Source organism: Hymenobacter sp. CRA2 (assembly GCF_002007105.1).
GTDB lineage: Bacteria > Bacteroidota > Bacteroidia > Cytophagales > Hymenobacteraceae > Solirubrum.
On sequence record NZ_MVBC01000009.1, the window covers coordinates 55,446 to 113,116 of the forward strand.

The following is a 57,671-nucleotide window of genomic DNA, read 5'->3' on the forward strand; positions in this document are numbered from 1 at the left end:
GAAGCAGCCGCGCCCGTGCTGGCCGTGAAGCTGCAGGAGCTGTTCGGCCTCGTCGAGACGCCGACTATTGCTGGCGGGCGGGTGCCGCTGCTGCTGCACCTGTTGTCGCCGGGCGGGCGGCCGGCCCAGGTGACCCGCGACCTGCGCAGTTTCTGGCAAACGGGCTACTTCGAGGTACGCAAAGACCTGCGCGGCCGCTACCCCAAGCACCCCTGGCCCGATGACCCGATGACCCATGTTCCGACCAAGCTGACCAAGAAGCGCCTGGAAGGCCAGTAGACGCCGTTTAGCAGGACACCCTGGAACAGCAACATGCTTTTCAGGCCCTGTCTGTTCATCGATTTAAGACCGGCCCGTTTAGCGCGTCACGGGCCGGGGCGGCATCAGCCATTGCTGCCCGTCGTAGACTTCGCCTACCGGGCGCGCACTGCTCGCAATGGGGCTGGTATGAGTGAGGACGCCCGCCACCGGGTGCCAGGTATGCAGCAGGCAAGCCGGCGCGTCGGACACCACGTGCAGGCGCTCCGTTTCGCGGTAATCGGCCAGCAGCTGGTGCATGGTGGACGGGCACGTAATGGCTAACGCTCCGTGGAATGCCCGCTGCATAGCGGCGTGCACGTGCCCGGCCGTAATCAGCGCTACCTGCGGATGCCGGGCTATTATAGCGGCAAAAGCCTCAGCGCCGGCCAAGCCCATGTCGTCGTAGGCCTTCAGGCCCGTCAGGAACGGCGGGTGGTGCATAAACAGCAGCGTGGGCCGCTCAGGCGCTTCCTGAAGGCGGGCCTCCAGCCACTGCAGCCGCGCTTCATCGAGCAGGCCACCGTCCTGCCCCGGCACGTGAGTATCCAGCCCAATCAGCCGCAGCGGCCCTGCATCGACTACGAACTGCACGTAATCGGCCATGGCCTGCGTGCCTTGAGCACCGAAAACGCCCTGCAGTTCGGCGCGCTGGTCGTGGTTGCCGGGCAGCACGTACACGGGCATGGTCAGCGGCCGCAGCAACTCCCGAAAACGCGCGTACTCCGTGGCCGTGCCGTGTTCGGTACAGTCGCCGGTGACGAACACCACGTCGGGCAGCGCGGGCAGGCTCAGCACGTGCTCCACGGCCTGCTGCAGCCGAATGCCGGCCTCGTCGTGGCCGTCACGGATATGCGTATCGCTGAGTTGGGCGATGATCATAGCGTCTTGCAGTTAGTAGCTCGGGCTGCAATAAGCAGTAAAAGCGACGTTATCGACCTCGGCTACTCGGGCAGTTGATTTGCGGATTACTCCAGCATCTCCGGCCGGCCATTGCCCTCGGGTGGCGCTCCGCCGGGACGATAAGCCGTGCTGTAGTGGCGGTGCAACCAGCGGCTGAGCCCGCCCAGGCCCGGAAACAGTACCCGCTCGGTAATATTGGCCTGATCGAGCTTGTCGCGGGTTTCCCACTTCAGCCGGGCCGGCAGGATGATGCGAAAGTACAGTTCTGGATGCTCAGCCAGCCAGGCGTCCAGGTCGGCCTGCGCCGTCGACATTAGGGCAAACAGGGCGTACTGGTGCACGATGCGCGCGTCGAGCGAGGGCGGCTCCAGAAACAGCAGAAAGGGCTGCTCGGGCTGCATGTCGGCCAGTTCGCGCAGGTTGCGGCACACGGGCTCCAGCAGATCGGGCGTAAACACGTTGGAGCCCTCTGTGCGCAGCGCGTCGCGCAGCTTGGGCGGCATGTATTCGGCGGCCTTTACATAGTTCAGCGCCCAGATGACGCCGTCCTGGTGGTAGGCCTCGAGGTCGTCGGTGGCGAAGTGCAGGGCCACGTAGGGCGAGTACGTCCAGTCGAGCAGGCGCGTGGGCAGGCCGTGGTGCTGGGCCACGGCCAGCCAATCCCACACCGAGGCCTTGTCGGGGATGCTCGTGTCGTGGGCGTACTTGCGGAAGTTGCGCAGCAGGTGGTGCTCCAGCTCGTGAAAAGCGCCGCCGAGGCGCTGCAGGCTGGTACTCAGGGTATAATCGTAGCTGCGTACGCCGCGGTATACAAACGGCGAGCGGAACCGGCCGATACGGCCGTCCCAGGTGTCGCGAAACAGGATGTGCTGCAGCTCTTCCCAGGAGCTGACCACGAATTCGTTCAGGGGAGTGGGCACGGGCGGAAGATGTAGGTCCGAGCGGCACTGCAAGTACGCAAAGTTGGCGCGGACCGGCCATGCGAAATGCGGGGTTCACGCCTCGAAAGAGCACCGCCAAAAAACTTAACACACGCCGGCCGAAAACTTAACATACTAAAGCATAACACTACCGTAACATTAGTCGATATTCGATAACAGTTTCTTAATAAGCCGTCAACCGTTTTTCCCGCCCGGTATGACCCCACTTCTCCGCTTCTTCACTTGCGCTTTGCTTTTGACGGCTCCTGCAGTTGCCCTTGCTCAGCAACTGCCCGACGGCTCCGTAGCTGAGCGCAACGACAACCTCTGGCTGGTAGGTGCCGCCCAGGCCCGCCTCACCGACAAGTGGAACGGCTACGCGGAAGTGCAGCTGCGCCGCACCGACCAAGGCCGCAAGCCTCAGCAAACGGTGCTGCGCGTGGCCGCCAACTACCACGTCGGCAGTTGCCTGCAGCTCGGTGCCGGTGCGCTTTACCAGAAGGTCTACCCCTACGGCCGCTTCGCGCTGCCCGAATCGGCTCCGGAGCACGGCTTCTACCAACAGGTGCAGTTTCAGGACCTCACCGGCCGGGTGCAACTGCTGCACCGCTACCGCCTGGAGCAGCGCTGGATACGCTGGCCCGAAGCCCAGCGGTTTACCTACCAGAACCGCACCCGCTATCAGCTCGCCCTGCTGCTGCCCTTGCTCGGCGCGAAGCTGACCACCGGCATGCCTTACCTTATTGCCAGCGACGAAATCTTGGTGAACTTCGGCCGTAACGCGCCCAACAAGTTCGACCAAAACCGCCTTTACGCCGGGTTGGGCTACACCGCCTCCAAGCTGGTACGCCTCGAAGCCGGCTACCTGAACCAGCTGTTGCAGCAGCGTGACCAGCGGGTGTTCGAGCACAACCACACCTTGCAGCTGAGCGTGCTTTTCAACGTAGACTTGCGCCGCGACGCGCTGCCCGATGCGGCCTCTGTTGTCGATTAGCTTTCCTGTAAGTAACGGCTAAATCATTGGCGCGGTGCGGGCGAGTCGGGAATTCGCCGTAGCTTTGCTTGGCAAAAGGAGTCAACCACGCTTAAAAGCCTTTTGCCTATGGCCGCCGAACCCGCCGCCAAAATTGCCTTCGAGGCGCTGACCTACGACGACGTCCTGCTGCTGCCGGCTTATTCGGAAGTACTGCCCCGCGACGCCGACACCGGCACCCGGCTTACCCGCCGCATCACCCTCAACATCCCCTTCATTTCGGCCGCCATGGACACCGTGACGGAAGCCGATATGGCCATTGCCATGGCGCAGGAGGGCGGCATCGGCATCGTCCACAAAAACATGAGCATCAAGCAGCAGGCCAACCTGGTCCGCCGCGTGAAGCGCAGTGAAAGTGGCATGGTGCTCGACCCCATCACCCTCGGCGACTCGGCCACGCTGGGTGATGCCCAGAAGCTGATGCGCGACAACAAAATCGGCGGTATTCCCATCGTCGACGGCGAGCGGCGCCTGCTGGGTTTGCTCACCTCGCGCGACATGCGTTTCGAAAAGGACCTGACGCGCTCCGTCACCGAGCTGATGACGCCCGGCGAGCGGCTCATCACGACTCCCGTGGGCACCGACCTGGCCCAGGCCGAAGTGGTGCTGCAGGACAACCGCGTGGAAAAGCTGCCGGTGGTCGACGCCGATGGCCGCCTGCAGGGCCTCATCACCTACCGCGACATCCGCAAGCGCCGTAGCCGCCCCCGCGCCTGCAAGGACGAGTTCGGCCGCCTGCGCGTGGGAGCTGCCGTAGGCGTAACCGGCGACACGCTGGAACGCGTAAAGGCCTTAGTGGAAGCCGGCGTGGACGTCATCAGCATCGACACGGCCCACGGCCACTCCAAGGGCGTGCTCGATATGGTACGCCGCGTGAAGACGGAGTTTCCGCAGCTGGAGCTCATTGCCGGCAACGTAGCCACCGCCGCCGGGGCCCGCGCCCTGGCCGATGCCGGCGCCGACGCCGTGAAAGTGGGCGTAGGGCCCGGCTCCATCTGCACCACCCGCATCATTGCAGGCATTGGCGTACCGCAGCTGTCGGCCGTAATGGAAGCCGTGCGCGGCCTCGAAGGCACCGGCGTCCCGGTCATTGCTGACGGCGGCATTAAGTTTTCCGGCGACGCGGTGAAAGCCCTGGCCGGTGGCGCTTCCACCATCATGATCGGCTCCTTGTTGGCCGGCACCGAAGAGGCGCCCGGCGAGGTCATCATTTACGAAGGCCGCAAGTTCAAATCGTACCGCGGCATGGGCTCGGTGGAGGCCATGGAGGAAGGCTCCAAGGACCGCTACTTCCAGGACGCCGAGGACGATGTGAAAAAGCTGGTTCCCGAGGGCATCGTGGGCCGCGTGGCCTTCAAGGGCAGCACGGCCGAAGTGCTCTACCAGCTGGTAGGTGGCCTGCGCGCCGGCATGGGCTACGTGGGCGCGGCCGATGTGCCCGCCCTGCAGCAGGCCCAGATGGTGCGCATCACCGGCGCGGGCCTGCGCGAGTCGCACCCCCACGACGTGCAGATCACCCGCGAAGCGCCCAATTACAGCTCGCGCTAAGCGGCTTAGCTCTTACGGCTGCTTTTCGAAGAGCCGCTGCCCAATGCGGGCAGCGGCTTTTTGTTGCCCGGCTGCCGGCCATGCCGGCGCAGCGGGGCTCATCCATTTTGCGCCCCGTTCGTATCTTGGCTGTCCGATTCGGCTGGCCGCCTGCGCCACCCGGCTGCTCTCCGCCTCTTTCCTCCTGCATGACTTCATTCCTTCGCAAGCTTCTGCCAGTTATGCTGCCTTTGGCCGCGCTCAGCTGGTTGGCTTTGCTGGCGTGCATGCTCCTACGCGCCAGCCCGGCGTCGGCGGCCTGGATAGGCGTTCCTCCCGATTGGTTGATTCTGGTCACGCAGGCGGTATTCGCCGCGGCCACCTTCACGCACGAACGGTTTCGGCCTGACCGCCTGCGCGGCGCCGAGTTTGTGCCGCTGCTGCGCCAGCTGCTGTTCTGGCCCGGCGTGCTGGCCGGCGTGTGCGCGCTGCTGCACCTGGCCGAGCGGCTCCTGTCAGCTCACCTACCCGAGCGCGGCCCGGTACTGCTGAACGCGTTCTACGTCATCAACCTGGGCCTGTTCGTGTACTTTCTGGCCCGCACCTGCTACACCTGGCGGACCTTAGTGTTCTTCCGGGCCAATCACCGCACGCGGCGCCAGTGGCTCTGGTTCGAGATGTTGCTGGGTGCTACGCTGCTGTTTCGCCTGGCCGATAGCGGCGCGCCCAACTGGCTGATGCTGCCCGTGCTGGCCCTGCTGGCGGGCATGGGCGTGTACCTGAGCGCCCATCAGCAATGGGTGGCCTACCTGAACCGTCGCCAGAAGTGGGAAGTCGTATTCCTGCAGTTGGCCGTGCTGGGGCTGATGGCGGTGTTTCTGGTGTACTTCCTACACCTGCAGCAAGACCCCAACCTGGCCGGGCCGCTGGCTCAGCACGCCTTCCTGGTACTCACCAGCTTCTTCGCCGGTTTCTACGCCGTCATGGGCTTGCTCGTGACGCTTTTCAACCTGCCCACAGCGGGCGTGTTTGAGCAGAAGCGGGAGGAAATCCTGAGCATGCAGCGCCTGTCGCAGCTTATTCAGAAGGGCCAGACCGAAAAGGAGGTGTACTCGCTGCTCTTCGATTCGGCCGTGCACACCATGGAGGCCGACGCTGCTTGGCTGGATCTGACGTCCGATGGCTCGGCGCCCAGTCTGGAATACCAGATTGACCCGCCAACGCGCCAGGGCATCAACCGCCTGCTGACCGACTACAACATCGGCCATATTGAGTACCTCAATAACGACTTGCCCAACAGTGCCGGCTTCCGTGCTCTGGGCCTGACGTACGGCTCCCTTATCGTGATGCCGCTGCGCTCCTCGAACCACCACTACGGCACGCTTTACCTGCTTAAGGAGCTGCGCCAGGGCTTCGAGCGCGAAAACCTGAGCCTGCTCCACATCTTCACCAGCCAAACCGTGGTGCGCATCGACAACCTGCGGCTCATGGCCGAGGCCCTGCACAACGAGCTGGTGAAGGAGGAGCTGAAAATTGCCAGCATCGTCCAGCAAAGCCTCATTCCGAAAACCCTGCCCGTCGACAGCTGGTTTGAGATTCGCTGGCACAGCCTGCCCGCGCGCGAAGTGGGCGGCGACTTCTACGACTTCCTGCAGTTGAGCGCCTCGCGCATTGCCATCATCATTGGCGACGTGTCGGGCAAGGGCACCACGGCGGCTTTTCACGTGGCTCAGATGAAGGGCATCTTCCACTCGCTGATGCTGCTCGACAAGCCCGAAAAAGGCCAGCCCCTGCAGCCCAGCAAGTTCATGGCCATGGCCAACCAGGCCCTGAGCCACTGCCTGGAGCGCAGCTCGTTTATTACGGCCTCCTTCTACATCGTCGACTACAAGGACCGCGGCTTTGCCTTCGCCCGCGCCGGCCACTGCCACACGCTCTACTACAACGCCATCACCGAGGAAACCTTCTACTTCCAGACGGAAGGCCTCGGGCTCGGGATTATTCGGGATGCCTCCTACGAGAAGCGCATCAAGAATATGTACTACGACTACAACCCCGGCGACGTAATGGTGATGTACACCGACGGCATCGTGGAAGCGCGCAACGCCCAGGACGAGGAATACGGCGAAGACCGCCTGCGCCAGCTGCTCGAACGCTCGCATTACCTGGAGGCCGAGGAAATCAAGCAGTCCATTATTCGCGACCTGGAGGAGTTCAGCCGCGGCCTGCCGCCCTTCGACGACCAGACCCTGCTCGTTATCAAGTTCAAGAACGCCCAACCCCTGGTGTAACCGCCGCGTAGAAGCCTGCTATGAAAATTGCACAACACACCGATAACGATACCCTCACGCTGGCCCTGGACGGCGAGCTGGACGCCAGCTCTTCCGTGTCGCTCGATACCGAGCTGACCAAGCCCGATATCCTCAGCTACCGCAAGGTCATGATCGACTGCCAGCGGCTGAATTACATTTCTTCGGCCGGCCTGGGCGTGTTCATTTCGCACCTGCAGCGGTTTCAGGATGCCGGCGTGAAGCTGGTGTTCTTCAACATGCAGGACAAGGTGCACAACGTGTTCGAGATTCTGGGCCTGGATTCGCTCATGACCATCGTCCCGACCGCGCAGGAAGCGGCTTCGGTTTAACGCTTGTTTTTCTTGTCAGCCGCCATGAAGCACGCCATCCGCATCAGTTGCAGCCGCAGCAATCTGAAAACGGTGCGCGATTTTGTTGCGGGCGTGCTGCAGGAGCATCAGCTTTCCGATATCCTGCAAAACCAGATTATTCTGGCCGTCGATGAAATCGTGGCCAACCTCATCATCCACTCCAACCAGGAGGACGAGAGCAAGCACCTGGATATCCGCGTGGCGGTGGAAGACCAGGAGTTTCGCTTCGAAGCCGAGGACGATGGGGAGTCATTTTCGCCGTCCGAATACCGCGACCCGGACCTGCAGGAGCACATCCGCGCCGGCAAGAAGGGCGGCGTGGGCATTGCCCTGGTCAACCGCATCATGGACCAGGTGGAATTTACCACCATTGGCACGCGCAATTTCTGCCGCCTGAGCAAGCGCATCGGCTGAGCTTCAGGCATTCGGCAGCCGCCGAATTTTGCGTAACATTGCGACAAGCAGCCGTCCGCAACTGGCGTGACCAGGGTGTGGACGGCTTTTTTGTGCTAATTAGTTTGTATGCGTAGCAACCGCATTCTGTTTTCGGGCGCCGCTGCCGCGGCGACATTCCTGGCCGCGTGCCAAGCTTCCAAGCCTACCGCTTCTGCTCCGCAACCGGTGCTCATGACCCTGGGCACGAACAACGTGCCCACGTCGGAGTTTGCGTACGTTTACCGCAAAAACAACAGCACCTCCCCCGACGCCGGCACCCGGCAGAGCGTGCAGGAGTACCTGGACCTGTACACCAACTTCAAGCTGAAGGTGCTCGAAGCCGAAGGCAAAGGCCTCGATACGACGCAGGCCTTCCGGCGCGAGCTGGACGGCTACAAGCAGCAGCTGGCCCAGCCCTACCTGACGGAGAAGAGCGTGACCGATCAGCTGGTGCGCGAGGCCTACGAGCACTCCCAGAAGGAGGTCAACGCCTCGCACATCCTGATCCGCGTGACGCCCGAGGCCGACCCCAAGGACACGCTGGCCGCTTATAACAAAGTGGTGGCACTACGCCAGCGCGTGACCACCGGCGGCGAGAACTTCGAGCAGGTGGCCCGCGAAACCTCGGAAGATCCTTCGGCCCGCGAAAACGGCGGCCGCCTGGGCTACTTCACGGCCCTGCAGATGGTGTACCCCTTCGAGGCCGCCGCTTACAAAACGCCCGTGGGCCAGGTGTCGCAGCCGATTCGTACCCGCTTCGGCTACCACATCATCAAGGTCAACGACATGCGCGCGGCCCAGGGCGAAATCAAGGTGGCTCACCTGATGGTGCGCGCTACCCCGGCCATGCCTGCTGCCGACTCGGTGACGGCCAAAAAGAAGGTCGACGAGCTGTACAGCCGCCTGCAGAAGGGCGAAAACTGGGACAAGCTGGTGGCACAGTTCTCGGAAGACGCCGGTTCGGCGTCGGGCGGGGGCGAGCTGCCGCCCTTCGGTACCGGCCGCATGATTCCCTCCTTCGAGGAAGCCGCCTTTAAGCTGCAGCAGCCCGGCCAGCTTTCCGCTCCGGTCCAGACGCCCTACGGCTGGCACATCATCAAGCTGATCGAGAAGCAGCCCGTGCCCACCTTCGAGCAGATGGAGCCCGGCCTGAAGCAGAAAGTAGCCAAGGACTCGCGCTCCGAGCTCAACCGCTCTGCCTTCATCAAGCGCGTACGCACCGAAAACCGCTTCACCGAAGTGGCTCCGGTAAAAGAGCTGTTGCTGGCCCAGGCCGATACTGCGCTGACGACCGGCCGGTTCAAAGCTGACGCGTACCTGACCAAGCTGGCCAGTGTACCGGCCGCGAAGGGCAAGAAAAGCACGGTGGCCGGCGCCACGCCGGTATTTACCATTGCCACCAAGCCCTACACGGTGAAGGACTTTGCCGGCTTCGCCGAGCAGCACCAGCAGCCCCGCCCGGGCACCACGCCCAGCTACGCCATGCAGCTGCTCTACGACCAGTTCGTGGATCAGAGCCTGATGGAGTACGAGCGCGCCAACCTCGAAAACAAGTACGAAGACTACCGCATGCTCGTGAAAGAGTACCGCGACGGGATTCTGCTGTTCCAGCTCATGGACGAGAAAGTTTGGTCGAAGGCCATCGAGGACACGGTGGGGCTGCAGAAGTACTTCGCCGCCAACCAGACCAAGTACCAGTGGGAGCCGCGCGTGCAGGCCACCGTCATCAGCGCGGCCACGCCGGAGCTGCTGAAGCAGGCCCAGCAGCAGCTGGCCACCGGCCGTTACACGGTGAAGCGCGGGCTGGCGCCGGAGCTGGCCTTCCAGCCCAACAGCGCCATTCTGACCAAAGTGGCCATCATGCAGCAGAAGAACCTCGTCAGCCAGCTGAAGGGCGATACGACGCTGCAGGTGCGCATTACGGGGCAGGTGAAAGCCGGTGAAAAGGGCGCTAACCTCGCTCAGCGCCGGGCCCAGCATGTGGTGGAAGAGCTGCGCCGCCAGCGCATTGCCGCCGGCCGCATCAGCACTGCTACGGCAAGTCGCCCGGCCACGGCCGCGGCCAAAATCACGCTGACGACTTCGCAGCTGAGCGGGCTGGAGGAAATGATGAACGAGCAGAACCCGTTGGCCGTGCAGGTGCAGCAGCGCGCCTTCCCCAAGGGAGAAAGCAAAGCCGTGGACGCCGTGCCACAGCAGCCGGGCACCTACACTACCCAGCAAGACGGCCGCTTCTACGCCGTGCGCGTGGAAAAAACCCTGCCTGCGGGCCCCAAAACACTGGCCGATGCCCGCGGCCAGGCCACGTCCGACTACCAGAACTACCTGGAGCAGGAATGGATAAAGGAGCTGCGCGCCAAATACCCGGTGAAGGTCAACGAAGCCGAGGTCAACAAGCTGGTGACCAAGTAAGCTGGTCGCTGAGGGCTCAGAATCGCGTGGTGCCACGACTTTGGAGTCGTGGCACCACTATTTTTAAGGCGCAAACCCGTTTCTACCGGTGCAGCCCCTTAGGCTAGGGCGAAGCTTAGCGGGATAGAGCCCCGGCTTGCAACCCCAGCTGCCAGAGCCGGCTCTTTCCAGCACTGCGGCGCTGCTTTTTGCCCGCGCAGTTAATTATGTTGAAATTTACCGGCCGCTTTTGGCGTTTGCCAAGCGGAGCCAGGGGTGTATGCCGTCGCTGCGTAGCGCGGGTTACGCTCCTTGCCGAAGCTTTTTCTTCTGACATGACTCATTTGTTTCGTTTGGCGGCCCTGGTGCTGCTGGCCTTTACAGCGGCCGCGGGCAGCGCCCAGGCGCAGACAGTCGCCGGTCTTTCCCGCCCCGCCGCCGGTAAAACGGTAGTCGACGGCATCATTGTGAAGGTCGACAACCAGATTGTGCTGCGTTCCGACCTGGAAGGCATCTACCAGCAACAACTGCAGCAGGCCGAGGGCAAGCCCCTGCCGCCTGATCTGCAGTGCAAGATTCTGCAGTCGCTGACCCTGAACAAGCTGCTGCTGGCCAAAGCCGAAACCGACTCGGTGGTGGTAACCGACGAGCAGGTGACGGGCGAGCTGAACCGCCGCATGAACTACTTCGTGCAGCAGATAGGCTCGGAAAAGAAGCTGGAGGAGTACTACAACAAGCCCCTGCGCCAGATCAAGGAAGAGCTGCGTGGGCAGGTGAAGGAGCAGCTGCTGCAGCAAAAGATGCAGGACCAGATTGCCGGTAAGGTGACGGTGACGCCCCGCGAGGTGCGCCAGTTCTTCAGCCGCATTCCCAAGGACTCGCTGCCCTACTACTCCACCGAGGTGGAAGTAGGCCAGATCGTGAAGCTGGCGAAGCCCGACCCCAAAGCCGAGCAGGCCACGCTGGCCAAGATGAACGACATCCGCGCCCAGATTCTGGCCGGGGCCGACTTTGCCGAGTTGGCCAAGCAGTTCTCTGAAGACCCGGTTTCGGCTAAGGAAGGCGGCAATCTGGGCTGGTTTAAGCGCAAGGAGCTGGTGCCCGAGTACGAAGCCGCTTCCCTGCGCATGCAGCCGGGCGGCCTCTCGCCCATCGTCAAGTCGCAGTTTGGCTACCACCTCATCCAGCTGATCGAGAAGAAGGGCGACTCCTACAACACGCGCCACATTCTGATGAAGCCCGCTACCGGCGGCACCGACGTGGACGTGGCCTCGGCCCAGCTCAGCAAGCTGCGCACCCGCATCATGCAGGACAGCATCACCTTCGCCAAAGCGGCCAAGGACAACTCCGACGACAAGGAAACCAGCGGCAACGGCGGCCTGCTCCAGAACCGCCGCGACGCCAGCTCCTACCTCCCGCTCGACCAGCTCGACCCGGCCATCTTCTTCACCATCGACACGATGAAGGTGGGCAGCATCAGCAAGCCCCTGCCCTACCGCACCGACGACGGCAAGGACGCGGTGCGCATCATCTGGCTGAAGTCGAACACCCCGCCCCACCAGGCCAACCTGAAGGATGACTACCAGAAGATTTCGACGGCGGCGCTCAACCAGAAGAAGAATAAAGCCCTCGACGAGTGGTTTGACCGCAACCGCGGCACCGTGTTTATCGAAGTAGACCCCGAGTACGCCGGCTGCAAAGTGCTGGATACCGCGCAGTAACCAGACGTGAGAAATTAGAAGTGAGATGTGAGAGCTTTTTCACATTTCTCTCTCATGCGCCTGCATCCGAAGTCTGTTATCTCACGTCTCAGTTCTCATGTCTCAAAAATTCTCCTCGGATAAAGAAGCGGCTGATGCCCTGGCGCAGTCGTACCGCACGCTGCGGCAGGAAATCGGCAAGGTTATCATCGGGCAGGACGAGGTGGTGCGGCTGATGCTGACGGCCGTCTTTTCGCAGGGCCACGCCCTGCTGGTGGGCGTGCCCGGCCTGGCCAAGACGCTGCTGGTGCAAACCATCAGCAACGCGCTGGACCTCTCCTTCAACCGCATTCAGTTCACGCCCGACCTGATGCCCTCCGATATCGTGGGCTCGGAGACGCTGAACCAGCAGCGCGAATTCCACTTCGTGAAGGGGCCGATTTTCGCCAACATCATCCTCGCGGACGAAATCAACCGCACGCCGCCCAAGACGCAGGCTGCTTTGCTGGAAGCCATGCAGGAGCACGCCGTAACCGTGGCCGGGCAGCGCTACCAGCTGCCGCGCCCGTTCTTCGTGCTGGCCACCCAGAACCCCATCGAGCAGGAAGGCACCTACCCGCTGCCCGAGGCGCAGCTGGACCGTTTCATGTTCAACATCACGCTGGACTACCCCAGCTACGAGGCCGAGCTGCAGATTGTGAAGAACACCACGGCCGACATCCGGCCGACGGTACAGAAAATCTTGCACGCCGACGAAATCGAAGCGTTCCAGCACCTGGTGCGCCGCGTGCCCGTGACGGACAACGTTATCGAGTACGCCGTGGGGCTGGTGCACAAAACCCGCCCCGGCGGGCCCCGCGCCACCCAGCGCGCCACGCAGCTGCTGGAATGGGGTGCCGGTCCGCGCGCCTCGCAGCACCTCATCGTGGGGGCGAAGTGCAACGCGTTGCTCAACGGCAAGTACTCGCCCGACATCGAGGACGTGCGCGCCGTGGCGCCGGCCATTCTGCGGCACCGCATCGTGCGTAACTTCAAGGCCGAGGCCGAAGGCGTGTCGGTAGACCAGCTCGTGCAAGAACTTTTATAGCCATGAGTATTGAGTAGCGAGAGTTATCAACCTTCTACTCTGTACGCCATGCTTACTACTCCATCCTGACCCTCATGGAAGTCCAAGGCTACTACGACAGCTTTCCCCGCAACCTGCACATGGTGGACGACGCGCTGCGCGCCGGCCTCGACCTGCGCACCACGGCCCTCGAAACCTCGCTGCCCCTGGAAATCTACGTGCTGAGCGAAGTGCTCAACCACGGCGGCGCCTCCTTCAAACTCACCACCGACGGCCTGGCCCGGGTAGCCGAGTTTAAGCAGCAGTACGAAGCCAGCTTCGACGCTGCCAACGCCATCATGCGCCGCCTGCTCGATGACGCGAAGGACTACATGAAGACGCCCGAAGGCCGCGTGCTGACCAAGGAAATGCTCATCCGCCGCCTAGAGTTCTTCAACGAAGCCGCCCGCCAGGTAAACGTGATGCGTACGCAGCAGTCCTTGGGTAGCCCGGCGCAGTACAAGCATCCGCACCTGCCCGAGGCCGCGCTGATTTCGACGCTGCCGGCGCAGCGGTAGTCGCTGAGTACAACCAGAAAACAGACAGGCCCGCTGCTAGCAGCGGGCCTGTCTGTTTTCTACCTCAAGGGTTTGCATCTACTCCTGTGGTTTCTTTCTCTTTAGATTCTGCATGGCATTTTTTCAGCGTAAGCCGCTCCTTGGCTTCGAAATCGGTAGCCTGCTCGCTTATACCTTGCTGACGGGAGTAGTAGTTGGGGCAGCTGCCTATGGCCCCCAAGAGGCTCTGCTTCGGCCGTTGCTGCTGACTTATACCTTTGAGGTCCAGTTGCTCTTGTACGTGTTGTTCTACCAATCACTGCGCAACCCGGTATTTTTCGCGTTGTGTTGCCTGTTTGGCGGGCTGCATCTGCTGCTCTACTACCTGCTGCGTCATTCCGGCGTCCACATTGCCGGAGCACCGCCGACGGGGTGCCAATCCTTACGCGCCACCCTGCCGCTGCTGCTCCTGTTCCAGTGTCTGCGGCTGGTTAGTTTGGCCGCGCAGGCTCTGGATTTGGTGTGCCCCGCCAAGCATGGCCAGTTCGATATTTACCACGAGCGGCGCGTCACCCTGCTGGATATCGTGCTGCTGTTGGTGTATCTGCTAGCCGTGGTGCTTCTGTCGCTAGTCTAACCCAACGTGCCCCGACGCATGCACTGCGTCGGGGCACGTTGGGCTTGCTGCAGCATCAGGGTTGCCCTACCCCAAATGCTTCCACTCGTCCTGCTTGCGGATTTCGGCGTGGCCGTCGAGGGCGTGTTTGAGGTCTAGCTCCCCCTTGGGCTCTTTTTTCAGGTCGCTGGGCACTTCGGCGCCGTGCGGGCCCTTGGAGTTGGTTACGCCGCCGTCGGCAAAGAAGAGGGCGCCCGTCACGAAGCTGGCTTCCTCGGAGGCCAGGAACAGGTACACGTTGGCAATTTCCTCGGGTGTGCCGCGCCGCCCCATCGGGGTGCCTTCCACCGTCTGCTTTTCCATCTTGCCCGACATCGGCCCGGTTTCCTTGTGCGTCCAGGCCGTATCTACCGGGCCGGGGCACACACAGTTAGCGCGTACCCCTTCCTTGGCCTGCTCCACTGCCACGCCCTTCATGAAGGCATGGATAAAGCCCTTGGTACCGCCGTAGGGCGTGTTTTCGGGAATGCCCATCCACCCCGCTTCCGAGCCGGCCGACACGATATTGCCGCGCGTTTTCTGCAGCTCCGGAATGGCGGCCCGCGTCATCATGAAGCAGGAATAGATGTTGTTTTTGATCATGTACTGAAACGCCTCCACTGGATACTTATCGATGGTGCCGGTGGCCGGAAACACGCCCGCGTTGTTGATGAGGATATCCAGCTGGCCGAATTCCTTCACGGCCATACGCACGCAGGCTTCGGCTTCTTCCTGCTGCGATATGTCGCCGGTGTGGGCAATGGCGCGGCCGCCCGCCTGCTGAATTTCCGCCACTACCTGCTCGACGGGGTCTTCGGGGAAGCCACACACGACCACGGCGGCGCCCTCCCGGGCAAACTTCTTGCTGATGGCTTCGCCGATGCCGGCGCCACCACCGGTTACGATGGCCACTTTGCCTGCTAAACGATTCATACTAGGGTGTTTTGGTGTGGGTAGATGGCCCGCGCCGCGGCGGGCGGTGCTCCTTGCTAACGGCCGGCCCAGCCCGGGGTTACCGGCCGAGCGGTGAAAAGCTGGCTGCTCACGGTTAATCGGCTCCTCACCTACCCCCGGCCGGCGTCTGTCAACTTCGGGCTTCGGGTTCATTCCGCTGATTTGTCCGCTCTGCTGTCTGGTGACGCAACCGTTTTCGTCCGCCTTTCGTGTGGGGAAACGCCTGCCATGTCCTTGTTGCCTACTCTTGCGCCTGCTACCCTCCGCACTGCCCGCCTGCTGCTGCGGCCTTACCGGCTGACGGACACGCCCGATTTTTACGCCCTGTTGCACGCCGAGGCCCCCCGGTTGGAGCCCGCTTTTCCGCGGCGCGTGGCCGCCGTGCGCTCCTACGCCGATGCCGAGCAGGCCCTGCGCACCTTTGGCGAGCAATGGCGCCAGCGCCGCCTGCTGGTGTGGGGCATCTGGCACGCCGAGACGGGCCAGTACCTCGGCGACATCAGCCTGCAGCCCGATGCCCCGCGCATCCGCGCCGGCGAAATCGGCTACTACCTAGCCGCCGCGGCCGAAGGCTACGGCTACGCCCGCGAAGCCCTCGGAGCCGTGGTGCAGTACGCCTTTGCTGACCTTGAGGCCCGCCGCCTCACCCTGCGCTGCCGCCCCGAAAACGTGCGCAGCCAAGCCACCGCCGAAGCCCTGGGCTTCCGCCGCGACGGCGCCGACGAGCCCGGCATCTGGCACTACGCGCTGCGCCGCAGCTAAAGTAACGGCGGCCCTTGGGCGGCCCATTCCCTTTGCCAAAGTTGGCTAGTGGCTGCCCAAGGCAGCTGCCGAGCAGGTATGAGTTATCAGCAGAGCAAAAACAATGGTTTCTGAGCCCATAGGAACTCCTACTTGCCCGGAAACCATTGTTTTTGCCTTGGCAGGAATTCCTATGGGCTCAGAAACCATTGTTTTTGCTTCGATAGGAACTCCCATGAGCACAGAAACCATTGTTTTTGCCCTCATGGGAGTTCCTACCTGTCCAGAAACCATTGTTTCCGGGCAGGTAGGACTACTGAGCGGCCTAAAAACGTTGTGTTTCCGCTGGCATGCCTAGCTACCTAAGCACTGTTACTGCGCCCAGCGCGCCCGCTTCCCCACGTTGCCCAGCAACCACTCCTGCCGAAAATTCAAATACACCCCGGCCGAAAACTCGGTGCTCCCGGCCCGGAAGTCGTACACCGGCTCCAGGCGCACGGTAATGGCCGCCGCCTCGCCCAGCGAAAAATCGCGCATCAGGCGCACGAACAGCAGCTGCCTGGTAGCCTCCCGATAGGTAGGGTTGCCCACGCTGCGCGAGACGCTCTGGTACAGGTCGCCGCCCAAGGGAGCCACGAACTTGTGCCCGTGCCAGTAGCTCACCAGCACATTGAGCCAGCGGGTATCGGCGCCGGCGTTCAGGTACAGGGCCGTGCCTTGGTGGTACGGCAGCTGGTACTCGAAGGAGCGGTCCTTGAAGCCCAGTCCGTAAGCCTGCAGGTGCAGGCGGCTGAAGGGCCCGACGTTGTCCTTGCTCACGTACACGCCCGCGGCCCCGTTGAACAAGGTCTGCAAGGGCCGATCCAGCGTGTCGATCTGCCCACCGTTGTGGGTGGCGGTAAACTGCACGGGGATGGACACCGTCAGTGGGCTATTGTCGCCGGTGAGGCGAAAGTTGCTGCTGAAGCCGCCCGCAATCTGCTCCTGGTAGTTGCTGTAGCGGTACTGCTGCCGCAGCCAGTCCACCCAGGTGTCCAGCTGCACTCGGTTGCCGAGGTAGCGGTACTGCAGCCCCTCCTCCACCCGCTTCAGAATCACCCGCTCGAAGTTGAACAACGGCTCGATGTAGCCATGATTCAGGTGCCCGCGGATGTTGCCCAGCACCACTTCGTGCGCCCCGCTGCGGTAACGGGCCGTGAAGGTCGGCCGCGCCTGCTGCAGCCGGCCCTTGCCGAAGTCCTGCCACAGGAATACGCCGGCTTCCAGCCTCAACTTGGCCGTGGGGTAATACACCAGCTTCGGGTGCAGCTGCGTGCCGAATAGCGTGTAGCCTTCGATTATCTTGTTGAAATACTCGTTGTCCTTGAAGAAGGTGAAGGCGTCTAGGTGCAGTCGCAAGTCGCCAGCTTGGACCGTTGCTTGGGCTGTCCAAGGCGCTCCGCCAACGTAAGTAGTGTCCGTCCGCTGCTTCTCGTCCCCGTCAATAGGAATCGATTTTTTGATAATTTGGGTATGGGCCGCGCCGGGAGCCGGAGCTATAAACGTTTGGTTATTGAGCTGCGCCTGTGCTAACGAGCTTGTAAAAATCAGAAGACCAGCTACTAATAGTTTTAGCAAAGATTTTCTCATATATTTATCGCTCAGTTGGCACAAAACGCGGGTCGGCTGTGTTAGAAAAAGCTGCCTGTAACGGACGCTAGCGCGGTTTTACCCGTACTAGTTTCGGCGCCGGCCGCATCGCCTCCAAGCGACTTCCAAACCTACATCATATCTCCCCAACGCACGCACAACATGGCTGCTACCACTGACAAAACGGTGAACCAGAACGCCGAGAAACTGAAGGCGCTCCAGCTCACGATGGACAAGCTCGACAAGGCCTACGGCAAGGGCACCGTCATGAAGCTGAGCGACAACAAAATTGGCGACATTGCCGCCATTAGCACCGGTTCGCTCGGTTTGGACATTGCCCTCGGTATTGGCGGCCTGCCCAAGGGCCGTATCGTCGAGATTTACGGTCCTGAATCGTCGGGTAAAACCACGCTGACCATGCACGCCATTGCCGAAGCCCAGAAGAAGGGCGGCATTGCCGCGTTCATCGACGCCGAGCACGCCTTCGACCCGATCTACGCCCAGAAGCTCGGCATCGACACCGAAAACCTGCTTATCTCGCAGCCCGACAACGGCGAACAAGCCCTCGAAATCGCCGACCAGCTGATTTCGTCGGGTGCCATCGACATCTGCGTAATTGACTCCGTGGCCGCCCTGGTGCCGAAAGGCGAACTGGAAGGCGACATGGGCGACTCGAAAGTGGGTCTGCACGCCCGCCTCATGTCGCAGGCCCTGCGTAAGCTCACCGGTACCATCAACAAGACCGGCTGCTTGTGCATTTTCATCAACCAGCTACGCGAGAAAATCGGCGTAATGTTCGGCTCGCCCGAAACCACCACGGGTGGTAACGCGCTGAAATTCTACGCTTCCGTCCGCCTCGATATCCGCCGCATCGGCCAGATCAAGGAAGACAAAGACAACGTGACCGGTAACCGTACCAAGGTGAAGGTGGTGAAAAACAAAGTCGCGCCGCCCTTCAAGGTGGTCGAGTTTGACATCATCTACGGCGAAGGCATCAGCAAAGTCGGCGAAATCCTCGACCTGGCTACCGACATGGGCATCATCGCCAAGTCGGGCTCCTGGTTCTCCTACAACGGCAACCGCCTCGGCCAGGGCCGCGAAGGCGTCAAGACCATCCTGCAGGACAACCCTGAGCTGGCCGACGAAATCGAAGCTAAAGTACGGGCCATGGCCAAGGGGGAACCCGAAGCCCTCGAAGCCGCCATTCCGGTGGACATGAGCGGCCCTGAGGACGGCGAAGACACGCTGTAAGTCGATTCCCGCTACTTGCAAAAAGCCCGCTGCACAGAGGTGCAGCGGGCTTTTTGTTTGGGGGTTGAGCAAAGCTTTGGCCTTTGCCTACGGCTTGGCTTCTACCACCGAACGCTGCCCAAACCAACGAGCAGCCGCCCGTTGACATTCGCTGGTGTCTGCGCCATTATCCGAAGCCCAGGCCACGAAACCATCCGGGCGAATCAGCAGCGTGCTCAGGCCCAATGGCTCTTTTGCCCGACCCGAAAGGTACTTGAGTTGGTCGCCGTATGCACGGGCCAACGCTTGCCAGTCGGCGTTCTGGTCGAAGTCCAGCAGGATGCCGCGGCCGTCGTGCATATGCTCGCCCAGTGTCGTGCCGTCTTCGAAGGCGAAGTTGGGGGCGCTGCGGCCGACCAGCGGGTGCTTGCCGCCCAGGTCATAGTGGGTCGTCACGCCCCACACCCGCCCGGCAAAGTAGGTAGCCCCGTCACGGGTGTTCATCAGGTCGCTGATAAGGGCCCGTAGCGCTTGCGCCTGAGGCCGCGGCTCCATGATGGCCACCTGAGCGCGGGACCAATCCAATACCTGTGCTCCGATCGGGTGGCGTTCGGTCTGGTAGCTGTCCAGCAAGCCTTCCGGCGCCTGCTCATGGATGATGGCAGCCAGCTTCCAGCCCAGATTTAGCGCGTCGCCGAGGCCCAGATTGAGCCCCTGTCCCCCGAGCGGCGAATGAATGTGGGCGGCGTCGCCGGCGAGTAGCACCCGGCCGCGGCGGTAGTCGGTGGCTTGGCGGGCGCGGTCCGTCCAGGTAGTGGCGATATGCAAGGCCGTGATGGTAACGTCGGTACCCGAAATGCGGCGTAGCAGCTGCTGGAAGTGCTCCTGCGTCACGGGCTTCTGCGACTGATGGAAGGCTCCACCATCAAAATCCTGCAGAATCAAATAGCCCGGCTGGGACTGGAGGTACATGCCGGTTGGCGTCACGTTGCGGCCGGGCTTGAGCTTCTCCGGCTCCACGATATCAACCAGAGCCGTGTAGCCGGTGAATTCGGGCTCGGTACCGACAAAGTCGAACCCACCCATCTTGCGCACTTCGCTGCGGCTACCGTCGCAGCCCACCAGCCACATGCCCTGAAGAGTCTGGTTTCCGGCTTGCACCATCACGCCGTTTGTGGTTTGCTGGAAGTCCGTCAGGGCCAACCCGCGCCTGATAGCTACGCCCAGGCCGGCTGCGCGGCGGGCCAGTACCGTTTCGAGCTCTTCCAGTTCGGACAACAACTGCACCTCGGTAGCGCCGGGCAGACGGTACGGCCACTGCGCGGGGTCAATCTTCTCGCTGGGAAATTGAATGCCGGCGAAGTGCCCGCCTACCTGGGGCCGCTGTCCTTGCGGGGCAGTAGCGGAGAAATGGGGCGCTTTCAGGCGTTGGGACACCTGCAGCTCTGACTGCAAGCCCCGGCGATACAGCGCCTCCACCGAAAGTGCGTTTAGGCCCCGTAGACCGAACGGGAGCTGCTTCAAGGGCGCGTGTAGGCTGTCGGCCTTCTCAAGCACCAAGACGCGGCAGTGGCGCAGGGCCAGCTCGCAGGCGAGGAACAGCCCGACCGGCCCGGCGCCAGCAATGATAACGTCGTAAATAGGTTGAGTGGATGCGGAGTCCGGGCTGGCTAGTGTCGCTTTCATGTCGCAGGATTGAGCCACAAAGCTCCGGCCGGCGCCCGCGCTAGGATTGTACAAACGCGACAATCTCGCCACTGACCGCCTGCTTCCGCTGCTCGGCCTTGCGCGCAAAGGCTGCGGGGGTCGTGCCACTGTAGCGCTTGAACTCCCGGCTTAGGTGGGACTGATCGGTGTAGCCCAACTCGTGCGCCAAGCCGGCCAGGTTGACCTTTGCATCGTGCCACAAGCGGTTGCGGACCTGCTCAAAGCGCATCAGACTAGCCACATCCTTTACCGTGTGGCCGGCGGCCTGCTTGAACTTTCGTTCCAGGGTGCGCACCGTGGCGTGCGCGGCCGCCGCTACCTCGCTGACCGGCAAGGTGCCGCCCGCGGCGCGCATCGCGCCGCCCGCTTTGGCCAGGGTGCTGTCGGTGGCTACCCCGCGCCGGGCATCCAGGAAGTATTGCTTTACCTGCGCCAGCGCTTCTGCTATCCGACCCGCCCGGACCAGCTCCGCCAAAAGCGGTTGCAGCCCGGCCATAGGATGCGTGAAGACGCGCACGCCGCCACTGGCCGCCGGCAAACCGAGCAGCTCAAACACCGTCCAGGGAAAGCACTTGATACCGATAACTTCTAGGTGGCTTTCGCCGTGCAGGTGCACCGGCTGATTGAGCAGCCCCATCAAAAACGGGGAGGGCAAGGGCTGCAAACTGGCGCTGACGGCAATGCGGCAGGAGCTGCCGAAGTGAAAAATAATTTCGGCAAAGCCATCCGGCACTATCTCAAAACCGGCCGGCAACTGCCCAATGTCTAGGCGGGCGTACCAAAAACCCTGGATGGTATCTTGTAGCTCCGCCGGCGCTGCAATTCCTTGGTGCTGCATCGGAAAGATATTATGGTGTATGTCGTTGGCTAAGGCGGCGGGCAGACCGGCATATTATTTCCTCATTAAGCAGAACTACAACTATATACCTTTCCGTTAATCTGCGCGGCCTGCAAACGCCGTATAAGCCTTTCATCCGGCAGGTAGCCTTGGTATATTTGCTTGGCACCTCCTTTGCGTAACGCCAACCGCCTCTTGACCAGTATTGATTACTCGCTTACATGAACCGTCGCTTCTGGCCCCTTTTTTCCCTTCCGGTTGTGCTCAGCGCGGGTCTGATGGCCTTCGCGCCGAATGAAGCGCCCCGCATCGTACGCAACGACAGCTTCCAGCGGGGCGAAGTCATGCAGTACAAGGTGCACTACGGCCTGATCAACGCAGCCGAAGCTACCATCGAAGTATCGGACGACCTGCACAAGGTAAACGACCGGCCCTGCTACAAAGCCACCGTGACGGGCCGCACCACCGGCTCGTTCGATATGTTCCTGAAGGTGCGCGACACCTGGCGCTCCTACATCGACACCACGAGCATCCTGCCCCAACGCTTTTTCCGCAACATCGAGGAGAACAACTACCGCAAGCGCGAAACCGTCGACTTCGACCACTACAAGAACATGGTGGCCGTGGAGTCGCACAAGAAAAACAAGAACGACGTGAAGCACGCCTCGTTTAAGGTGCCCGACAACGTGCAGGACCTGGTGAGCGGCTTCTATTTCCTGCGCACCCTCGACTACTCCAACCGCCGGGTAGGTGAGCAGATCAAAGTACAGGGCTTCTTCGACGACGAGGTGTTCGACATGACGGTGAAGTACATGGGCCGGCAGAACGTGGAAACCAAGGCCGGCGTTATTCGCGCTATTCGCCTGACCCCGCGCATGCCAAAAAATAAGCTATTCCGGGGCGAAGACGCCATTTCGGTGTACCTCTCCGATGACCGCAACAAGATTCCCGTGCTCTTCGAAGCCGAAATGTTCGTGGGCTCGGTGAAGATAGACATGTACAAGTGCAGCGGTCTGAAGAATAAGCTGGCGCTGGTAGCCAAGAACAACTAACGGCCGCACCGGCTGTCGTCGCGAGCAACGCGAACCGGAGGTCGACGTAGTCAAGCAATCGGTCCTGTACAATGTGTCGACCCTACTCGCAGCACCGCCCGAAACCAGTAACTCAGGTTTCGGGCGGTGCCGTTTTCGGTTGGCAGGTATTGGGGCGGTGCTGCTTGGGAAAGATTGACGCCGTTTGATGCACGGAATGTTCTGCGTCCGCGCAATGACTGCTAGGGCTACCGATCGGGCTGGTTCACAAAAAGGTAACACCAACGCTGGGGCATAAGGCGGTATTTTTGTGGCGCAACGCGTGTCTTTGCTCACCTAAGTCGCTTTCGCCGTGCAACATCCTGCCGCTTCCGCTTCCACGCCCTACAAGATTTTGGTTGTCGATGACGACCCGGACATCGTGGAGCTGCTCGAATACAACCTGCGCAAGGAAGGCTACGAGGTGGCCACGGCTTCCGACGGGCGCAAGGCGCTGGAGGTAGCCCCGCAATTCGGCCCCGATATCATCCTGCTCGATGTGATGATGCCCCACCTCGACGGCATTGCCGCCTGCCGCGAGCTGCGCGCCATGCCGCGCTTCAAGGATACCTACATCCTGTTTCTGACGGCCCGCTCGGAGGAGTTTTCGGAAGTGGCTGCCTTCGACGCCGGTGCCGACGACTACCTGAGCAAGCCCATCAAGCCCCGCGCCCTGATGAGCCGCCTCGCCGCCGTGGTGCGCCGCGACCTGGAGCCCGCCGCTCCCCTTTCCGACGTCATCGACATCAACGGCCTGCGCATCGACCGCACAGGCTTCGCCGTGTACCAGGACGGCCGCAAAATCACGCTGCCCAAGAAAGAGTTTGAGCTGCTGGCTTTCCTGGCCGCCTCGCCCCACAAGGTGTTTGGCCGCGACGAGCTGCTGCAGAACATCTGGGGCAACGACGTGTTCGTGCTGGCCCGCACCGTGGACGTGCACGTGCGCAAAGTGCGCGAGAAAGTGGGTGAGCACCACATCCAGACCATCAAGGGCGTGGGCTACAAGTTCAACGCGGATAATTAGGAATGGGCGAATGGCTGTGTGGTTAAATGGCTGGTCGTTCACCCCCAGAATGACCAGCCATTTAACCACTTGATCATTTAGCCATTTAACAGCGACCTTTACGGTGAAAACCAGCCGTTCCGTGGCCGAGCTGTGGCGTTCGGCCGTTGCCCGCGTCGTGCGCAAGCCGGCGGCACGTGCCGCGTTTTCGGCCAACGAGTCACCGCTGCCCTTCGTGTTCCGCTTGCACCTGTCGTCGCGCGCTATTGCCGTCATCATCGCTCTGCTGGTGGCGGGCGTGCTGGTAGCGTACACCACCATGGTACCCCGTTTGCCCTTTCAGCAGGCCGTGCTGGCCGGGGGCATCACCATTGCGGCGTGCTTCCTGCTGGTGTACCTCGCGTTTGAGGCGCTGATGTTCCGGGAAGTAAACAACATCTACTCCGGCCTGGAGCACGTCAAGCGCAAGGAATTCCGCAAGCTCTCCAACAAGTTTCTGTTTCGGCCCGAGCCGCTCAAGCGCATGCGCGAGGAAATCCTCGACATGGCCGTGCGGCGCCAGCAGGAAATCGACGAGCTGCGCCGCCTGCAGCAGCTACGTTCCGACTTCCTGGCTGACGTGTCGCACGAGCTGAAAACGCCCATTTTCGCCGCCCAAGGCTTCGTGTATACCGTGCTCGACGCGGGCGAGGACGAGGTATTTATCCGGGAGAAGTTTCTGCTCAAGGCCGCCTCGGCGCTGGATGCGCTGGACGCGCTGGTGCAGGACCTGGTAACGATTTCGCAGCTGGAAAAAGGCGTGGTGCGCATGCGCCGGCAGACCTTCGACCTGGTGCTGCTGGTGCGCGAAATCTTCGACCACCTGGAGCAGAAAGCCAGCAAGCGGCAGATGACCCTGCACCTACGGCCCGCCAACCTGCCCCGGGAAGGCGTGCCGGTACTGGCCGACCGCAACCGCATCCGGCAAGTGCTCATCAACCTCATCGACAACGCCATCAAGTACGGCCGCGAGCAGGGCAACATCACCGTGACGCTGCACGAAAGCGGCAAATCCATCCGCATAGCCGTGCATGACGACGGCGAAGGCATTGCCGAGGAGCACCAGCGGCGCATCTTCGAGCGGTTTTACCGCATCGACAAAAGCCGCTCCCGCGACGCCGGCGGCTCGGGCCTCGGCCTGGCTATCAGCAAACACATCGTGGAGGCGCACAAATCTACCATCCGGGTGCGCAGCGGGGCCGGGCAGGGCACCACGCTTGAATTCAAGCTGCCCAAGGCGCGGCAACTACCCTTAGCCCCCACGCCCGAGCCTCACGACCAGGAATAAAAAAACGGCCTCCGCTCTGCGCGAAGGCCGTTTTGCTATTATGAAGCAAGTTAAGCTAGCTTGATTTGCGGCCGGAGCCGCCGGGCTTTTTGCCGCCGCCGTCGTGCTTGTTGACGGTGGCCCAGGCGCGGCGTTCGGCTTCGTCTTCCGACAGGCCGCGCTTTTCGTAGCCTTCTTCGATGTGTTCGGCTTGGCGTTTCTGCTTGTCCGTGTACTTGGACTTATCTCCTTGTGGCATGATGACAGAGCGTTTGGTTGTGAAAGGAGCGCGGCAACAAGCAGGTGTACGCAGCGCCCGAGCCGAGGTTCCGCGGCGGCTGGCCCGATTCCTGAGGCGGTTGGTATCTTCGCCGAGCCAAATCCCGCTGCCCATGCGCCACGTAGCCCACATTCCCCACCCCGACATGAAACTCACGCTGCTGGCGTGGAACGGCAAGTACCTGCTCAAGTGCGAGCAGGGCCCATTCGAACAAACCTACAAGGTGAGCGAGCTGGACCTGCTGGGCGGCGACGCGGAACTGCCCCAGGTGCTCGACGAAGCGTTTGTGGCTGCGGTGCTCCGGCGTTTTGCCGATATGCGCGCCGATTTCGGGGCCGCACTCGAACGCCACGATTTGGTGTAGCTTGGCTGATTCTCTCACTCCATTCCCTTTTTCGTCATGACCACTTTTCTCTGCCGGGCAGGCCTGCTCGGGCTGCTGCTGCTGGCCGGTGGCTCGGCTGCGGCGCAGGTGTACGACGTGCGCACCAGCACCGTGAACGTGGACAAACGCGAGCGGCCCGCCCTGAAAGTGCAGGTAGAAGGCAGCGCCAAAGAGGCGCGCGACTTCTGGCAGCAGTTCCTGAAGGACAGCTACAACATCAAAATCAAATCCGGCGGGGTGCTGGGCATTGGCGGCAACAAGGACGTGATGCTGGCCAAGCAGACGCCGGTGTCCAGCGTTTCGGGCAAGCTGCTGGACCTTTACACCAACGTGGTAGCGCCCAGCGACAGCACCGCCGAGGTGCAGGTATTCGCCGCCTTCGACAACGGCACCACTTGGATTGACCCCGACCGTACCCCGTCGGAGTTTGCGGCGCTGCGCTCCATTGTGCAGAACTACGCCAAAGAGTACCGCCCGCGCCATTACAAGCTGGAAGTGGCTGCCGCCGAAAAGCAGGTAGCCGACGCCGAAAGGGAAAAAACCCGGCTCGACAAGGAAATCAAAACCCTGGCCGCCGACACCGTCAGCAACCTGGCCAAAATCCAGCAGCTGCACGAGCAGAACAAGCTGCACAGCGCCAAAATCAAGGAAGACCAGCAAAAGCTGGTGCAAAACGCCACCGAAACCGAGCGCCGCAAAATATTGGTGCAGCGCCGCCGTGACCGGCTTTCCGCCCTCGAACGTAAGTAGCCTGAACCGCAGGCCACCGATCCGCCATGGACAAAAACGACTCGTCGCCCCTCGAAACCCTGCGTCAGCTAAAAGAATGGCTCGACGCGGGTACCATCACGCAGCAGGAGTTCAACGCGCTGAAGCAGAAACTGCTGTTCCCGGACGCACCCTCCACCCCTGCTGGAGCTGCCGCCAGCTCAACCGTGCCTCCTCTGGTGCCGCCGCCCACCGCGCCGGTAGCCGCGCCGCCCGTACCGCCTACCCCGCTGGTGCCGCCCGCGCCGGAATCTCACGTGGTGTCGGCGCCGGTGGAGGACCCGCTGCTGCCGCTCATGGTCGAAACCGAACCGGTGTATACTACCGCTGCGCCCCCAACGTCCCCCGACTATTTCCGGCCGGCCCCGCCAGTTGCCGACCTGGACGGGCCAGAGGAAGAGCCGCAGCCCAAGTCGCCACTGGCCACCGTGCTCATCATCGGCGGCATCGTGCTACTGCTGGCGGTAGTGGGCTACCTCGTACTCGGCAACCGCAACTCCGAGCGCCTGACGAGCAGCTCCATCACGGCAGCCGATACCACGGCCACGCCCATCGAAGAAGGGCCCCAGGCCGAACAGCTCACCCTTCCCCCGGTGGCAGCGCCCGAAACCGTGCGCGTGCAGCCCAATGTGCCAGCTGCTACGCTGCCGACGGACACCGCGGCCGGCACCTCGGCCGCCGATGCGGCCGCAGCTGAAGCAGCCACCCGCGCCCGCGTGCAACGCACCCTGACGGCGTTGTACAGCGACCTGCAGACGGCTCCTTTCACGGCCAGCCAATACTTCGCGCCGCAGGTGGAGCGCTTCTACTCCCTGCAGAACACGACGCCGGCGGCCATCGAGGCCGAGCTGAACCGCACGCACTTTCCCGAATTTACGGAGGCCAAAATAAGCTTCGACCCGGCCACGCTACAGATCAGCCAGCCGGCCGAAGATGGTTCTGTCACGGTGACTTACCAGGAGCGTGGCCGGTCGTTGCGCAAGACCCTGAACCAGTACCAGCAGACGCTGGCGCAGGTACGGGCCCGCTTCGACCGCAACGGCCAGCTGACGTATTTCCGCCAGGAACGCCTGCTGCAGAACTCGTTTACCGACGCACCCAAGCCGGCCGCTCCCACTACCCCGCCGGCTACCGATGGCACGCCGCCCGCCGATCAGCAGTAAATTATTCAGCTTTGGCCCCGGCTGCTGGCACCACTGGTGCTGGCTGCTGGGGCTATTTGCGTTGGGTGGGTGCATCAAGGTGCTGAGCCCGGTGCGCAGCTACGAGCACTACACCCTGCCCCCTGCCCCCGACTACAGCCGCCCTGAAAGCTGGTCGGCCCTGCCCACGCTAAAAGATTCGGCTGACGCGGTACCGCGCCACTCGGGCCTGCGCGACCAGCAAGCCACGGCCGCTGCTGACGTATTCTTCGTGCACATGACTACCCGCGTAACTCCGTATGGTTGGAACGCGAGCATCACCAACCCGCTGATTAACCGTCTGACCGATCAGTTCAGCGTCCGGCCCCAGGCTTCGGTGTTCAATGCGGCCGCGCGGGTGTACGCCCCGCGTTACCGCCAGGCTACGCTGTACTCGTTCTTCGACAGCACGGCCAACAGCCACCAGGCCCTGGCGCTGGCTTACTCCGATGTGCGCGCGGCCTTCATCTACTTTCTGCAGCACTACAACCATAACCGGCCCATTATTCTGGCCGGGCATAGCCAAGGAACCTACCACGCCCAGCGCCTGCTGCGTGAATTCTTCGACCAGGACTCGTCGCTGCGCAAACGCCTCGTCGCGGCTTATCTCGTTGGCTTAAAAGTCACCCCCCAGGTCCTACCGTACTCTGCGGCCCTGCGCCGATTCGCTGCAGACGGGCTGCTACCTTAGCTGGAACGTCGCCGAATGGGGTTACGATTATGCCCCCTACGCCGAAGCTGCCGTCGTGAACCCGCTTACCTGGACCACCGATACCGCAACGGCCCCGGCGAAACTCAACCGTGGCAGCGTGCCCATAGAATTTAACCACGTCGACCCCCAACTGGCCGACGCGAAGGTTCATAACGGCTTGGTCTGGGTGCATCCGCCCGGAAAGCCGTTGGGCTACGTGCGCCTATTACTGCCGGGCCAAGCGGAGCTGCGCCGCTCCTTTCACCTCGTCGATTATGGCCTCTACTACCTGAGTATCCGCCGCAACGCTGTGGCGCGCGTACAGGCTTGGCAGCGCCAGAACCCCTGACGCCTTCCGGTGGAATTAAATACAAAAAAGGCCCGCAGACGTCTGTCCGCGGGCCTTTTACTATTGAAGCTGATTGCTTAGTTGAGCACGGCCGTCTGGCCTTTCAGCACCTGGCGGGCTACGGCCAGGTTGGTGTCAGCCGATTTCACAGCCAGGTAGATAAACTTGTCGCCAGTGGGCGAGAGCTTGAGCAGGTGCAGCTGGTCGGTCAGCGTGAGCAGGATGTCCTGTACCGTCTGGTCCAGCTTCAGGGCCTTGATGGCCTTCAGCTTTTGCTTGATGACTTCCGTGTTGTAAGCAGCGGCCGTTTCAGCGTCGAACGAAGCCAGGTTGGAGTGGTGAGCCAGCGGCATGCCGGTTTCCGTTTCCACGATGGCAACGGCTACGAGCGAGGGCAGCTCGGCCAGGATATTCTGAACGGCTTGCTGCGGGGTGATGGAAGAGGCCATGATAATGGTGGAGGGAAAAAAGAGTAGAGTTGAAAAGGCTGAAGGGAGATTAGTTGGCTGCCCGGCGCATCACATCCCGCACCATTGCCATGTTGGTATCGGCGAGATGAACGGCTACGTAACAAAGCCATTGGCCATTGGCCGTGGTGCGCAGGCAATGCAATTGCTCATCGAGAATCACCACCAAGTCGTTAAGCTGCTGTCCGGCTAGCCACGGCGACGTGAGGTTTTTCTGGGTCTGGCGGATGAGCTCCGCGTTGCGGATGCTGAGTTTGTAAGGATCGAAGCTGACCTGGGCGGTATAGGCAGCGAGCGTCTTACTGGATTTGACGTCGACTACTGCGGCAGCTACAAGTTCGGGCAATTCCCGCAGTAAGCTATTGATGACCGTATCGGCCTTGTGGCGCTCAATGCCTAGTGCGTCTCCCGTAATTTTCTTCACAACAGGTTTGTGCAGAAAAGGAAGTCTCATGGGTGGTTATTCGGCAGGAGGCGGGTGTCTAAGCAGGGGCTGGCTTCGTCGACGCTCCCCGCAGTGCGGAGGAGCGTCGAGTAGACTTGGGTAGCGTGAGGCGGCACACCAGCTTCTTGCGTATCGGGTACACCGCCTGGCTCACCTGTCGCTACTAAAAGAACAACCAGCGTTTTTTCGGGGTCACGCGCTCTTCTTTGGCGCGCGGCACCAGCGTTACGTTTTCGGTACCGCCGCGCACCTTCAGTTCTTCTTCGGCGTAGCCAGCATAGGCGTACTGCAGCGTATTGGCCTGGCCAGCCGGCACGCGCAGCGTGTAGCTACCCGTAGCATCGGTGCTTACGCCCATGCGGGTACCCTTGTGCAGCACGGTAGCACCCACCAGCGGACGGCCGTTTTCGTCAAGGATGCGGCCGCGCACGGATACCATGCGCATCGCGCTGGCTTCGGGAGCGAGGTTGGCGGCTTCGGCCAGCACCGGCTCATTTTCCAGCGGCGTGTTGGTCGAAGGCAGATTGGTGCCGGCAAATACGGCCCCACCAATCAAAGCCCCACCTACTACCAGGGAGGCAGCCCGGCGACGGAAGCGTTCCGGCTCGGTGCGCACCAGGTCAAACTGGCGTTGTACCCAGCCCACCGGCTTCACGCTGTGGCCAGCTTTTTTCAGGTCGTAAAAGCGCTGAAGCGTCTCATCGGCCAATCCTTTGTTGGCTTTCAGATAAGCGTCTACCAGCTCGGTATTTTGGCTGGATAGGTCCCCGCGCAGATAAGCGTCTCGGTAGGCAGGAAGCAGTTCACCCGTGGCGGGGTGAAATGGCGTAGCACTTAGTTTCATTTTGGGAAAACGTTATGGTGTTGCAATGGCAAGAAGCCGATGGAGGAGCGGAAGAACAAAATTGGGCTTTACAAGCCGTATTCAACACATATATAATTGCCGACTAGATGGAAATTCGGCGAACTAGATAGAATGCTGGGTGAAGGAAGCATTTTGCTTGTTGAATAGACTTTCCCTTTTTGAGACATAGCAAGATAAAACAATATTGTTATGTTACAAATCAATAATTAAAAAATAAGTATTAGTTCATACTTGTTCTGCACCCGGTATAGTAGGACATCCTACGAATTCGCTGGGAAGGGTGATACGTTCCTGTTATGATATAGTTGTAGCAAATGGCAATAAAAAAGCCCGCCGGTATAATACCAGCGGGCTTTTCTACTTAAATTCTTAACGCTTACGCGCCAATAGCAACGCGCTTAAAATCGGTTACCGTCATACCTTTTGACGTCTTGTCGAGCAGCTGAGCAATAGTTACCGAGCTGTCCTTCACGAACTCCTGGTTCAGCAGGGTATTTTCTTTGTAGAACTTGTTCAGCTTGCCTTGAGCAATCTTCTCCAGCATAGCTTCCGGCTTGCCTTCAGCGCGAGCCTGCTCTTTGCCGATTTCAATTTCACGCTCTACGGTAGCCGAGTCCACACCGTCTTTGTCAACGGCTACGGGGCGCATAGCTACGATCTGCATAGCTACGTCGCGGCCTACGCCGGCTACGTCGGTGCCATTGGTGTTCTTCAGGCCCACCAGTACGCCCTTCTTGTTGTCGCTGTGGATGTACGAAGCCACTTTCTCAGCGGTCAGCGTCTCGTAAGCTACCACATCGATTTTCTCGCCGATTTTGCCCATCAGGTCGGTGATGTGCTCCTGCAGCGAGCGGCCGTCTTCCTGCGTAGCAGCCAGCAGGTCTTCCTTGGTACCGGCGTTGGTTTTCACAGCCGAGCCGATAACCAGTTGAGCCAAGGCTTTGAAGTCAGCCACTTTAGCAACGGGCTCGGTTTCGCAGGCCAAGGCCACCAGTTTACCGGTGGTGCCGTCTTCGCTCACGCTAGCCAGTACTACACCTTCCGAAGTAGCGTTGTCTGAACGCTTGTCGGCAATTTTCTGGCCCTGCTTGCGTAGAATGTCTTTAGCCTGCTCGAAGTCACCATTGGCTTCGGTCAGTGCTTTTTTGCAGTCCATCATACCGGCGCCGGTCATGGCGCGCAGCTTGTTCACGTCTTGGGCGGTAATTGCCATAGCGGTGAAAATTGGGAGAGGTTGATGTGGATTTCTCGTGGATAACTGCGGCTAACGACATCTGCACGTCATGTCGAGCTTGTCGAGACATCTCGCGTGCTGACATTGAGAAGTAAACTCATCGTACAACGAGAAGAATACTACCAGGCGAGATTTCTCGGTTTCGTTCGGAATGACGTTCTATAGGGTCATTCTGGCTAGCCGCAGCTTTAAAAAAGAAGGGAACACCGGAGCCCTTTGCTTCGAATGTTCCCTCCTCTCAAATCAGGGGCAGTGCGGGACTATTCGTCGGCGTTCTGCTTTTCCTGGATGGCTTCTTCGTCAGCCTGCTTGCGGTCAGCGTCCTCTTTGTCCACCTTACGCTCCGACAGGCCTTCTTCGATGGCTTTGCCGATGGCGTTGATGATCAGGGAAACCGACTTCGAGGCGTCGTCGTTGGCCGGAATCGGGAAGTCTACCAGCTCGGGGTTGGAGTTGGTGTCGACGATGGCGAATACCGGGATGCCCAGTTTCTGAGCTTCTTTCACGGCAATGTGCTCACGCTTCACGTCCACCACGAACAGAGCGGCGGGCAGGCGGCTCAGGTCGGCGATGCCACCCAGTACACGCTCCAGCTTCTCACGCTCGCGGTTCATCATGAGCTTCTCGCGCTTAGCCAGTGCAGCGTAGGCGGTGTTCTCTTTTACCATCTTGTCGATGGTGCTCATTTTCTTCAGCGACTTGCGAACGGTCGCGAAGTTGGTGAGCATGCCACCCAGCCAACGGTCGGTCACGTAGGGCATTTTCAGGCGCTTCGCTTCATCCGAAACGATTTCCTGAGCCTGCTTCTTCGTGGCTACGAACATTACTTTACGGCCCGACTTGGCGATGTTGCGGATGGCCGAGGTGGCCTGCTCCAGCGACGCCAGGGTCTTGTTCAGGTCGATGATATGGATGCCGTTCTTCTCCATGAAGATGTACGGCGCCATTTTCGGGTCCCACTTACGGGTGAGGTGACCAAAGTGGGCACCAGCATCCAGCAGGTCTTTATAGGTTACGGACTGAGCCATGATAGGAGTTCCTCTGGAAGATTAGCGTTTCGAGAACTGGAACGAACGACGAGCCTTGCGGCGGCCCGGCTTCTTGCGCTCCACCATGCGGGGGTCGCGGGTCAGGAAGCCTTCCTTCTTGAGGGCCGGACGGGTCTCGGCGTTTTCTTCAACCAAGGCCTTCGAAATGGCCAGGCGAATTGCTTCGGCCTGGGCGCTGATGCCTCCGCCGCGCACGTTTACTTGCACGTCGTACTTACCCACGGCATCGAGCGTGGTGAAGGGCTGGTTGACGATGGTTACCAGGAGGTCGTTACCGAAGTACGCCTTCGCTTCCCGGTCGTTGATAGTGATATTCCCTTGCCCGGCTTGCACATACACGCGAGCCACCGAGGTTTTTCTTCTACCAGAGGTGTTGGTGATTTCCATGAGTTGACGAATCAATGAACCGCAGGCCCGCTAAGGCCGCAGCGTTTTTTACAGGTTGGTCAGCGAAACCGTGGTCGGCTGCTGGGCTTCGTGCGGGTGCTCGGCACCGGCGTACACGAACAGGTTGCGGTACTGGGCGGCACCGAGGCGGTTGCCCTGCAGCATGCCTTTCACGGCGTGCTCGATTACCGAGGCCGAGTTCTTGGCCTTCTTGTCGCGCAGGTTGATGCTACGCTGACCGCCGGGGTAGCCCGTGTGGCGCAGGTAGATCTTGTCCGTCAACTTTTTGCCGGTCACGCGCAGTTTGTCGGCGTTGATGACGATGACGTAGTCGCCGCAATCGGAGTTGGGCGTGAACGAGGGCTTGTGCTTGCCGCGCAGAATGTTGGCAATCTGGCTGGCCACTCGCCCGAGCGTGTTGTCGCTGGCATCAACAACAACCCAGGCCTTTTCGGCCGAGGCTTTGTTTACCGAGCGCGTCTTAAAGCTCAGATGATCCATGGATCAGTTTCTTGTGGGTTGGGTAAGTATTTACGATTCAGCCCGAAACCCCAAGAAAGAAGAAAGGGTCCGGGAAAAACGGACACAAAATTAGTGCTTTTTGCTTGAGAAGCAAAGCAGTAGACTAATAAAGTGCGGAAAGACTGCGCCAAGAATAACTCAGCAACAGTTTGTAAAGCATAAAATGGAACGTCATTCCAAGCGGAGTCGACGCATCTGGCGTGTTTAGCCGGATAGCAATTTCTCTTTGGATTTACTATCAGCTACCAGCACGTGGGGTGCGTCGACTCCGCTTGGAATGACGTTCTGCTTACAGTCCTTAGCTGTACTGGCGCAGCGTATCGACGAGCACGCGGAAGTCCTTAGGGTATTCGGCTTCTACGCTGATCGGCTCGCCGTCGAGGCCGGCGAAGGTGAGCTGGCGGGCGTGCAGGGCAAAGCGCTTGATGAAGGGCTGCTCCTCTTCACCCTGCTTCATGTTGAACTTGCGCTTGATGGTGGAGAGGTAGAAATCCTCGCCGCCGTACGTCTTGTCACCTACGATGGGCGCCTGGAGGTACATCAGGTGTAGGCGGATCTGGTGCATGCGGCCAGTGACGGGCAGGCACTCAAATAAGGTGTGGCGGGTGTAGGTTTCGAGGGTCCGGACGAGGGTTTCGGCGTGCTTGCCGCCGGGTGCCAGGCGGGCCTTGCCCTTGGTGGTGGTTTCGATGTTGCGCTCCACGCGAAGACCGTCGAACTGGTGCACGCCCCAACCAACGGCGTGGTACACTTTTTTCACCTGCCGGTCCTCGAACTGCATGGCTAGGTTGCGGTAGGCCTCGGGGTTCTTGGACAGGGCCAGGGCGCCGCTGGTTTCCTTGTCGAGGCGGTGGCAGGCCTGGATGTCGTCGTAGTGCTGGCGGGCGAGGCGCAGGATGTTGGGCGCCCCTCCTACCCGCTCGTCGAGCGTGGCCAGAAACGGCGGTTTGTTGATGACGAGGTAATCCTCGTTCTCGAAAATGATGAGGTCTTGGAACGCGGGTAGCTTCATATCGGGCCGGCGAAGGTACGGCTTCGGTGGCAATCAGTGGGTTGAAGACAAAGGCTGATAACAACCGCGGAGCAACAAAAAGTCCACGGCAAGAGGCCGTGGACGTTCCTTGTGTCAGAAGCAAAGGGCGCCGGTGGTTTACGCCACCGTATGCAGAATCACCCACAGCGAGGCGGCTGAAATAACGACCCACAGCAGTACGCCCTGCAGGAAGGGCCGCGGCCCCACGGCTTTTAGCACCCGCGTAGAGAGCCCCGCCCCGATGAGAAACAGCGTGAGTGTCATGCCTACTTTGGCCAGCTTCACCATCCAGGGGCCGACGGGCTGCAACACGGGCACGTAGCTGACGAGCAACATGGCTCCTACGAAGCCGAAGATGAAGTAAGGCAGCTTGACTTTCGCTCCCGGCGTTTTAAAAATAACGGCGGTGAGCAGCGCCACCGGGATAATCCAGAGGGCGCGGGCTAGCTTGACGGTGGTAGCTACCTGCAGGGCTTCGTCGCCGTAGTGGCTGGCGGCGCCCACCACCGAGCTGGTGTCGTGGATGGCAATGGCAGCCCAAAGACCGAACTGGTTTTGCGACAGACTCAGCAGCTCGCCGATGACAGGAAATAGGAACAGCGCCACGGCATTGAGCACGAAAACCGTACCCAAGGCCACGGACATTTCCTCATCGGAGGCCTTTACGACGGGCCCCACGGCCGCAATGGCCGAGCCGCCGCAGATGGCAGTGCCGCTAGCAATGAGGTGCGAGGTTTTGCGGGTGATGCCCAGCCAGCGTCCCACGAAGTAGCCTAGCGTGAGCGTACCGAGGATAGAAGCTACCGAGAACAAGAAGCCTTCGCGGCCGGCTTGCAGGGCCGTATGGGCATTCATGCCGAAGCCCAGGCCCACCACGGACCACTGCAGCAGCTTACTGGTGTATTGCTTGCTTTGGGTCGGGAAGGGGTTGCCAATCAGTAGGGCCACGACCAGCCCGAGGGCCAGGGCCAGCGGCGGGGAGCCCCAGGGTGTGAGGCAAAATACTATGGCCAATGCAAAAGCCAGCATCTGGAAGCTGACGCGGTAGTGGCCGAGACTAAAGGACCGCTGCCAAAACGAGACGGTGCTTCTACAGTCTTCTTCGGCCGGCGAGTAGGTGGAGGTAAGCTTCATGGTGGGAAGGGAAAAAGCCCTCAAAGGTACGTCCTCCCCTACCGGCGTGGTTATCAATAATATTTATTGCGTATTACTTCTGGTTATGGGTTGCGGAGTCGAATTGGGAGTGGGCGTAGCGCAGGAACTGCTGGGCAGCCCGAATCAGCGGCTGGCCCTGCAGCCACACGGCTTCGAAGTGCCGGGCGAGCTGCAAGCCCGCAATCGGCACTATTTCCAGCTGATTGCCGACCAGCTCCTGCGTCAGGGCGCGGATAGAGACGAAGCCCATGCAGTCAGGAGCGGCTTCGAGGTAGGATTTGATGCCCTCGGTGTTGTCGAGGTAAATGGCCACCCGGCACTGCGCCAGACGCACGCCGTGGGCGCGCAGGGCTAGCTCCAGCACTTCCAGCGTGCCGGAGCCCCGCTCGCGCAGCACCAGGGGGTGCTGCAGTACTTCGCTCAGGGGCAAGGGCTGTGCAGGCGGCCTGGCAGCGGTAGCGCGACGCACGGCCACTAGCTCATCGTCGAGCAGAAATTCGTAGTGCAGGTCGCGGTTTTTGATCTGGCCTTCCACGAAACCCAGGTCAATCTGTCCACTAAGCAGGGCTTCGGCCACCTGCTCGGAGTTGCCGATAAGCATGGTCAGCTCGACGCGCGGATGCCGGGCCTGAAAGCCGGGCAGGATGCCGGGAATAACGTACTGCGCCAAAGTAGAGCTGGCCCCGAGGCGCAAACGGCCGGCGGTGGTGTCGTGCAGGGTGTGCAGCTGCTCGGCTAGTTGGTGGTGCAGCTCGTGCACCTGCTCGGCGTAGCGAACCAGCAGCTGGCCCGCTTCGGTGAGGCTGACGCGGTTGCCGCGCCGCTCGAACAGGCGTTGATCGTAGCTGCGCTCCAGCTCCCGGATGTGCTTGGTGACGGCCGGCTGGGTGATGCACAGCTCCTGGGCGGCTTTGGTGAAACTCAGGTGCCGGGCCACGGCCTGGAAAACGCGGAGGCGAAAATCGGGCATGGCCGCAAGGTAATTTGCCGGGGCCGTTGCGGCGGCAACGGCCCTTTCCGGGCGGCCTCGCTACCTTGCCGCTCTCACTCCCATTCTCCCCTTTCTCATGAAAAAACGGCTGCTACTGGCCGCGCTGGCTGGTGCTTCGTTCTCTGCCACGGCGCAGCAAACCCTCACGCCGGAACTGCTCTGGAAGCTGGGCCGCCTGGGCGAAATGCAGGTGTCGCCGGACCGCAAGACGGTGGCCTTCACCGTGACACGCTACGACCTGGCGGCCAACGGCGGCAGCGCCGACGTGTACACCGTGCCCGTGAGCGGCGGCGCGGTGAAGCAGCTCACCAGCACGCCCTACAGCGAAAACACCTTGAACTGGCGCCCCGACGGCAAGCTCACCTTTCTGGCCGATGAAGGCCAGGGCGCGCAGCTGTACGTGATGAACGCCGACGGCTCGGGCCGGCAGAAAATCAGCGAATTCACGGGCGAAAGCCTGTCGAACCTGAAGTACGCGCCTACGGGCAAATTCGTGCTTTACACCCAGGACGTGAAGGTGCGCAAGGGCATTCAGGACCTGTACCCCGACCTGCCCAAGGCCGACGCCAAGCTCTACGACGACTTATTCTACCGCCACTGGACGCAGTGGGAGGACGACAAAGCCTCGCACGTGTTTTTCCAGCCCGTGGGCGACGACGGCCGCCTGACCGGCTACGGCAAGGACGTGCAAGCCGGCGAGGTATTCGACGCGCCGGTGCGGCCGCTGGCGGGCTCCGAGCAGCTGGCGTTTTCGCCCGACGGCTATACCCTGGCGTACACCTCGCGCAAGCTCACGGGCAAGGCCGAAGCCGCGAGTACCAACTCCGACATCTACCTGTTTTCGGTGCGCGACGGGAAGACGCAGAACCTCTCGCAGGGCATGGAGGGCTACGACATTGAGCCGGTGTTTTCGCCCGACGGCGGCCGCGTAGCCTGGCTGAGCATGGCCACGCCGGGCTTCGAGGCGGACCGCAACGCCATCATCGTGTACGACCTGAAGACCGGCAAGCACGAGGACGTGACCAAGGGCTCGGAGCTGAGCGCCGCAAACGTGCGCTGGTCCGCCGATGGCAAGACCATCTATTTCGCGGCCGTGGTGGAAGGCACCGAGCAGCTGTTTGCGGTGTCAAGCAAGGGCGGCAAGATCAAGCAGCTGACCAAGGGCCTGCAGAACTACAACTCCTTCGAGTTGGCCGGCCCGGATGTGGCCATCTGCAACCGTACCACCATGCAGAGCCCGGCCGAAGTGGTGCGCGTGAACCTGAAAAACGGGCAGGAAACGGCGCTGACCCAGCTCAACCAGGACCTGATGGGGGCGGTGAAAGTGGGCAAGGTAGAAAACCGCCGCGTGACGACCACCGACGGCAAGCAGATGCAGGTGTATGTCATCTACCCGCCCGACTTCGACCCGAGCAAGAAGTACCCGACACTGCTCTATTGTCAGGGCGGCCCGCAGAGTCCCATTTCGCAGGCCTTCAGCTACCGCTGGAACTTCCCGCTGATGGCCGCGCGGGGCTACATCGTGGTGGCCCCGAACCGGCGCGGCCTACCCGGTTTCGGCCGGGAGTGGAACGACCAGATCAGCGGCGACTGGGGCGGGCAGCCCATCCGCGACTACCTCTCCGCCATTGACAAGATTTCGGAGGAGCCCTACGTGGACAAGAGCCGCCGCGGCTGCATCGGCGCTTCCTACGGCGGCTTTTCGGTGTACTATCTGGCGGGCCACCACCAGGGGCGCTTCAAGACCTTCATTGCCCACGCCGGCCTGTTCGACCTGACGAGCTGGTACCCGACGACGGAGGAAATGTTCTTCGCCAACTACGAAATGAAGGGCACGCCCTGGGACGCGCAGCTGAGCAAGAGCTACCAGGAGTTCAACCCGCAGAAGTTCGTGGGGCAATGGGATACGCCTATTCTGGTGATTCACGGCGGCAAGGACTTCCGCGTGCCGGAGGGCCAGGGCATGGAGGCGTTCGGTTCGGCACAGCTGCGGGGCATTCCCAGCCGCTTCCTGTATTTCCCCAACGAAGGCCACTGGATTCAGAAGCCGCAGAACTCGGTGCTCTGGAACCGCGTGTTCTTTGACTGGCTGGGCCGTACGCTCAAGCCCGACGGGCAGGCCACTAAATAAGTGCCTTCACTTCCTCCGGGTCTACCTTAACACTGGCTCTGCCGCTGCACGCGGTGGAGCCAGTTTTTTAGGAGGCTGGCGCTGTTTTTGTGTACAAAACCCGGTCAGCAACTCTTGAGTTACCTGCTTCGCCAGGACTCAAAAAGCGTTTGATACTGCTTGACAAGGAGCCAAAACGTGGCCGTTTTTGTTTACATTCAGTTTCCATTATTTACCCCATTCGCCGTGCGTGTACTTCTCCTCTCCCTGCTGCCGCTCAGCGGCTTGTTGCTGGCGTTGCCCAGTGCTGCGCAAGCCCAGTTTCAAGGCCGGATGCCGCCGTTGCGCAGCAACTGGACCCCGGAGGCGGCTTCGGTTTCGGGTACGCCCATAGCCTATGCCAAGCCCGCCAGGCCCGTGGGGTTTCAGCCCGACAGCACGGCGCGCCGCCTGCTGGCCCTGCACCGCGTAAAAGCCGTGACGAAGGTACAGCTGGATGAGCAGGGGAAGGTAAAGGACATCGTCAACCAGTACGAGGTGGATGCCGCCGGCAACGTGATGGGAAGCGCCGAGGATGAGCAGCCGCGCACCGGCCGGCGCTTCAAGACCTTCATGCCCAACGAGCGGCAGAAGATTTACTACTCGCCGGGCGAACCGAACCCCATTGTGCTGCCGGCCCGCCCCAACAACCGCGAGGATATGCCAGCCTCGACCCTGGCGCAGGCCCTGCGCACCCAGGACGGCCCGGCGGGCGATTCAGTGCGCCTCAGCAATCGGAAATACCCGAGCGCAGTACCCGGTATGCGCCCCATTGCCCGGCAGCAGGAAACGTTCGCCCCTCACCCGGATACCACGCTGTATTTCCGCTACGAGGGTCCCGACAACGGCCAGCTGCGGCTGATCAGTGTGACGTACCTGCTGCAGCGCCAGGGCCGCCCGATGGAAGTAGGCGAGCTGGCCCTTGGGCGCATTCGGAAAGGCTTGGGCGAAGCCGATAAAGCCGCTGAGCAGGCCCCGCAGTACGGCGTGGCCCGGCGCCTGCTCCGCAGCGGCCGTGGCCGCGAGGTGCTGCACCGCTGGCTGTATGACCAGCGCATGCTGCTCGTGCGGGAAGAAATAAATACCCGGCTGTTGATGCCCCAGCTGAACGCCAGCATGCCGCAGACGCTCAATACCGTAGTGCTCTACACCTACAATAACCTGCAGCAGCTCATCGGCCGGACGGAAACGATATCGTCGGTGCAGATTCCGGCCCGCACCACCTATATCACCTACTCGTACTCGCCGCAGGGCCTGCTGGTCGGCGAAACCACCAACTCCAGCAGCAGCAAACCGGTGTTCTACAGCTACCAGTACGCCTTCCGCAACTAACTGCGCGGGTTGTTTCTGCCAAACTCGCAACGCCGCGCAGGGCCATCCTGCGCGGCGTCGTTGCATACAACAGGTCCTACACTGAAGGAGCCTTTGGCGGCCTAGCAGAACCATGGCCAGGGCTTCGGCTGCGGGTACTTGGCGCAGCTCGGACCTCAGTATTCTGCGTTCAGCAGTAGTTTCCATGCGCCTGACGGCCGGAGCTACGCCGCAACTACTTCCGTCACTTTGCGGATGTCGTTGCTGATCTTCTGTAGAAACTCCAGCTGCTCCAGCAGCAGGCGCTCCTCGCCAGCGGGGGCTGTGCGCTCGGCCGGGATTGGCGCGGCCGTCGTTGGCAGCGGGGGCAGTTCGGGCACCTCCTCGGGGCTGAGCTTGCCCAGGCTTTCGGCGAGCAGCATGAGCGACTGGCGCACCGGTTTCAGGCTTTCGGCGGGGCGGTCGGGCAAGCCACCGGTGCGGGCCGCCGAGGCGACCGTAGCAATGTTCGACGAGAGGATGAGGTTCAGTACCACGAACTGGTGCACCTCCACCTCGTGGCGCTGCTTGCTTTTGGGCTCGGAAAGCATCCGCTGAAACGCGGCGGCCAGGTTGGCCGAGCTGATGTACACTTCCTTCCGCGCCAGCTTGTACTCGGTGGTATTGACGTTGCGGCCCGCCAAGGACTCGGCCAGGCGGTACAGGTACTGGCGGTTGGCGCGCAGCACGTCGCGCATGTAAGTGCTCAGCTGCTCCGATTCCCAGCGCGGAAACAGCAGGTAGCCGACGGTGAGGGCAATGGCGCAGCCGATAACCGTATCGAGCAGCCGCTCCTCAATCACGCTCACGTAGCGCACGCCCAGGAAGTGGAACATGATCAGCAGGAAGGGCGTCAGAAAGGTGACCATCACCACGTAGCTGAGTCGCTGGAAACTGTAGGCAATGATCATGAAGAGCAACAGAAAGCCGAACTGCACCTTTTCGTTCGGAATCAGGTACAGAATGGCCACCCCGATGGCCCCGCCGATGAGCGTGCCCACCACGCGCTGAATGTTGCGTTCCTTGGTAAGACTGAAGCCTGGCTTGAGCATGTACACCGTGGTCATTACAATCCAGTAGCTGTGGTAGCCCGTCACCCACAGGCGCGACACCACAAAGCCGATGATGGCCGCCACGCTCACCCGGATGGCGTGGCGAAACGTGGCCGAAGAAAACGTAAGGTTGTCGAGCAGCAGCTCCGGGCTCAGCGACTGGTGCGACACGAAGCGGCTGTAGTCGGCTTCGGTCTGGGCATTGCTGTCGGGCACGCGGTACGTGGGGTCGGAGTAGCGGCTCATGTCGGTGAGGCGCAGGTTCAGGTTGCGCAGCTGCACCAGAATTTTACGCAGCACCAGGTTGGAGCCGGGCTCCTCCTCACCGATGCGGTCGATGCGGGTCTTGAGCTGTTCCAGCTCGGGCAGCCGGTCGCGCAGCGGGCCGTGGGGCCGGTTGGCCTGAATGGCAAGGCCGAGGTGGTCCAGCTCCACGGCCATCACCCGGATGAGCCGGGCCACGTCGCTGAGCACACCGGTGTGGTTGAAGCGCTGGCGCAGGGCCGCGTAGTCGTAGTAGGCGGCCGTAATCTGCTCAAACAAGTCCACCGACTCGACGAAGGTGAGAATCAGGCGGCGCCCGGTGCCGGTGGTTTCGCGCACGATCAGCCGCGACTTAAACATCAGCTCGCGGGTGGCATCCTGCTTTTCGCTCACCACCACCTGCTGCTTCACCAGTTGCCGGTAATCTTTCTCCAGGCTGGTTTCGGGGTCGTAGAACTCAGCTTTCAGGCGCAGGTACTCGGCAATGGCGTGAATGCACTCCCCTAAGGCCCGCTGGGCGGGGCGGTAGGGCCGGATGCGGGACGAAAACAGGCAGATGAGCGTGTACCACACCCCGCCCGCCAGCACCAGGCCCGCGTACTCGGCCAGCTGCACCAAGCTAAGCTCCCGGTCCATGGTCATAATCATCATCAGCAGCCCCGCCGAACCGATGGCCCCGGCGCGGGTGCCGTACACCAGCAGCATGGTCAGGCCGAAACAGAGCAGCAGGATTTCGGCCCCGAGCACCCACACGTGCAGGCGCGCCACGCCGGTGAGCAGGGCTACCAGAAAAATCAGGGCCACGCATAGCGTCAAACCGTTGCGCTTGTGCACCACCGGGCCGGGAATGTCGGTGAGACTGGCGCACACGGCCCCGAGCGAGACGTTCAGGCCGATTTCGGCTTGGTTGAACTGGGCCAGAATGAGCGTGGGCAGCAGAATGCCGAGCGTGACGCGCAGCCCGTCGGCGAAGTCCTGCCCGAAGAAAAAGTATTGAAGGGTCCGTTCGTGTCGGCGCATACCAAGGCAAAGAAGAAGCGGGTCGGTCGGGACCGAAGCCCAACCTTAAACGACACCGGCGCGCCAACGTAAGCATCCGGCCTCGAAAACCGTATGCCAGAGGCGAAATAACCCGGCCCGTGCCGCCTCGGTGAGCCGCCTAAGCAACGCGGCTTGAACGGCTTACATCGGCAAACGACAGCCCCAGCCGACGAGCTTAAAAAACAGCGAAGCCCGGCCGAGGGGCCGGGCTTCGCCTGAGGGTTATTGCAGTATCACCTGCCGGGTGAGCGGCGGCGCCCCGGCCACCTCGATGCGCACCGTGTACACGCCGGGCGGTAGCTGCGACGCGGCCACGGGCACCGCCGTGGCCGCGGTAGTCGGTAGCGGCGCCACTTGCGTGCGCACCGCCTGCCCCAGTGCGTTGTAGAGCGTCAGGCGTGCTTCGCGGGCCCCGGCCACGGCCGGCAAGGTTACCACAAACTGCTGGCGAGCCGGATTCGGGTGCACCGTGGCGGCCTGCAGGGCCTGCCCCGAAGCGGCGGCTGAAACCGTGCGCGGCTGGTTCAGTAGCAGCTTGATTTCGCTGCCGGCCGCGCTGCCCGGGTGGGCCACCATCAGGTCGAGGTCGTTGTCGCCGTCGACGTCGCCCAGGGCCAGGGCGCCGGGGCCGGTGCTGGTGGGCGCATCGGTGCTGCCGCTGAAGCTGCCGAGGCCGTCGTTCAGACGTACGCTGAGGGAATTGCCGGTGCCGTTCAGGGTGAGAGCATCCAGGTCACCATCGGCGTCCACGTCGGCCAGGCGGATATGGCCCGCTCCGGCACCGACCGCCACCGTGCGGGCAGTGGCGAAGACGCCGCTGCCGTTGTTGAGGTACGTTGCCAGGGCTCCTACCCCACCGGCCGTGTAGCTGACGGCCAGATCGAGGTTTCGGTCGCCGTTGACGTCGGCCAAGGCTACGCTGGTGGCGGAGCCGCCCACGCTCAGCTCGGTGGTGCCGCTGAACGCGCCGGCGCCGTCGTTGAGCCGAACGCTGACGCTGTTGCTGTTGCGGTTGGCGGCTACCAGGTCCAGGTCGCCGTCGGCATCCACGTCGCCCAGCACTACCGCGCTGGGCGCGCTGCCCACGGTCACCGTCGAGCCGTTGGAGAAACTACCCAGACCGTCGTTGAGCTGCACGGTAAGGCGGCCGGTAGTAAAATTGCTGGCCACCCAGTCCAGGTCGCCGTCGGCATCCACGTCGCCTAATGTCAAGGCGTTGGCACCGCTGCCGATGTACCAGAAGTAGCCTTGGCTAAAGGCCGCAGACCCATAGTTCAGGTAGCTAATGACGTAGGTTCCGCCGGCGTCGACGGTCAGCACGTCCAGGTCGCCGTCGGCGTCGATGTCGCCCAGGGCCACGGCCGTGGACTGGCTGTTCATCTGCATAATGGGCGCAGCCGCCGTGAACTGCCCGCGGCCGTTGTTCAGCCACACGTCGACGGCCCCGTAGCGCCCGGCCAGCATATCCAGGTCCCCATCGTTATCAAGGTCACCGAGCTGCACGCTCTGCGCACTCGGACCGCCGGTCCAGCTGCCGCCCGCCGCAAACTCGCCCTGCCCCGTGCCGCCGGTAGCGGCTGTAAACTGGTACACCCGCTTGCCGACGGCGTTGCCGCTGGTAGTTTGCACCGTGGCGGGCACCACCACGCTGATTTGCTCGCCGGCCACGAAGGGCTGGGCCGGCGGCAACGACAGCGTGCGGTTGTTGATGGTGGCCAGGTAAGGCCGCGCCCCCCGCACCTGCGCGCTGAACATGCGTACCCGGTTGGCGGTGGCGGGCTCGATGGCCTGCGCGAAGACGATGGTCACGGCGCTGTTGCGCGCCACACTGTTGGCGTTGGCCGCGGGCGTGACGCTGGTAATGGCCGTGGGCTGCGTCACGGTGAAGCTGGCCGCCGAAGCGGCGCTGCCCGTGGGCAGGACTACGCTGATGGGGCCAGTGGTAGCGCCGGCCGGCACCGTAGCGGTGATTTGCGTGGCAGAATTCACCGTGAAGCTGGCCGCCGCGGTGTTGTTGAACTTCACCTGCGTGGCGCCGGTGAAGTTCCGGCCCGTGATGACCACGCTCGTGCCCACCGGCCCCAGCGCCGGCGTGAAGCTGGTCACGGCCGGCACCGGCGCTGCTTCGTTGAAGACGATGCCAACGCTGTTGGCACCGCGGTCGGCCGTTACGAAGTCCACGTCGCCGTCGCCGTCCAGGTCGCCGGTGGCCATGTCTATCGAGCCGCGGCCAATGGCAAAGCGCAGGGGCGCCGGGGTAAACGTGCCGCGGCCGTCGTTGAAGTGCACCTCCACGGCGTTGTTGGCACTATCCACCACCAGCAGGTCCAGGTCGCCGTCGGCGTCGATATCGCTCAGCGAAGAGCTGTACGGGTAGCCCGCCACCGGCAGATCGGTAGCGACAGAGTAGTTGCCCTGCCCGTCGTTGACCCGGATGCTGATGGTACCCGGATCCGTGGTGTTAAAGTGCCCGTTGGTCACCACCATGTCCACGTCGCCGTCGGCGTCGATGTCGCCCAGGGCCACGTGGTAGGGACTATAGCCGGTGGGCAGGCTGGCCGGGTTGCTGAAGTTGGCCTGCCCATCGTTGCGGAAGGTCCACACGGCCGGGCGGGTCGTATCGATGAGGATCAGGTCCAGGTCGCCGTCGTTGTCGATATCGGCTAGCTGCGCTTCCGACATCGAGCGGGGGTTACTGCTGACGGCGAGCGGGGCTGTGCGGTGCGGGCTGAAGTGCCCGAGGCCGTCGTTGAGGTAAGTCGAGCTGTTGCTGCCCCCACGGATGATGGCGCCGTTGGCAGTTACCAGGTCCAGGTCGCCGTCGGCGTCCACGTCGCCGGTAGTAATGTTCATGGGGAAATCCGCCACAATCAGGCTGTCGCGGCCGGTGAAGTGCCCGCGCCCGTCGTTGCGCCGGATGGCTACGCTGCTGTTAACCGAGAAGCTGGCCAGCAGGTCCAGGTCGCCGTCGTGGTCGATATCGGCTACCGTCAGTGCGGTGTGGTTGTTGGACAGCGCATTGGAGAAGTCCTGCAGGCTGCTGACGCGCACTGTGTCGGAGGGCGTAAACGCACCGTGGCCGTCGTTGCGCAGAATCTCCACCCGGTTCATTTCGTTGTGGCCCACCAGCATGTCCAGGTCGCCGTCGGCGTCCACGTCGGCCAAGCGCACGATGTAAACGAAGCTGTACAGCGGCAAGGTGGTGGCGCGCGTGTAGTAGCCACGGCCGGTGCCGGCGGCGGCGGCCTTGAACTGGTACACCTGCTTGGCTACGCCGCCCGTGCTGCTGTGCAGGCTGGCCGGCAGCGTCACGCTCACCTGCTCGTCGGGCGCAAAGCCCGGCGTAGGCGTTACCGACAAAGTGGTGGAGCCACCGCTGGGCGCCGCGCTGCGGTACCCCACGCGCTGGCTGCTGAATATGCTCATGCCCGCCGCCGAAGCCGCCGTGATGGGTTGGGCAAAGGTGGCCGTTACCGGGCCCGTGCCCGGCGCCGCCGTGGCATTGCGCGCCGGCGAAAGGGCCGTAACGGCCACCGGCACCAGCACCGTGAACGGCGCGGGCGATGAGGCCATACCAGCCGCATTGGTCAGCGTGACGACGCCCGTGCTGGCACCTGCCGGTACCACGGCCGTCACCTGCGTAGCCGAATTGACTTCAAAGCTGGTGGCCGGTACGCCGTTGAAGCTGACCGCGGTGGCGCCAATCAAATCCGAACCCTTGATAAGTACAGCCGACCCCACCAAGCCGCTGGCCGGAGCCAGGGCCGTAATAGTAGGCGGCGCAATGCGCTGATTCAGCCACAGGCTTATCACGTCGCCGCGCACGCTGTTGGTGTCGCGGGCCGAAGTCAGCAGGTCCAGGTCAGCATCACCGTCCAGGTCGGCGGCGGCCAGGGCTTCGGTGCCGAGGCCGGTCGGCAGGGCGGCCGTACCGCCAAACGCGCCGCTGCCGTTGTTGAAGCGCAGGCTTACGTTGTCGGTACCGGAGTGGCTGACCAGCAGGTCCAGGTCGCCGTCGCTGTCGATGTCAGCCACGACCAGCACTTTGGCCGGCCCCGCGAGCGGCACGGTGCCAGCGGGCCCAAACGCGCCGCTGCCGCCGTTGAGGCTCACGCTGGCGGTGTTGCCGGCGTTAGCCGTTACGATGTCCACGCTGCCGTCGCCGTTTACGTCGGCCACGGCCAGATCGGCGGGCGTGGCGCCCACGGGCACGTCGGGCCCGGCGAGGAAGTAGCCCGAGCCGATGTTCAGCCGCACGCTCACGTTGTTGCTGCCGGCATTGGCACTCAGCAAGTCCAGGTCGCCGTCGTTGTCTACGTCGCCCAGCTCCACGGCGGTCGGTTGGCTGCCCACGGCTATCAGGGCCGCGGGCGTCAGCGTGCCGCTGCCGTCGTTGAAGCACACGGTAGCTTGGTTGCTGTCGTAGTTGGCTGTTACCACGTCCAGGTCGCCATCCGCGTCCATGTCGCCCACGGCCAGGTCGCGCGGGTTGCTGCTCAGGGCGGTAACCACCGGAGCGCCAAATACACCGCGCCCGTTATTACGGCTTAGCAGCAACGAGTTGGTAGCAATGGAGCCACTACCGTAGTGCGCCACCAGCAAATCAAGGTCACCGTCGGCGTCCATATCGGCCAGCACGACGGCGGCCGGGTTGAGCAAGGTGGTCAGGTTGACAATGCCGGCGAAAACGCCCGTACCGTCATTGAATCGAATGCTTACTGAATGGCTGTTGGCATTCACCACGGCCATATCCAAGTCGCCGTCACCGTCTAGGTCGCCGGTGGCAATGCTCCTCGGACCGGCCTGCACCTGCGCCTGGCCCAGGCTGGTGTACACGCCACGGCCGGGGCCCGTAACCGCCGCCGCAAACTGGTACACCTGCTTCGCCACGGCGCCGGTAGCGCTGCGCAGGGTGCCCGGCACCGTCACACTGACCCGCTCGCCGGGAGCAAATGGACGCGTCGGGGCGAAGCTCACCGCCGTGGTGCCTCCACCGCTGTAGCCCCCTGCCAAGCGGCCGTGCTGACTACCAAATGCCACCAGCCCGGATGCCGTAGCGGCGGTAATCGGTTGGGTGAAAGTCGCGGTTACGGCGCCGCCGACGGGTGCCGTCAGGCTGTTGCGCCCCGGAGCCAGCGTGACGATGGCCACGGCGGGCAGCACCGTGAAGCTGGTGGCGGAAGTGCTGGTGCCGTAGCGGGAAGTCAGGCTGATGGGGCCCGTGCTGGCGCCGGCCGGCACGGTCACGGCCAGCTGCGTCGGGGAGGTGGCAACGAATTCCGTAGCCGGCGCGCCGTTGAAGCGGACGCTGGCCACGTGCTGTAAGTTGAATCCTGTCAGCAGCACTCCCGTGCCGGCGGGGCCGCTGCTGGGCGTAAAGGCGCTGATGGCGGGTGCAAAGGAGGCGTTTTCGAAAACGCTCACGGTGTTGCTCGTGCCGTTGGCCGTCAGCAGGTCCAGGTCGCCGTCGCCGCTGACGTCGGCCAGGGCCAGGTCTTCGGCTACGGCGCTCAGCCGCACGGTAGCTGCAGGCTCGAAGCTGCCGTTGCCAGCGTTGAACAGCAGGCTGGCGGTGGCGGGCGTGGCCGAACTGACTACCACCACATCCGGGTCGCCGTCGGCATCCAGGTCGCCGACTTGCAGGCTGCGGGGCTGAGCCCCCACTGCCAGGGTTACCGGCGCGGCAAACGCGCTGCCGTTGCCGCTGTTTAGCAGTACGGATAAGGCGTTGCTGGCCGCATCGGCCGTCAGCAGGTCCAGGTCGCCGTCGCCGTCCAGGTCGGCCAAGCGCACTTTGGTGGGCTGCTGCCCGGCCGTAGCAATACTGCTGGCGCCCGAAAATGCGCCGCGGCCGTCGTTGTAGCGCAGGTATACGGCATTGGTACCCGTGCCGCCGGCCACGGCCAGGTCCAGGTCGCCGTCGTTGTCCACGTCGCCTAAGGCCAGGTCCGCTATGCCGGCGCCCACGGTAAGCAGACCGGTACTGGCTGCCGAGAAGCTGCCGAGGCTGTTGAAGTACACGGCCACCCCGCCGTAGTATTGGTCGACGGCCAGCAAATCCAGGTCGCCGTCGGCGTCGATATCGGCCAGCACCGGCGCGCCAAAACGGCCGCTGCCGGCCACGGATGCCGTACCGGAGAACGTGCCGCTGCCGTTGTTCAGCCGGATGCTTATGGTGCCGTTGGGGCTGCTGGCCACCAGGTCCAGGTCACTGTCGCCGTCCACGTCGCCTAAGGCCACGTACTGCGGGGCAGTGCCCAAGGCCACCGCGGCACTGCCGCTGAAGGAGCCGCTGCCATTGTTGAGCCGAATGCTGACGGCCTGTGAGGCGTAATCGGCCGTTACCAAATCCACGCTGCCGTCGCCGTTGACGTCGCCCGCGGCCACCGAGCGAGAGTCGTAGCCCACGGGTACGGACGCGCCTGAGCTGAAATTGCCCTGCCCCGTGCCGCCCACAGCGGCCGTAAACTGCAGCAGCTGCGGCGGCAGGACGGGGTTGCCGCCCGGCCCCCGTAGCCCCGAGGTGATGCTTACGCTTACGGCTTCGCCGGGTGCGTAAGGCAGCGTGGGGGTGAAGGACAGCGAGGACGTGCCGCCGCCCGTGCGAGTACCCGCCCGCAGGCCCTGCAGGCGGTTGCCGTACACGCGCAGCTGATCGGCCGTGGTGCCGGCTATGGGCTCGGAGAAATTCACCGTCACGCTGCCGGTGCGTGACACCGCGGCGGTATTGCGCGCCGGCTGCACGCCGCTAATGGCAATGGGTATCAGCACGGTAAAGCTGGTGACTGATGTAGCCGTTCCCAAGGGCGTAGTTACCGTGACCGGGCCCGTGGTGGTGCCCGGCGGCACCGTCACGGTGAGCTGGCGCGGCGAGTTGAGCACGAAACTCGGGGCGGGCGTGCCGTTAAACGACACGCTGGTGGTACCCACCAGGTTGGTTCCCGTCACGGTTACCGAGGTACCAATCAAACCGCTGGCCGGCGACAGGCCGGTAATGGCCAGGGGCACGCTGGCTTGGTTGAGGGCAATGCTGGCCGTGCCGTTGCCGCTGGCGGCCACCACGTCCAGGTCGCCGTCGTTGTCCACGTCGGCCAGGGCCAGCCCAAAAGGCCCGGCGGCGGTCAGCGCGCCCGCGACGCTGGCAAAGGTGCCCCGACCGTTGTTTTGCAGCAGCACGGTGGTGCCGTTCAAGATAGTGGCGAGCAGGTCCAGGTCGCCGTCGGCATCCATATCCCCGAAAGCCACGGCCCCGGGGCCGGTGCCCACGGTCAGCTCGGTAGTGCCCGAAAACGTGCCAGTGCCGTTGTTCAGGCGCAGGCTCAGCGTACTGCCGCCCGCATTGGCCGTTGCCAGATCCAAGTCACCGTCGCCATCGATATCGGCTACGGCCAGGTCCTCGGGCGTATTACCCACGCTTACGCTGCCGGCGTTCGAGAAGCTGCCGCTGCCGTTGTTCAGGCGCAGGCTCACCGTGTTGCCGGTGAGCGTGAGCAGGTCCAGCGAGCCGTCGTTGTTCACGTCGGCTAGCAGCAGCTTGCGCGGAGCCGTGCCCACCGCCACGCTCCCGGTGCCGCCGAATACGCCAGTGCCGTTGTTGAGCCGGATGCTGGCCGAATTGGAGCCTTGATTAGCCGTCACGATGTCTAGGTCGCCGTCGGCGTCGATGTCGCCCAGGGCCACCCCGACGGGGTTCGTGCCCACCGGCACCAGCTGCGCCCCGCTGATAAAGCCCGCGAAGTTGCCGGCGCCGTCGTTGTAGCACACGTTGGCGTAGCCGGTGCCGCCGTTGTTCGGCGCGTCGGTCACTACCAAGTCCAGGTCGCCGTCGTTATCCACGTCGCCCAGCGTCAGGCCCGAGGGCTCACCGCCAGCCAGCACGGTGCGCACCGTCGGAAAGGCACCGCTGCCGTTGTTGAAGCGGACCCCGGCCGAAAAGAAGTCGCTGGCGGACACCAGGTCCAGGTCGCCGTCGTTATCCACGTCCCCTACGGCCATGCCGCTGGTGCCCACCAGGGGCACACTGGTGGTATCGGCGAAGAAACCGCGGCCGCTGCCACCCGCCGCGGCCGTAAACTGATACACCTGCTTGCTGATGCCGCCACCGGCACCCTGCAGGGCGTTGGGCAGCGTGACGCTGATCAGCTCACCCGGCGCAAAGCTCTGCGTGGGCGTAAAGCTCAGCAGGGTGCTGCCGGCCGCGTAGCTGCCGGGACGCAGCCCGCGCAACTGGTTGCCGTACACGCGCATGGCCGAACCGGAAGCAGCAGTAATGGCCTGCGTAAAGCTGGCCGTAACCGGACCGGTGCGCGCCGCACTGGTTGCATTGCGAGCAGGATTGCGGCTGGTGAGTACCGGCGCCTGGGCCCGCGCCGGACCGGCTGCCAATGCGGTAAGTCCGCAGATAAGCGAAACAGCCAGCGCACGTGAGCCGGCACCCCGCCGGCCGAACACGTCCGCGCGGGGCTGGCTCCCGAGAGTAGAAAAGGGCATCAGAAAGTAGCGTAAAGAACTAAAAACAAGTCAAGCGTATCCGTGCTAAGCCAATAGCCGAGAATACCGCTAACAATATTATTAAATAGTCGGGTAGCTATACATCCGTTTAGCAATTTTTAAAGATCAGGTTAATATGTAATGCTTGCTCCTGACCAATAACCCTATAAATGGTCAGGATTTTGAACAGCTTCCAAGCCAAGGCTTCAGAACCCGACGGGCCACTTTCGGTGCTATAAGGCACAGCCTTGCCCCGCACTACCACAGGTTCGGTAGTGCGGGGCAAGGCTGTTGGGCGCAGGTATCAGGCGGGCGGTGTCAGGAGGCGCGCCGGTTGGCAGGCAGGTGGCAGTACCGCTCGGCGTCCAGCAGCGTGGACACCACCGGCAGGCGGGCCGTCGTCAGGCGTTCCAGCTCGGCCTGCACCGTTTCGTTGAGGTGGCACAGCACTAGGCTCATGCCGTGCCGCGTAAGCTTGCGGTAGTAGTAGAGCAGCAGTTCGGCCGCATCGGGGGGCAGGTGGTGCAGGTGGCTGCAATCCACCCATACGCTGGATTTTCCGCTGCGCGCCGCGCGGCGCAGAGCCCGATCCAACGCTTCCTCGTGGTCAAGGGACGGCGGTATGTCGTCGGCCAGGATCAACAAGTAGCTTTCCGGTAAGATTTCGCGATAAACCTCCATGGGTTTAAGAAACAATAGGTGTGTTGGGGGTAACCAGCAGCACTAAAGGGTGGAGGTGGCTGCGACGCGGAGCGGAAAAAAGAACCTTCGGGAAAACAGGTTGACGATTCTTCAGCCAATCCAACGCACCGGATTTTATCCAATGCAGTCTTGGTTCGGTTAAGCTAATATACGTATCCGTTTGAGGTTACATATAAACTAGACTATTGAAATTCCGCCAATTACGTATCGACCGAAGTAACAATACGGCAAATACGCACCGCTTTGATTTAAACAGTCTTAACGGCTATATGTAATCTTCCTGGCACTCTACTACAGCAGCACGTCGCCTACGGGCTCGATTTTGGGCGGCAGGGCGGTTTCGCCAAGCATTTCGCGCAGATCAATTTCAATGGTGCGGCACAGCGCCTGCATCGGCACGTCGTTCATCTGGTTTTCGAAGGGATTTTCGCTGGTGTGCCCCACCACTTCGATGGTCTGGAACACCCAAGCTACTAGAATGGAAGCAGGCACGGTAAGCCACACCAGACCCGGGCCCAGGTCATCGAACTCGTGCAGCAGGCCCAGGGGCAGCATCAGGGAAAACACGCTCACGAACAGGAAGCTATAGAAAGCATACTGCCGCGGAAAAGGTGTGTTTTTGATTCGCTCGCAGCCGCCCTGCAGGTCAAACAGCTTTTCGAGCGTGCGCATCATGTTTACGTGCTGAAAGTCGTTGAGCAGGCCCCGCTCCTCGCGCAGGCTGCGCAGCTCGGCGGCCTGCTTGCGCAACAGGTGCACCGGCGGGTTGGCCCGCTGGCGCATAAACTCCGACTCGTCGGGCGACAGGAATGGAGCTACCTCGCCGTCCCAGAGTGTATCGCGCTGCTGGCGCAGCTGCAGGCGTAGGGCGTTGCACCAGGCAATGTGCCGGTAGATCAGCCGACGATGCCGCTCCGTCAGCTCGACGGCGGTGGCCGGGAGCCGCAACTCGGTCAGCTCGGGCGCGTCGACGCGGGAGGTAATGAACTCCAGCGCCTGAATGGCCCAGGTGCGGCTGGTATTGACGATGCCGCCCCAGATCTGGCGGCCCTCCCAGAACCGGTCGTAGGAGCCGTTGTTCTTGAACCCGATGTAAAACGCAACGGCCGTACCCAGCGTGGCCACGGGCTGCCAAGGAATGGCCAGATGCCGGAAGCCGCTGACGTAGAACCAGCACACTACCAGGTTGTAAATAGTCAGGATGAGGACGCTGCGCCAGGCGCTGCGCCAAATGATGCTCCAGCGGAGGTTTTGTCGGATGTACATGCGGCAGCCAGCGGAGTATAAATTTCCGTTGAGCGTACTCTGTACGAAGAAAAGCGCAAAGGGTACAGCCTGCCCCAACAAGCGCCCGGCCCATCCCCGTCAGAGGTTGGTCCGGGCATTACCCCGCCATCATTTTGTTGCTAATCGACGGTAAAACCTAATGCCTGCACCGCGGCTACGTCCTGGTCGCGCACGAGGCCATGGAGCACCAGCCCGCTGGTGCAGCTGCAAGCCAAGCACAACGACGGTGCGTTATCCTGCGTGGCCTGCGCCTGGTAGAGGGTGATGTTACGCTGGCTGAGGTAGGCCGTAGCAGCGCTTACGAGGTCCTGGCTGCTGCGGGCCTGCCCCCAGGGGTCGGCGCAATACGTCTGCACGTACGACACGCTGGCCGTGATGCCCAGGTTCTCCTTGTTTTTGTCGTCGCTGCAGCTGCCGAGCAGAGCCAGGCTGGTAAGGACCCAGGCTCCCAAAGACGTGATTCTCATAGTACAAGAGGTTGGCGTTCAACTGCAGGATGCCCACGGTGCTCCTTTAGGTTGCATGCTCACCTCATCGCGCGAGGTCGGTACCGATGCCCATGAGCTGCATCAGCTTGCTGGCGTTGAATTCGCGGCACAGGCCGGGCGTGAGGCGGTAGTCGAACCGAATTTCGTCGCCCACAATGTCGCTGTTGAAGCTGTAGTTGGTCAGGAATCCGGCCAGCTCCTGGGCCAGGTCGCCCAGCTCCAAGTCGTGGGTGCTGACGAGGCCGCTGGCGGGGCGCCGGTGCAGCTGCCGGATGAGGCCGCGGGCGCCGTCGTGCCGGTCGCGGGAGTTGGTGCCCTTCAGGATTTCATCGAGCAGGAAAAACACCGGCTGGCCGACTTCGGTCAGGTCGAGCAGCTGGCGCAGGCGCTTCAGCTCCGCGTAGAACGAGGACGTGCTTTCGGCCAGGTTATCCTGGGTGCGCATGGCCGTAAACAGCTGCATAGGCCCGATGCGCAACGCCTGGGCGCACACTGGGCCGCCCGCCAGAGCCAGCACGGCATTGACGCCCACGGTGCGCAGAAAGGTGGTTTTGCCCGACATGTTGGAGCCCGTTACCAGCCCGGTGCGGCCGGCGCCTTCGGTGGCAAAATCATTGGCTACGCGCCCGGCGTTGAAGATGAGCGGATGCGCCAGTTCTTCGGCCACAAAGGTAAGCGGGGCGTCGGCCAGCACCGGCACGGCCCACTTGGGCTGGGCATACTGCGTGGCAGCCAGGCTGCTCAGCGCTTCTACTTCGGCTACCACTTCCAGCCAGGGCTCCAGCTGGCCGCCGAGCTGCCGGCGCCACCGCTCCAGCCGCCACATCCAGAAAAAATCCCACAACAGCAGGTTGTTGGCGAAGAACCCGGCCAGGGTGCTCCAGCGCAGGGAGAAGTTCTGCGCGATGCGCGCCAGCAGCGCCACGTAAGCGGAGGCCGGCAACCCGCGGGCCAGCAACTGGGCCCGCAGCTCGGCTAGCCGCGGCGTCTCGCACGGGCGCGCTTCCAGGTGGCGGAGCTGGTCGCGGTAGGCGCGCAGCACGTCGTACATATCCATGCAGCGCTCAAACACAGCGTCGCGCTCCTGCCGGAAGCGGTAGTTGAGGCCGTACATCAGCAACAGCGGCACCAGCGCCAGCCAGCCCGACCAGCCCGTGAGCCACAGCCCAATGCCGACCAAGGCCACCGGCGGCAGCACCACCAGCGCGGCCAGCACCCAGCCGCGGCCCTGATAAAAATCGGGCTCGTGCATCCAGGCCAGGAAAGGGCGTGGGTCGTCGGACTGCTTCGGGAACTGCCGGGCGCGGGCCTGCCAGTGCTGCCGCCACGCTACGTCGGGGGCCAGTTCGGCTACGGCCTGCTGCCGGGCGTGCAGGGTCGGCAGATCGGCGGGGGCCTGCAGCCAGCCGGCCAGCCTGTCTTGCCCAAGGCGCGAGGTGGAGCGGCTCACCAGCTGAAACAGCGAGTGCGCGCCGAACACGTCGAGGTCGGCGGTGTAGGGGTGCGCGGGGTCCTGGTACCGCTCGCCGGCATCCAAGCCGTTGAGCTTGCCGGCCAGGCGCTCCAGCTCTTCCTCGTTGATGAGGCGCAGCAGCTGGCGCTGCCGCAGCTGGTAGCCCACGCGGCCGTGCCAGCGCATCACCACCAGAAACACCACGTAGCAGCCCACCAGCCAAGCCAGGCCCGGCAGGTTCTGGTCGTGCCGAAACAGCCACCAGGCCCCTCCTGCCCCGGCCAGAAACACGGCCACCCGCAGCCAGCCGATGGCGCTGTGCCGGCCGGCGAAGCGCCGCTCCTCGGCGGCATAAGTGGCGAGGTTATCGGTGAAGATGTCGCGCGGCTCGACGGTGAGCGGGCGGATGGTAGTGGCAACGGGCATACAGCAAAGCTACTACCGCCGGGCCGTCGGCCGGGCCAGGCGCCGTAGCGGGCTGTCGGGGCGCAGGTAGGGCAGCAGCTCGGCGGCGCTGAATGCGGCGAAGAACTGGTGGTTGTAGTTTTTCCACTCGAAGTTCGACAGCTCCTCGAACTCGACATTGTGGTGCAGCTGCACGGTGTCGCCGCGAATGAACATGGATTCGGGCGCGAATACCTGCGCGTTCAGGCCGGCTGCCGACTCAGCGTCCACCCCGCCTTCGTCGCGGATGTAGCCCCGAATCTGCTGGTGCAGGCGCCGGTCGCCTTCGGTCAGAAACGCTTGCTGCCGCTCCGGGGCTATTTCGCCGAGGATGTCCAGTTCGAAGCCCGTGACCAGATCCACGGTTACGTCCTCGTAAGTGGTGTTGACGTTGGCCCCCACCGACTCGGAGCGGAACGTCAGGCTCAGCAGGCAGTTGTCGCGGTACCCGACTTCATAATGCAGGTCGTGGTAGCCCTGCGGATAATCGGCACCCAGGTTGTCGTGCTCTTCCTTCAGCTCGGCCAGGCTTAGTTCGGCCACTGTCTCGATGGCAAAGCGCTGCCGCAGCCGCCGCGTCACGCCCGCATCGGCGACGCGCACTACGGGCACGGCGTATTCGTCGAAGTAAGTGCGCTCGGTGAGCTGTAGCTGGCAGAGGCGGGGCTGACTACCGTCGGAGCGCCGGAGCTGCACGGGCAGTGGGGCGCGCCTGCCAGCGTCCTGCCACGTGCCGCCAAGGGTGCCATTCGCAGCCAGCTGCAGCCGGAACACGCCCGTAAGCCGGGCTTCCGCCGAGCCCGATTCGCGCAGTAGCAGCTGGCCATCAGGCTGCCGACGGCCCCGCAGCGCCAGCAGCTTGCCCTGCGAGAGATAATAGTACTGCCCGCGCCACAGCGTGTCGGCCTCTTGGCGCAGTTGCACGCGCACCGCGTACCGCCCGCCGATGGTGCCTTCATAGGTGCCACTCCATTCCGCCGGCATAACCTTGGTTTGGGGGGTGCCGGGCCGAGCAACAAGCGGTGCCGCCTCGGTAGCGGCGGGTGCGGTGGTGGTACGGTCGTTGGGGGCGTTACAGCCGGTTAGAGCAGCGGATAGCCCGACCAAGGGCACAATAAAACGCAAAAACATACGCAGCGACGGGAAATAGCGCGGCAATCTAAAGAGTTGCTGTGCTATTTCCCGTCGCTGCGTATCGGCGTTGCTTATAGGGCGGTTCTTACTCCAGCTTGGGCAGGCCCGAGGCAGCGGGGCCGTTCATCAGTTCGCCGTAGGCCGAGAAGCGGGAGCCGTGGCAGGGGCAGTCCCAGCTTTTCTCGGCGTTGTTCCAGTGCACCACGCAGTGCAGGTGCGGGCAGATGGCCGAGCACTCGTGGGTTTTGCCGGTAGGGTCACGGTACACGGCTACTTTCAGCGGGCCGCGGCCGATGACGGCACCGGTGCCGGGCTGGATTTCGTCCTCGCTCTTCACGTCGCCGCCGGTGAGCAGGTCGGTGTATTCGAAGGCCACGTTCAGGTTTTCCTTCACGTACTCCTTCAGCGAATCCGGCTTGGCCGTTACGCGGCCGGGGTCGTAGAGCTTGGCCCAGGGATTTTCGCGCTTCTGAATCAGGTCGGTCACAATCATGGCGCCCAGGGTGCTGTGCGTCATGCCGTGGCCCGAGTCGCCGGTGATGATGTACACGTTGTCGGAGTCGAGCGGATTGCGGCCGGCGTAGCCCAGGCTGTCGACGGGCTCCATCACCTGCCCCGACCAGCGGAACTCCACCTGCTGGGTGGTGGGGAAGTTCTGGCGCGACCAGTCTTCCAGGCAGCGGAACCGCTCGTCGTAGTCTTCTTCCTGCCCGGTTTTGTGGTCTTCGCCGCCCACGATGAGCAGGTCGTAGGCGTCGCCGCTGCCGGCGGGCTCGTGCACCTCCTGCAGGCGGATGTAGTGGTACGGATCGGGTGTGTCCCAGTACAGGGCCTTGGTCACCGAGCCCTTCGGAATGCGGAAGGCCAGCGCGTAGGTGCGGTAGGGGTGCTGCTTGGTGTGCATCACCACCAGGTCGTTGAAGGGCGTGTTGGTGGCCACCACGATGTGCTGGGCCTTCACTTCCTGCCCGTTTTTGGTTACCACGCGGGCGTTGTCGCCGCCGTGTACTTCGCTCACGCGGGTACGGGTGAAGATGCGCCCGCCACCGCGCACGATGGCCTCGGCCAGCCCGATGGCGTAGCGCACCGGGTGAAACTGGCCCTGGTTCGGGAAGCGCAGGCACTCACCGGTATGAAAGCCCTGCGTGCGCGAGTTCTTCAGACGCTCCACCCCCGTGAGGCCAGCGCGGTGGGCGGCCTCCAGCTCGTCGTCCAACTCTTTCGGGTCGCCGTCCTTGGGCAGAAACAGGAAGCCGTCGAGCCGCTCAAAGTCGCAGCTGATGTTCTCGGCGCTGGCAATGGTTTCGATGCGGTCGATGGCGGCACCGTGGCTTTGGGCGGCCAGGCGGGCGCCGTCCTTGCCGAAGAGGCTTTCCAGGTGGTAGTACCGGTCGTCGAGGGCGTTGCTGAGG

At 62.6% G+C, this 57,671-nt stretch carries 49 protein-coding genes (2 of these 49 cut by a window edge); 23 read left to right on the forward strand and 26 right to left on the reverse strand.

Annotation, left to right across the window (positions count from 1 at the left end; all coding sequences use genetic code 11):
• Positions 1 to 279, forward strand: the 3' end of a protein-coding gene (gene hrpB, locus B0919_RS14895; RefSeq protein ID WP_078013081.1) for an ATP-dependent helicase HrpB. 2,256 nt of this gene lie to the left of the window's left edge; the window shows 279 of its 2,535 coding nt (coding positions 2,257–2,535); its start codon lies off the left edge, out of view; the stop codon is at positions 277 to 279.
• A gap of 78 nt (positions 280 to 357) precedes the next feature.
• Here the strand turns inward: hrpB and B0919_RS14900 are convergent, their stop codons facing one another.
• Both B0919_RS14900 and B0919_RS14905 read right to left on the reverse strand, forming a co-directional pair.
• Positions 358 to 1,179, reverse strand: coding sequence for a phosphodiesterase (locus B0919_RS14900; protein ID WP_078013082.1), 822 nt, complete (start codon positions 1,177 to 1,179; stop codon positions 358 to 360).
• A gap of 86 nt (positions 1,180 to 1,265) precedes the next feature.
• Positions 1,266 to 2,120 (reverse strand): FRG domain-containing protein, encoded by an 855-nt coding sequence (locus tag B0919_RS14905; RefSeq protein WP_254846587.1) that lies wholly within the window; start codon positions 2,118 to 2,120, stop codon positions 1,266 to 1,268.
• A 217-nt stretch (positions 2,121 to 2,337) separates the two neighbouring features.
• On the opposite strand from B0919_RS14905, the gene B0919_RS14910 reads away from it, so the two are divergent.
• The 10 genes from B0919_RS14910 (at position 2,338) to B0919_RS14955 (ending at position 14,107) form a co-directional block, all read left to right on the forward strand.
• Complete coding sequence (locus B0919_RS14910; protein WP_078013083.1) at positions 2,338 to 3,114, forward strand: DUF2490 domain-containing protein; 777 nt, start codon at positions 2,338 to 2,340, stop codon at positions 3,112 to 3,114.
• 108 nt (positions 3,115 to 3,222) lie between these two features.
• On the forward strand, positions 3,223 to 4,701 hold the full coding sequence (gene guaB, locus B0919_RS14915; RefSeq protein ID WP_078013084.1) for an IMP dehydrogenase: 1,479 nt from the start codon (positions 3,223 to 3,225) through the stop codon (positions 4,699 to 4,701).
• Between the two features lie 188 nt (positions 4,702 to 4,889).
• Positions 4,890 to 6,971 (forward strand): PP2C family protein-serine/threonine phosphatase, encoded by a 2,082-nt coding sequence (locus tag B0919_RS14920; RefSeq protein ID WP_176133061.1) that lies wholly within the window; start codon positions 4,890 to 4,892, stop codon positions 6,969 to 6,971.
• Between the two features lie 20 nt (positions 6,972 to 6,991).
• Positions 6,992 to 7,321 (forward strand): STAS domain-containing protein, encoded by a 330-nt coding sequence (locus B0919_RS14925; RefSeq protein ID WP_078013086.1) that lies wholly within the window; start codon positions 6,992 to 6,994, stop codon positions 7,319 to 7,321.
• Between the two features lie 24 nt (positions 7,322 to 7,345).
• Positions 7,346 to 7,756, forward strand: coding sequence for an ATP-binding protein (locus B0919_RS14930; RefSeq protein WP_078013087.1), 411 nt, complete (start codon positions 7,346 to 7,348; stop codon positions 7,754 to 7,756).
• A gap of 108 nt (positions 7,757 to 7,864) precedes the next feature.
• Entirely contained in the window at positions 7,865 to 10,189 is a 2,325-nt protein-coding gene (locus B0919_RS14935; RefSeq protein ID WP_078013088.1) for a peptidylprolyl isomerase, read from the forward strand.
• A gap of 314 nt (positions 10,190 to 10,503) precedes the next feature.
• Positions 10,504 to 11,889 carry a peptidylprolyl isomerase gene (locus B0919_RS14940; protein WP_139362152.1) on the forward strand — a complete coding sequence of 462 codons (1,386 nt, stop codon included), beginning with the start codon at positions 10,504 to 10,506 and terminating at the stop codon, positions 11,887 to 11,889.
• 97 nt (positions 11,890 to 11,986) lie between these two features.
• The gene (locus B0919_RS14945) at positions 11,987 to 12,955 is read left to right on the forward strand and encodes an AAA family ATPase (RefSeq protein ID WP_078013089.1); all 969 of its coding nucleotides are present in this window, start codon (positions 11,987 to 11,989) and stop codon (positions 12,953 to 12,955) included.
• Positions 12,956 to 13,029: 74 nt separating this feature from the next.
• Entirely contained in the window at positions 13,030 to 13,491 is a 462-nt protein-coding gene (locus B0919_RS14950; protein ID WP_078013090.1) for a hypothetical protein, read from the forward strand.
• 112 nt (positions 13,492 to 13,603) lie between these two features.
• Complete coding sequence (locus tag B0919_RS14955) at positions 13,604 to 14,107, forward strand: hypothetical protein (RefSeq protein ID WP_078013091.1); 504 nt, start codon at positions 13,604 to 13,606, stop codon at positions 14,105 to 14,107.
• A gap of 66 nt (positions 14,108 to 14,173) precedes the next feature.
• Here the strand turns inward: B0919_RS14955 and B0919_RS14960 are convergent, their stop codons facing one another.
• Positions 14,174 to 15,058, reverse strand: coding sequence for an SDR family NAD(P)-dependent oxidoreductase (locus B0919_RS14960; RefSeq protein WP_078013092.1), 885 nt, complete (start codon positions 15,056 to 15,058; stop codon positions 14,174 to 14,176).
• A 249-nt stretch (positions 15,059 to 15,307) separates the two neighbouring features.
• Here B0919_RS14960 and B0919_RS14965 point away from each other — a divergent pair, with 249 nt between their 5' ends.
• Positions 15,308 to 15,841, forward strand: coding sequence for a GNAT family N-acetyltransferase (locus B0919_RS14965; RefSeq protein WP_078013093.1), 534 nt, complete (start codon positions 15,308 to 15,310; stop codon positions 15,839 to 15,841).
• Positions 15,842 to 16,192: 351 nt separating this feature from the next.
• Here B0919_RS14965 and B0919_RS14970 read toward each other — a convergent pair whose 3' ends face one another.
• Positions 16,193 to 17,218: a hypothetical protein gene (locus tag B0919_RS14970; protein ID WP_078013094.1), complete on the reverse strand. Its 1,026-nt coding sequence runs from the start codon at positions 17,216 to 17,218 to the stop codon at positions 16,193 to 16,195.
• A 393-nt stretch (positions 17,219 to 17,611) separates the two neighbouring features.
• Between B0919_RS14970 and recA the strand changes: the two genes are divergently transcribed.
• Positions 17,612 to 18,700 (forward strand): recombinase RecA, encoded by a 1,089-nt coding sequence (gene recA, locus B0919_RS14975; RefSeq protein WP_176133062.1) that lies wholly within the window; start codon positions 17,612 to 17,614, stop codon positions 18,698 to 18,700.
• 87 nt (positions 18,701 to 18,787) lie between these two features.
• Here the strand turns inward: recA and B0919_RS14980 are convergent, their stop codons facing one another.
• Complete coding sequence (locus tag B0919_RS14980; protein ID WP_078013095.1) at positions 18,788 to 20,365, reverse strand: FAD-dependent oxidoreductase; 1,578 nt, start codon at positions 20,363 to 20,365, stop codon at positions 18,788 to 18,790.
• Positions 20,366 to 20,405: 40 nt separating this feature from the next.
• Entirely contained in the window at positions 20,406 to 21,224 is an 819-nt protein-coding gene (locus tag B0919_RS14985) for an AraC family transcriptional regulator (RefSeq protein WP_078013096.1), read from the reverse strand.
• Between the two features lie 260 nt (positions 21,225 to 21,484).
• On the opposite strand from B0919_RS14985, the gene B0919_RS14990 reads away from it, so the two are divergent.
• From B0919_RS14990 to B0919_RS15000, 3 genes are all read left to right on the forward strand, one after another.
• Entirely contained in the window at positions 21,485 to 22,276 is a 792-nt protein-coding gene (locus B0919_RS14990; RefSeq protein WP_254846588.1) for a DUF3108 domain-containing protein, read from the forward strand.
• Positions 22,277 to 22,607: 331 nt separating this feature from the next.
• Positions 22,608 to 23,318 carry a response regulator transcription factor gene (locus tag B0919_RS14995; protein ID WP_078013098.1) on the forward strand — a complete coding sequence of 237 codons (711 nt, stop codon included), beginning with the start codon at positions 22,608 to 22,610 and terminating at the stop codon, positions 23,316 to 23,318.
• A 103-nt stretch (positions 23,319 to 23,421) separates the two neighbouring features.
• Complete coding sequence (locus B0919_RS15000) at positions 23,422 to 24,624, forward strand: sensor histidine kinase (protein WP_254846589.1); 1,203 nt, start codon at positions 23,422 to 23,424, stop codon at positions 24,622 to 24,624.
• A gap of 55 nt (positions 24,625 to 24,679) precedes the next feature.
• Here the strand turns inward: B0919_RS15000 and B0919_RS15005 are convergent, their stop codons facing one another.
• Entirely contained in the window at positions 24,680 to 24,862 is a 183-nt protein-coding gene (locus B0919_RS15005) for a hypothetical protein (RefSeq protein WP_078013099.1), read from the reverse strand.
• A 133-nt stretch (positions 24,863 to 24,995) separates the two neighbouring features.
• On the opposite strand from B0919_RS15005, the gene B0919_RS15010 reads away from it, so the two are divergent.
• Genes B0919_RS15010 through B0919_RS15030 form a run of 5 tightly spaced genes read left to right on the forward strand, consistent with a single transcriptional unit; the run spans position 24,996 to position 28,257 of the window.
• Entirely contained in the window at positions 24,996 to 25,247 is a 252-nt protein-coding gene (locus B0919_RS15010; protein ID WP_078013100.1) for a hypothetical protein, read from the forward strand.
• Between the two features lie 36 nt (positions 25,248 to 25,283).
• Entirely contained in the window at positions 25,284 to 26,018 is a 735-nt protein-coding gene (locus B0919_RS15015) for a hypothetical protein (RefSeq protein ID WP_078013101.1), read from the forward strand.
• Between the two features lie 26 nt (positions 26,019 to 26,044).
• A complete protein-coding gene (locus tag B0919_RS15020; RefSeq protein WP_078013102.1) occupies positions 26,045 to 27,199 on the forward strand; it encodes an SHOCT domain-containing protein in 1,155 nt (384 codons plus the stop codon).
• Complete coding sequence (locus B0919_RS15025; RefSeq protein ID WP_078013103.1) at positions 27,171 to 27,908, forward strand: DUF3089 domain-containing protein; 738 nt, start codon at positions 27,171 to 27,173, stop codon at positions 27,906 to 27,908. The genes B0919_RS15020 and B0919_RS15025 overlap by 29 nt, the downstream gene beginning before the upstream one ends.
• A 55-nt stretch (positions 27,909 to 27,963) precedes the next feature.
• Positions 27,964 to 28,257: a hypothetical protein gene (locus B0919_RS15030; protein ID WP_078013104.1), complete on the forward strand. Its 294-nt coding sequence runs from the start codon at positions 27,964 to 27,966 to the stop codon at positions 28,255 to 28,257.
• 77 nt (positions 28,258 to 28,334) lie between these two features.
• Here the strand turns inward: B0919_RS15030 and B0919_RS15035 are convergent, their stop codons facing one another.
• The 10 genes from B0919_RS15035 to B0919_RS15080 form a co-directional block, all read right to left on the reverse strand.
• Positions 28,335 to 28,706 (reverse strand): hypothetical protein, encoded by a 372-nt coding sequence (locus B0919_RS15035; RefSeq protein WP_078013105.1) that lies wholly within the window; start codon positions 28,704 to 28,706, stop codon positions 28,335 to 28,337.
• A 49-nt stretch (positions 28,707 to 28,755) separates the two neighbouring features.
• A complete protein-coding gene (locus B0919_RS15040; RefSeq protein WP_139362153.1) occupies positions 28,756 to 29,178 on the reverse strand; it encodes a hypothetical protein in 423 nt (140 codons plus the stop codon).
• A 154-nt stretch (positions 29,179 to 29,332) separates the two neighbouring features.
• Positions 29,333 to 30,013: a carboxypeptidase-like regulatory domain-containing protein gene (locus B0919_RS15045; RefSeq protein WP_078013107.1), complete on the reverse strand. Its 681-nt coding sequence runs from the start codon at positions 30,011 to 30,013 to the stop codon at positions 29,333 to 29,335.
• Positions 30,014 to 30,410: 397 nt separating this feature from the next.
• A complete protein-coding gene (gene tsf / locus B0919_RS15050; protein WP_078013108.1) occupies positions 30,411 to 31,247 on the reverse strand; it encodes a translation elongation factor Ts in 837 nt (278 codons plus the stop codon).
• A gap of 281 nt (positions 31,248 to 31,528) precedes the next feature.
• Positions 31,529 to 32,296 carry a 30S ribosomal protein S2 gene (gene rpsB / locus B0919_RS15055; RefSeq protein WP_078013109.1) on the reverse strand — a complete coding sequence of 256 codons (768 nt, stop codon included), beginning with the start codon at positions 32,294 to 32,296 and terminating at the stop codon, positions 31,529 to 31,531.
• Positions 32,297 to 32,317: 21 nt separating this feature from the next.
• Positions 32,318 to 32,704 (reverse strand): 30S ribosomal protein S9, encoded by a 387-nt coding sequence (gene rpsI, locus B0919_RS15060; RefSeq protein WP_078013110.1) that lies wholly within the window; start codon positions 32,702 to 32,704, stop codon positions 32,318 to 32,320.
• Positions 32,705 to 32,752: 48 nt separating this feature from the next.
• Entirely contained in the window at positions 32,753 to 33,205 is a 453-nt protein-coding gene (gene rplM, locus B0919_RS15065; protein WP_078013111.1) for a 50S ribosomal protein L13, read from the reverse strand.
• A 319-nt stretch (positions 33,206 to 33,524) separates the two neighbouring features.
• Positions 33,525 to 34,238, reverse strand: a complete 714-nt coding sequence (locus B0919_RS15070) for an RluA family pseudouridine synthase (RefSeq protein WP_078013112.1) — start codon at positions 34,236 to 34,238, stop codon at positions 33,525 to 33,527.
• A 138-nt stretch (positions 34,239 to 34,376) separates the two neighbouring features.
• On the reverse strand, positions 34,377 to 35,393 hold the full coding sequence (locus B0919_RS15075; RefSeq protein WP_078013113.1) for a YeiH family protein: 1,017 nt from the start codon (positions 35,391 to 35,393) through the stop codon (positions 34,377 to 34,379).
• Between the two features lie 73 nt (positions 35,394 to 35,466).
• Positions 35,467 to 36,384: a LysR substrate-binding domain-containing protein gene (locus B0919_RS15080; RefSeq protein ID WP_078013114.1), complete on the reverse strand. Its 918-nt coding sequence runs from the start codon at positions 36,382 to 36,384 to the stop codon at positions 35,467 to 35,469.
• Positions 36,385 to 36,481: 97 nt separating this feature from the next.
• Between B0919_RS15080 and B0919_RS15085 the strand changes: the two genes are divergently transcribed.
• The gene (locus B0919_RS15085) at positions 36,482 to 38,536 is read left to right on the forward strand and encodes a prolyl oligopeptidase family serine peptidase (RefSeq protein ID WP_078013115.1); all 2,055 of its coding nucleotides are present in this window, start codon (positions 36,482 to 36,484) and stop codon (positions 38,534 to 38,536) included.
• A gap of 225 nt (positions 38,537 to 38,761) precedes the next feature.
• The gene (locus tag B0919_RS15090) at positions 38,762 to 39,886 is read left to right on the forward strand and encodes a hypothetical protein (protein ID WP_078013116.1); all 1,125 of its coding nucleotides are present in this window, start codon (positions 38,762 to 38,764) and stop codon (positions 39,884 to 39,886) included.
• Positions 39,887 to 40,089: 203 nt separating this feature from the next.
• On the opposite strand, the gene B0919_RS15095 is transcribed toward B0919_RS15090, so the two are convergent.
• The 9 genes from B0919_RS15095 to B0919_RS15130 form a co-directional block, all read right to left on the reverse strand.
• Positions 40,090 to 42,240: an FUSC family membrane protein gene (locus tag B0919_RS15095; protein ID WP_078013117.1), complete on the reverse strand. Its 2,151-nt coding sequence runs from the start codon at positions 42,238 to 42,240 to the stop codon at positions 40,090 to 40,092.
• A gap of 243 nt (positions 42,241 to 42,483) precedes the next feature.
• The gene (locus B0919_RS15100; protein WP_078013118.1) at positions 42,484 to 50,751 is read right to left on the reverse strand and encodes an FG-GAP-like repeat-containing protein; all 8,268 of its coding nucleotides are present in this window, start codon (positions 50,749 to 50,751) and stop codon (positions 42,484 to 42,486) included.
• A gap of 109 nt (positions 50,752 to 50,860) precedes the next feature.
• The gene (locus B0919_RS25310; RefSeq protein ID WP_176133063.1) at positions 50,861 to 51,037 is read right to left on the reverse strand and encodes a hypothetical protein; all 177 of its coding nucleotides are present in this window, start codon (positions 51,035 to 51,037) and stop codon (positions 50,861 to 50,863) included.
• A gap of 32 nt (positions 51,038 to 51,069) precedes the next feature.
• On the reverse strand, positions 51,070 to 51,432 hold the full coding sequence (locus B0919_RS15105) for an STAS domain-containing protein (RefSeq protein ID WP_078013119.1): 363 nt from the start codon (positions 51,430 to 51,432) through the stop codon (positions 51,070 to 51,072).
• A 312-nt stretch (positions 51,433 to 51,744) separates the two neighbouring features.
• Positions 51,745 to 52,719 carry a bestrophin family protein gene (locus B0919_RS15110; RefSeq protein WP_078013120.1) on the reverse strand — a complete coding sequence of 325 codons (975 nt, stop codon included), beginning with the start codon at positions 52,717 to 52,719 and terminating at the stop codon, positions 51,745 to 51,747.
• A 140-nt stretch (positions 52,720 to 52,859) separates the two neighbouring features.
• Positions 52,860 to 53,207 carry a hypothetical protein gene (locus B0919_RS15115; RefSeq protein ID WP_139362154.1) on the reverse strand — a complete coding sequence of 116 codons (348 nt, stop codon included), beginning with the start codon at positions 53,205 to 53,207 and terminating at the stop codon, positions 52,860 to 52,862.
• Between the two features lie 64 nt (positions 53,208 to 53,271).
• Entirely contained in the window at positions 53,272 to 55,107 is a 1,836-nt protein-coding gene (locus B0919_RS15120; RefSeq protein WP_078013122.1) for a MutS-related protein, read from the reverse strand.
• Between the two features lie 12 nt (positions 55,108 to 55,119).
• Positions 55,120 to 56,256, reverse strand: a complete 1,137-nt coding sequence (locus B0919_RS15125) for a hypothetical protein (protein WP_139362155.1) — start codon at positions 56,254 to 56,256, stop codon at positions 55,120 to 55,122.
• A gap of 88 nt (positions 56,257 to 56,344) precedes the next feature.
• A protein-coding gene (locus B0919_RS15130) for an FAD-dependent oxidoreductase (RefSeq protein ID WP_078013124.1) crosses the window boundary here: on the reverse strand, positions 56,345 to 57,671 show its 3' portion. The gene runs 230 nt beyond the window's last position; 1,327 of the gene's 1,557 nt are visible here — the last part of the coding sequence; its start codon lies off the right edge, out of view; the stop codon is at positions 56,345 to 56,347.

Excerpts from the sequence above, each read along its gene's own strand:
- B0919_RS14965 (WP_078013093.1), top strand. The coding sequence starts at position 15,308 with ATGTCCTTGTTGCCTACTCTTGCGCCTGCTACCCTCCGCACTGCCCGC.
- B0919_RS15115 (WP_139362154.1), bottom strand. The coding sequence starts at position 53,207 with ATGAGAATCACGTCTTTGGGAGCCTGGGTCCTTACCAGCCTGGCTCTG.
- B0919_RS15100 (WP_078013118.1), bottom strand. The coding sequence starts at position 50,751 with ATGCCCTTTTCTACTCTCGGGAGCCAGCCCCGCGCGGACGTGTTCGGC.
- B0919_RS15020 (WP_078013102.1), top strand. The coding sequence starts at position 26,045 with ATGGACAAAAACGACTCGTCGCCCCTCGAAACCCTGCGTCAGCTAAAA.
- B0919_RS15040 (WP_139362153.1), bottom strand. The coding sequence starts at position 29,178 with ATGAGACTTCCTTTTCTGCACAAACCTGTTGTGAAGAAAATTACGGGA.
- B0919_RS15045 (WP_078013107.1), bottom strand. The coding sequence starts at position 30,013 with ATGAAACTAAGTGCTACGCCATTTCACCCCGCCACGGGTGAACTGCTT.
- rpsI (WP_078013110.1), bottom strand. The coding sequence starts at position 32,704 with ATGGAAATCACCAACACCTCTGGTAGAAGAAAAACCTCGGTGGCTCGC.
- B0919_RS15120 (WP_078013122.1), bottom strand. The coding sequence starts at position 55,107 with ATGCCCGTTGCCACTACCATCCGCCCGCTCACCGTCGAGCCGCGCGAC.
- B0919_RS15095 (WP_078013117.1), bottom strand. The coding sequence starts at position 42,240 with ATGCGCCGACACGAACGGACCCTTCAATACTTTTTCTTCGGGCAGGAC.
- B0919_RS14930 (WP_078013087.1), top strand. The coding sequence starts at position 7,346 with ATGAAGCACGCCATCCGCATCAGTTGCAGCCGCAGCAATCTGAAAACG.
- B0919_RS14920 (WP_176133061.1), top strand. The coding sequence starts at position 4,890 with ATGACTTCATTCCTTCGCAAGCTTCTGCCAGTTATGCTGCCTTTGGCC.
- B0919_RS15025 (WP_078013103.1), top strand. The coding sequence starts at position 27,171 with ATGGCACGCCGCCCGCCGATCAGCAGTAAATTATTCAGCTTTGGCCCC.
- B0919_RS14960 (WP_078013092.1), bottom strand. The coding sequence starts at position 15,058 with ATGAATCGTTTAGCAGGCAAAGTGGCCATCGTAACCGGTGGTGGCGCC.
- B0919_RS14980 (WP_078013095.1), bottom strand. The coding sequence starts at position 20,365 with ATGAAAGCGACACTAGCCAGCCCGGACTCCGCATCCACTCAACCTATT.
- B0919_RS14945 (WP_078013089.1), top strand. The coding sequence starts at position 11,987 with ATGTCTCAAAAATTCTCCTCGGATAAAGAAGCGGCTGATGCCCTGGCG.
- B0919_RS15015 (WP_078013101.1), top strand. The coding sequence starts at position 25,284 with ATGACCACTTTTCTCTGCCGGGCAGGCCTGCTCGGGCTGCTGCTGCTG.
- B0919_RS15035 (WP_078013105.1), bottom strand. The coding sequence starts at position 28,706 with ATGGCCTCTTCCATCACCCCGCAGCAAGCCGTTCAGAATATCCTGGCC.
- B0919_RS15105 (WP_078013119.1), bottom strand. The coding sequence starts at position 51,432 with ATGGAGGTTTATCGCGAAATCTTACCGGAAAGCTACTTGTTGATCCTG.
- B0919_RS15070 (WP_078013112.1), bottom strand. The coding sequence starts at position 34,238 with ATGAAGCTACCCGCGTTCCAAGACCTCATCATTTTCGAGAACGAGGAT.
- tsf (WP_078013108.1), bottom strand. The coding sequence starts at position 31,247 with ATGGCAATTACCGCCCAAGACGTGAACAAGCTGCGCGCCATGACCGGC.
- B0919_RS15085 (WP_078013115.1), top strand. The coding sequence starts at position 36,482 with ATGAAAAAACGGCTGCTACTGGCCGCGCTGGCTGGTGCTTCGTTCTCT.
- B0919_RS14910 (WP_078013083.1), top strand. The coding sequence starts at position 2,338 with ATGACCCCACTTCTCCGCTTCTTCACTTGCGCTTTGCTTTTGACGGCT.
- B0919_RS14900 (WP_078013082.1), bottom strand. The coding sequence starts at position 1,179 with ATGATCATCGCCCAACTCAGCGATACGCATATCCGTGACGGCCACGAC.
- B0919_RS14985 (WP_078013096.1), bottom strand. The coding sequence starts at position 21,224 with ATGCAGCACCAAGGAATTGCAGCGCCGGCGGAGCTACAAGATACCATC.
- B0919_RS14935 (WP_078013088.1), top strand. The coding sequence starts at position 7,865 with ATGCGTAGCAACCGCATTCTGTTTTCGGGCGCCGCTGCCGCGGCGACA.
- rplM (WP_078013111.1), bottom strand. The coding sequence starts at position 33,205 with ATGGATCATCTGAGCTTTAAGACGCGCTCGGTAAACAAAGCCTCGGCC.
- B0919_RS14955 (WP_078013091.1), top strand. The coding sequence starts at position 13,604 with ATGGCATTTTTTCAGCGTAAGCCGCTCCTTGGCTTCGAAATCGGTAGC.
- B0919_RS14940 (WP_139362152.1), top strand. The coding sequence starts at position 10,504 with ATGACTCATTTGTTTCGTTTGGCGGCCCTGGTGCTGCTGGCCTTTACA.
- B0919_RS14950 (WP_078013090.1), top strand. The coding sequence starts at position 13,030 with ATGGAAGTCCAAGGCTACTACGACAGCTTTCCCCGCAACCTGCACATG.
- B0919_RS14925 (WP_078013086.1), top strand. The coding sequence starts at position 6,992 with ATGAAAATTGCACAACACACCGATAACGATACCCTCACGCTGGCCCTG.
- B0919_RS15110 (WP_078013120.1), bottom strand. The coding sequence starts at position 52,719 with ATGTACATCCGACAAAACCTCCGCTGGAGCATCATTTGGCGCAGCGCC.
- rpsB (WP_078013109.1), bottom strand. The coding sequence starts at position 32,296 with ATGGCTCAGTCCGTAACCTATAAAGACCTGCTGGATGCTGGTGCCCAC.
- B0919_RS15125 (WP_139362155.1), bottom strand. The coding sequence starts at position 56,256 with ATGTTTTTGCGTTTTATTGTGCCCTTGGTCGGGCTATCCGCTGCTCTA.
- B0919_RS15075 (WP_078013113.1), bottom strand. The coding sequence starts at position 35,393 with ATGAAGCTTACCTCCACCTACTCGCCGGCCGAAGAAGACTGTAGAAGC.
- guaB (WP_078013084.1), top strand. The coding sequence starts at position 3,223 with ATGGCCGCCGAACCCGCCGCCAAAATTGCCTTCGAGGCGCTGACCTAC.
- B0919_RS15080 (WP_078013114.1), bottom strand. The coding sequence starts at position 36,384 with ATGCCCGATTTTCGCCTCCGCGTTTTCCAGGCCGTGGCCCGGCACCTG.
- B0919_RS15005 (WP_078013099.1), bottom strand. The coding sequence starts at position 24,862 with ATGCCACAAGGAGATAAGTCCAAGTACACGGACAAGCAGAAACGCCAA.
- B0919_RS15010 (WP_078013100.1), top strand. The coding sequence starts at position 24,996 with ATGCGCCACGTAGCCCACATTCCCCACCCCGACATGAAACTCACGCTG.
- recA (WP_176133062.1), top strand. The coding sequence starts at position 17,612 with ATGGCTGCTACCACTGACAAAACGGTGAACCAGAACGCCGAGAAACTG.